Here is a 52,919-nt window from a genome sequence, read left to right on the forward strand (position 1 = left end):
AAGTCTCGCCAATGACTGGGTGAGCAATGGTGCTTGGCAGGGTCCGTCCGGTCTCGGCGGCACCAGCCGCTGACCGCAATCCGACACCCACCCCACACCAAGCAGTACCGGGGGCCTTGTCTCACTTCGGTGGGGCAAGGCCCTTCGCCGTTTCCGGGACAGGACCGGGCCGCTCGCGTGTGGTCAAGCCCTGCACGCGCCGACGGTAGCCCAGCGCAGGAAGCGGGGGCGGCCGTCGTCGCCGACGACGCCGACCGCGTACCGGGCGTAGGCCCATTCCTCGGGGGCGCGGGATTCGGCGAGGAGCGCCTCGCAGGCCACGTCGGCGGCGGCCTCCGCCCATTCCTGCTGGGTGTCCCGGTTCCACTCGGGCTTCGAGGCCCACACGTACATCACGCCCTCGTGCGGGGCGAACCCGATGCTGGTGTTCTCGTCGCTGATGTAGCGGGGGTCGTGGACCAGGCGGGAATTGCCGTTCCAGTCCCCGAAGAGCCGGTGGACGGCATCGGTGGCCACGCGGATCTCCGCCTTGTCGCTGCTGGGGATCCTCGCCGCCTCCCAGCCCGTTTCGGTGGGCTGCCACTCCCGGGCCCGGGGGCCGCCGGTGGTGTCACGGTCGGCGGCCCGGGTGGCGCAGCCGGTGTTGGTACGGAAGTTCCCCTCCCACACGATGGCGGGCGCGGCAGGAGTGGTGGCGTCCACCAACACGTACTCGTCGTACGGGAGGTCCGCATGGATGTCCGCCATCATGCGGAGGCTGGTGCAGGCGTCCCTGGCCACCTCCTGGACGATGTACGGGGCGGGTGCGGTGCCGCGGATGGCGATATAGACCTCCTTCCGCGGCGGGGCGAAGCCCACCTCGTACCGCCCGTCGTAGTCGTGGTCCGGGCCCACCCCGAGGCTGACGTCATGGCTGAGTGCCGCCCCGGTTTCCAGCTCCGCCTCTCCCCGGGCGCGACGCGCGGTGCGCCACGTGGCGATCGTCGCCTCGGCGCTGTCCGCGGACGCCGGCTCGAGGCTTCCCGAACGGGCACCGGGTGGAGCGGCGGAGGGAGTGGCGGCCGTCGTGGAACCTGCGGTTCCGTGCGGGCGGGCGGAGGCCGGCGGGGGCGCCGCGTCTGCGGACCGGAGCGCGAAGACCCCGCCCGTCAGCCCAGCGACGACGGCTCCCGTGGCCAGGGTGATGCCCACGGCGCGACGGCCCGGGCGGGCGGGGGGACGCCACGACGGGTCGTCCGCGGCGGGCACGTCCCACTCGGCCCCGATGGGATCGCAGGCCAGGGTCGGATCCGCGGCGGGCGGGAGGACCCGGGTTGCCTGGGCGGCAAGGATCCCGGCGCACTCCTCGGCGATCACGTGGGCGGCGGGGCGGCCTTCGGGGGTCTTGACGAGGGTGCTTGCGACGATGCCGCGGAGTTCTCCGGGAAGGCCGGCGAGGTCGGGCTCGGCGGACATGACGCGGTAGGCGACGACGTCCGGGGCTCCCGTGCCGAAGGGCAGGCGGCCCGTGGCGGCGTGGGCGACGAGGATTCCCCAGGCGAACACGTCGCCCTCGGGGCCGACAGCGCCGGTGCGGTAGTGCTCCGGGCTGATCCAGCCGGGCGTGCCGGTCATCACGCCGGTCCGGGTGACGGACGTGCCGTCGGCTGCTCGGGCGATGCCGAAGTCCAGGACGCGGGGGCCGGCGGGGGTGAGGATCACGTTCTGCGGTTTGACGTCCCGGTGGACGACGCCGGCGTCGTGGATGGCTGCGAGAGCCTGGGCGGTGCCGGCGGCGAAGGCGTACAAGGTGCCGCCGGTGAGCGGACCGTGGGCCGCGATGTGCTGGTCGAGGGTGGGCCCCGGGGCGTAGGCGGTGGCCAGCCATGGGGTGTCGGCCTCGGGGTCGGCTGCGAGCAGGGGCATCAGGCACGGCCCGTGGACGCGGGTGGAGAGCTGGACCTCGCGGCGGAAGCGGGCGCGGAACTCGGCGTCCGCGGAGTGGGCGGCATGGACGAGCTTGACAGCGACGCGCAGGCCCGCCGGGTCGAGTCCGGCGTGAACGGTGCCCATGCCGCCCGAGCCCAGGCGGCCGATGATCCGGTACGGTCCGACCCGCTTGGGGTCGCCCGGGCAGGCGGGCTGCACCCGTCCGTCAGAGCGAGCACTGCTCACAGGATGTCCGTTCCTCTTCTGCGCCGGTGCGTGACGAAGCCCGGGGCACTCATCGCAGGAGTCCGCGCAAGCCCGTCAGCCGGATCGTATCCGCGGGCCGGTCAACGTGTGGCGGCAACCGGAGCAATGGTCCGCGCAGCGGAGCCGCGGCTCAGACCGCGGAGGCGATGTCACGCGGCCCTTCTGGCTGACGGGATTCAGCCGTTCCGTGCGGTGGGAGACGGGGGCCTCGGACCGTGGTGGAGGCACTGGAGTGCAGTGGTGGCTGGGGGGTCGGACGGGTCCGGTAGAGGAGGGGCGACTGCGGGTTTCGGCCATCTTTCGGAGCGTCAACCTTCCAACTCCGTCCGGATCATGACCTGCTGTCAAGAGCCGTGCACATAGACGCTAAGATTCCGGGCCGTTGTCATATGATCATTCACTTTCGATCGTTTGAGGGTTCTGATGGTTCGCGTGGGATCGTCGCCCGGAAGTCCAGGGCCCACCTCACCCGTCGTTTGGGCGCTGCCCGCCCTGCTGACCGCCGCCGTCGCGGCGTTCGCCGTGGTGCAGGTGTCCGCACCTGCCCGCACCCCCGTCGCCTGGGTGGGAGCCGTGGCCTTCGTGGCCGTCGCCCTCTCCTGCGGTGAGGCGGCCCGGCGCGGCAAGGCGGTCGCCGCGCTGCGGGCGACCGTCGCCGCGCAGGAAGCGGCCCTGCACCGGCAGCAGGCCGAGACCGTACGACTCGCGCAGGAGCTGCTGCCCGATGTCGTGGAGAGGCTGCGCAAGGGAGAATTCCCCGAGGAGGTGCTCGCCTCCCTGGAGGAACTCGACACCCACGGGCCCGGACTGACACAGGAGTTCAGGGCGGCGCACCAGGCCGTGCTGCGCTCGGTGCTCGACGCCGTCGTCGCCGAGGAGGACCTGCGCGACTCCGCGCAGCGCGCCTTCGTCAACATCGCCCGCCGTGTTCAGGCCATCGTGCACCAACAGGCCCAGGAACTGCGGGAGATGGAGGACCGACACGGCCGCAGCCCCAAGGTCTTCGGCGACCTGCTGCGGCTCGACCACGGCACGGCCCTCATCGGCCGCCTCGCCGACTCCATCGCCGTGCTCGGCGGGGCCCGGCCCGGCCGCCAGTGGAGCAAGGCCGTCCCGCTCTACAGCGTGCTGCGCGGCGCCATGTCGCGGATCATCGACTACCAGCGCGTGGAGCTGCACTCCGTCTCGCAGGTCGCCGTCGTCGGCCCCGCCGTCGAACCGCTGATCCACGCGCTCGCCGAGCTGCTGGACAACGCGACCCGCTACTCCCCGCCGCAGACCAGGGTCCACCTGACCGCCGTCGACGTGAACTCGGGCATCGCCGTCGAGATCGAGGACGGCGGCGTGAGCATGAGCGAGGAGGCCCGCAAGCGGGCCGAGCGCATGCTCCGCCAGGCCCAGCAGGGCATCGACCTCACCGACCTCGGCGAGACCCCGCGCCTGGGCCTCGCCGTGGTCGGCCGGCTCTCGCAGGCGTACGACTTCCAGGTCTCGCTGCGCGCGTCGGCGTACGGCGGCGTACGCGCCGTGCTGGTCATCCCGCAGTCGCTCATCACCACGGCCGCCACCGCGACCGGCGTCGCCCACGGCATCGGCACCGCCTCGGGCCCCCGTGCCGCCCTGCCGCCCGCCACCGGCGCGGCCACCGCCGCTCCCGGAACCCAGGACGTACGGCCGGAGCCGGCGCGCCCGGTCACCGGACCCCGGATGCCGGCCGAGCCCGACGAGGTACCCGCCGTGACCGAGCGGACCCCGGGCGGCCTGCCGCAGCGCCGCCGCAAGACCCGCGCCGTGGCACCCGAGGCGCCCGCGGCCGCGGGCGGTGCCGGCACGGGCACCGGAGACCGGATCGTGGCGGCGGCCGAGGCGGCCGCGGACCGCGCCGGGCACGGGTACGCGCAGGAGACCGGGTACGCGTACGGATCCGGACGCGCGCCCGATCCCGCGCCGGAACCGCGGCCCGAGGTGCAGCCCGGGATGTGGCTGGCCGCCTTCCAGGACGGCCTGTCCTCGGACAGCAGCAAGACCGCCGCGAGCCGGAGCGGCGCGGCGAGCCAGAACACGGATGCCTCGCCGGCCTCGGCGAGCAAGGGGGAACAGCCATGAGCCAGCAGCAGACCAATATGGACTGGATGCTCAAGGACCTGGCCGAGGGCGTCCCGCAGACCCGCCACGTCATCGTCCTGTCCGCGGACGGCCTGCGCATGGCGCAGTACGGGGCGGAGACCGACACCGCCGACCGGCTCGCGGCCGCCTGCGCCGGACTGCAGAGCCTCGCCGGCGCCGTCGCCAGCGAACTCCCGGGCAGCAGCGGGCGGATGCGGCTCGTCGTCATCGAGATGGACGGCGGGTTCTTCTACCTCATGGCGGCCGGCGCCGGCGCCTTCCTCGCGGTACTGGCCGGCGAAGGCGTCGACGCCGGTCTGATGGGCCAGCGGATGCGCGACCTCGTCGCCCGGATCGGAGAACACCTGAGCAGCCCGCCGCGCCGCGACGGGCAGCCGGCGTGAGCAACCCGGGCGGGGACTGGGAGGACGGCACTCCCGAGCGGCTGTACGTGATCACCGGCGGCCGGAGCGGCGATTTAGACCCCAGCCACCTCGACCTCGTCACGCTGATCATCGCCAAGTCGGGGCCCAGGCCCGGGATGCAGCCGGAGCACGCGGCGATCATGCGGCTGTGCCAGTCGCCGCTCTCGCTGGCCGAGATCTCCGCGTATCTCGGCCTGCCGGTGAGCGTGGTCACCGTCCTCCTGGGTGACCTGCTCGCAGCCAACCACGTGCTCTCCCGCCCACCCGTCGCCCCCGCCAAACTCCCGGACCTGGCACTGATTGAGGCAGTCATCGATGGACTTCGAAAGCTCTGACCGGGCCACCGCGCCCCGGCGCGAGGACGCGCTGCCGGCCACGGCCGCCGCCGCAGTCAAGGTGGTGATCGTGGGCGGCTTCGGGGTCGGCAAGACGACCCTCGTCGGCTCGGTCAGCGAGATCCGGCCGCTCACCACCGAGGAGACGATGACCCAGGCCGGGGTCGGCGTCGACGACACGGCGGGGGTGGAGCGCAAGACCTCCACCACCGTGGCCATGGACTTCGGCCGCATCAGCATCAACGAGGAGCTGGTGCTGTACCTGTTCGGCACCCCCGGACAGGAGCGCTTCTGGTTTCTGTGGCGCGGCCTGTTCGAGGGCGCGCTCGGCGCGGTGGTCCTGGTCGACACCCGCCGGCTGGAGGTCAGCTTCGACGTGATCGGCCGGCTGGAGGAGCGGGGGGTGCCGTTCGTGGTCGCCGTCAACTCCTTCCCCGACGCGCCCGAGCACCCCCTGGAGGAGCTGCGGGCCGCCCTCGACCTGCCCACTTCGGTACCGCTCGTCTTCTGTGACGCCCGTCGGCGCGACTCCAGCCGCGACGTCCTGATGACGCTGATGCGCTACCTGCACTCCCTCGCCGCGACCCCGGAGGCATCGTGAGCACCACCCCCACCCACCAGCCGGGTCCGGCCGCCCCGCCACCCGGCTGCCCCGCCCACCGGCTCTACGGCGCCGAGGCCGAGGCCGACCCCATGGGCCTGTACGAGAAGCTGCGCGCCGAGCACGGCGCGGTGGCCCCCGTCCTCGTCCACGGCGACCTCCCGGCCTGGCTGGTACTGGGCCACCGGGAGAACCTGGACGTGGCGCGCACCCCGACGCGGTTCGCCCGCGACCCCCGCCACTGGCGGGACATGCGGGAGGGCAACGTCCCGCCGGACCACCCCCTGACGCCGATGACCGCGTGGCAGCCGGCGTGCCACCTGGTCGACGGCGTCGACCACGAGCGGCTGCGCGGGGCGATCACCGAGTCTCTGGAGCGCTTCGACCGGCGCGGCATACGGCGCTACGTCAAACGCTTCGCCGACCAGCTGATCGACGCCTTCGCCCAGTCCGGGCGGGCCGACCTGGTCAGGGACTTCGCCGAGCCTCTGCCGATGCTGGTGATGACCCAGCTCGTCGGGGCACCGGAGTCCTACGGGCCGCGTCTGGTCGAGGCGGCCCGCGACATGCTCCGGGGCACCGAGACGGCCCTCGCGAGCTTCGAGTACGTCTCGGTCGCCCTCCGCGAGCTCGTCGCACGCAAGCGGGAGGAGCCCGGCCGGGACTTCACCACGTGGATGCTGGAGCACCCCACGGCGCTCGGCGACGACGAGGTCGTGGAGCACCTGCGGCTGGTGCTGATCGCGGCCTTCGAGACGACCGCCAACCTGATCGCCAACACCGTGCGCATGGTCCTCACCGACCGCCGGTTCCGCGCGAACCTGTCCGGCGGGCACATGACGCTGCCGGACGCGCTGGAGCAGGTCCTGTGGGACGAGCCGCCGTTCATGACGATGCTCGGGCGCTGGGCCACCGGCGACACGGAGCTCGGCGGAACGCGGATCAAGGCCGGGGACATGCTGCTGCTCGGGCTGGCGGCGGGAAACCTCGACCCCGAGATCCGGCCCGACACGACCGTGCCCGTCCACGGCAACCGATCCCACCTGGCCTTCAGCAGCGGCCCGCACGAGTGCCCCGGACAGGACATCGGCCGGGCCATCGCGGACACCGGCATCGACACCCTGCTGACCCGGCTGCCCGACCTGGAGCTGGCCGTCCCCGAGGACGAGCTCGAGTGGACGTCCTCGCTGCTGTCGCGTCACCTGGTGGCGCTCCCGGTGCGGTTCACCCCGCGGGTCAGCACCGTCACCGGCTCCACGCCGGTTCCCCGGCAGGCCGCCCAGCCGGCCCGTACGGCCGCCCAGCCGCCCCGTACGGCCCCGCCGGCCGTTCCCGTTCCGGGTGAGCGGCCGACGGGCCGGGGCTCGTGGTGGACGCGCCTGCGCGGCCGCGGCTGACCTCAGCGCGACGCGTCGTCGAGCTGCTGCCACCACCAGGCGAGAGCCGGTAGGGGCAGCGGCTCGACGCTCGGGTCACTGGGCGTGTCGGTCCAGGTGATGTCGTACGAGGCCCCCTCGGCGGGAAACGCGTTGCGGTTGCGCGGACTGGCGTACCGCGGGGCCCGGTTGTGGTACTCGGTGTCTCCCGCGATCCAGTGCTCCAGCGCGACGAGGTAGCGCCCGAGCTGCTCGTCGGCGCCGCGCGCCAGTTGCTCGCGCAGCCGGACGAACAGCGTCACCGCCCGGTCCCGCAGCGCGTACGCGGCGGGCAGCGCCTCGGCGGGCGTACAGCCGTGGTCCCGGGCGAGCACGTTGAGCAGGTTCTGCTCCAGCGGCTCGTGGTGGTCGTCCTTGTTGTACGAGAACAGGTCGTTGTCGCAGGCCACGATGAACCCGGCGGCGTCGGTCAGGGCCTGGACGGGTGGGGAGTACAGCACCTCGGCCGGAACCTCGATTCCGCCGGCCGCCTCGCACCAGGTCAGCAGGAACCGGGTGCCGCCGACCCACACCCGGGTCGCCGCGAAGTCGTTGAGGCTCGGCATGACGCCCCGCTCGGCGTTCGCGGCCTGCGCGGCGGCGCCCAGCACCCACTCCTGCACGCCCTCCATGAAGCGGCGCAGCTGGAAGGGGGTGAGCGTGGCCCGGGTGCGGGCCAGCAGGTCCTCCAGCGCGGCGCTGTGCGAGCCCGGCGGCAGCAGACCGGAGCCGGGCGCTTCGAGCATGCGGATCAGCCGGGCGCCCTGGTCGACGACGGACGCCGTGCGCGCCGGGCCCGTCCCGGAATCCTGCCAGTCGTCGGCTGCGAAGGCCCAGTAGCACCACTGGGCGAACGGCAGCATCAGTTCCACGTCGCCGTGGGGGACGATCCGGCTGACGAAGTCGGCGCTGCGCGACGCCAGGCCCCAGGCACGCTCGGCGGCGTTCGGGTAGAGGCCGAACGCGTCGATCCAGGCGATGGCGCGCTCTTCGAGTTCGGCCGCCTTGGGATGGATCGGCTCCCTCTCGAACGGCCAGTAGAACGGCGGCAGTTCCCAGCCGATGCGGGAAGGGGGCGCGTCCTCGCGGTACACGGGTGGCATGGTCAGCCGCCCCCGCCGAGACGGAACATCAGCAGCCGGGTCTCCAGGGCGTGGTCGCGCCAGATGCGGAACAGCTTGCCGTGCGTGATGGTGGACTCCTGGAGGCGTTCGCGCGACCAGGCGGTCCGGGCGCCGGAGCTTTCGACGAGGTCCAGTTCGGCGCTGTTCCAGGCCATGGACTGCACCCAGAACTCGGCGACCCGGTCGGTGACGTCCTCGTCCTGCTCCAGCTCGAAGCCGGCCGCCTCGGCGGCGGTGAGGTACTCGGTGAGGGTGCCCAGGCGCGTCTTGTAGTAGCCGTCGATGAACTCGGTCCACTCGGGCCGGCAGATGAAGTGCTCCTGGATGCCGAACCAGCCGCCCGGCTTCAGGGACTTGGCCACGACCTGGAAGAGCCGCTCGCGGTCCATGTAGCCGGAACTCTCGTTGGCGTACGCGGCGTCGTACTGCCGGTCGGCCGTGAAGGCGTGCACGTTGGCCAGGAGGGGGGTCACGCGGTCGCCGACGCCGGCCTGGCGGGCGAAGTCCTCGATCACGGGTATGTGATCGGCCGCGACGGTGAGCCCGGTGACCGTCGCGCCGTGCTCCTGGGCCCAGTAGAGCGATCCGCCGCCGACACCGCAGCCGATGTCGAGGACGCTGGCGGGCGGGGTGGCGTACGCGCCCCAACTGCGGGCCGCGTGCTCGACGATGGCTTCCTGCGACTCCACGATGCGCCGCTTGAGCACGCGCTGGGAGACGGTGGTGTTCGGCGTCGCGCCCGGGCCGAAGAGGCCCATGTGGAAGTGGACCCTGGGTCCAGGTCCGTACTTGTGGAGGATGTCCGCGGTCTTGCGGCTGTAATAGAGCGGCACTTGGCTCTCGTCGAACTCCTGGCCACCAGCGGGGGTCTGGATGACAAGGTTGCTGTCCATCGATTCTCCGGTCCTGCGGTCACGTGGGGGTGTTTATCGGCCGCCCCACTCTGCCCGTAAGTGATCGATAAAAGTCATCAGTCACTCGGGTGATGAGCATAGCCACAGCTGAAACGGCAACAATTCCGGCCATTTGATGTCACGTCAGGTCCAGGCCCGGGTTTAAACGGAATAATTGTCGCAGCGTCAGGCGGAATGCGGGTCAGGCGTCGCCGAGGGCGGCGACGATCTCGGCGGTCGTGCTGACCTTGCCGATCCGCGGGAAGATCTTGCCGAACGAGTGGGCGTGGGACGCGGAGTCGGTGTCGGCGGTGGCGTCCTCGGCGAAGACCAGCGCGTAGCTGTGCTCCCAGGCCGTACGTGCGGTGGACTCGACGCCGACGCTGGTGGAGATCCCGGCCAGGACGATCCGGTGGATGCCGCGGCGGCGCAGCTGGAGGTCGAGCTCGGTCCCGGTGAAGGCGCCCCAGTGGCGCTTGGTCACCACGACGTCGCCGAGGGCGGCGAGCCCGGCCGGGATCTGCGAGAACGCGGCGGGCGGGGCGGCGGCCGGTCCCGGGCGGTCCACGTCGGCGGTGGGCAGGTCGCCGCCGTCGGGCGACCAGGCGACCCTGACCAGCACCACGGGCAGCCGGTGGGCGCGGAACGCCTCGGCGAGCAGGATGCCGTTCGCGAGGACCTCGGCGGCGGGCCGGGTGATCGGCAGGGCCAGGATGCCCTGCTGGAGGTCGATCAGGACCAGGGCGGTGCCGCCGTCGAGGGTCACGGGCGAGCGGTCGGTGCGGTCGGCTGGGGCGGTCATCCGGGCTCCTGCGGTCGTTCCGGGATTCACTCTCCCGCCCATGAAACCCGGACCGCGCGCCGCCGGCGCTCCGGTCCGCGCCGACCGGCGTGGCGGTCCCGGGACGGGCCTCCTCCTAGAATAGGAACATGAGTGCGAATATCGAGGAAGTTCGGCCCGCCCCGACCCCGGAACTGACCGGGGCGGAATTGCTGCGCTGGTACTGGACGCTGGCCGAACTCTCGGAACTCGCCCGGAAGATGGGACTGCCCGCCACGGGCGGAAAGGTGGCGCTGACGGCCCGGCTGGCCGCCGCGCTCGACGGGATCCGGCCGCCGGATCCGGTCCGCGCCCCGCGCCGGAGCGGGCGCCAGCTCACGGCCCCCGTCGACGGAGACACCGTGATCCCGGAGGGCCAGCGGTGCAGTCAGCTCCTCAGGGCCTTCTTCGTCGGCGAGATCGGGCCGGGCTTCCACTTCGACGCCTTCATGCGGGAGTACGTGGCCGGACACGCGGGGCACACCCTCGCCGAGGCCGTCGCCCACTGGCACTCCACCCGCGCCCGGGCGGCCGAACCCCAGGAGGTCGCCGCCCAGTTCGAGTTCAACCGGTTCCTGCGCGACTGGCACGAGCGCCACCCCGAGGGCACCCGGCAGCAGTCCCTGGCCGCCTGGCGGGCGCACCGGGCCCTCCCGAAGGACTGACCGCGGCCGGCCCGCGCCGCCCGGCCGCCTCCGCTCAGGCGGCCGGTGCCGGCTCCGGCAGGCGCCGGGCCAGGGCCCAGGCCAGCACGGGGAGGGCGGCCAGGGGGAGCAGGGCGGTCCGTACGGAGGTGGCGTCCGCGAGGGCGCCGATGAAGGGGCTCGCCAGGCCGCCGACGCTGACCGTCAGGCCGAGGGTGACTCCGCTCGCCGTTCCCATGCGGGCCGGCAGGTAGTCCTGGCCCAGCGTGACCTGGAGCGAGAACGGCACGTACAGGGCGGCGGCCGCCAGCGCCGCGCAGACGTACACCAGGGGGAGGGGCAGGCACAGCACGCCGGCGACGGCCGGAGCGGCCGCCGCGTAGGCCCGGCTGACCGTGGCGGTCCGGCCCCAGCGGGCGGCCAGCCGGCCGCCCAGCAGGGTGCCGCCCGCGCTGCCCGCGAACAGGGCGAACAGGGCCACCGTCCCGGCGCCGTCACCGCCGCCGCGCTCGCGCACGTACAGGGCGATGAACGTGCTCAGCCCGATGAACGCGACGGACCGGACGACCACCACCAGCGAGAGCCGCAGGAACGCCCGCCGGTCCTCGGGCCCCGGCGTTCTGGCGGACGGCGCCGCCGCCGGTCCGGCCGCCGGCTTCCGCGCCGGCCGGGGAAGGTTCAGTACGACGCCCAGCGCGGCCGGGACGGCCAGCAGCCACCAGCCCGCCGGTCCGGACACCGACAGGGCCAGGGCGACGAGCAGCGGCGCGCAGGCGAAGCCGATGTTGCCGCCCAGCGCGAACCAGCTCATCGCCGTGTGCCCGGGGCCGCCCGCGGCGGTGCGGACCAGCCGGGCGGCCGCCGGGTGGTAGGCGGCCACGCCCAGCCCGGACAGGGCCACCGCGGCGACGGTGGCCGGATAGCCGGCGTCCGCGCCGACGAGGGCGATGCCCAGCCCGGCCGCGGCCGTGCTCAGCGGGATCAGCCACGGCATCGCCCACCGGTCGGCCAGCGCCCCGAACAGCGGCTGGACGACGGAGGACAGCAGCGAGGCGGCCAGCACGATGCCGGAGGCGGCGGCGTATCCGTAAGCGCGCTCGGAGACCAGGAAGGGGACGAGCGCGGCGACGGCGCCCTGGTAGACGTCCACGCAGGAATGACCGGCCGCGTAGGCGGCCGTGCGGCGGCGCCGCACGGGACGCGTCCCTGTCGCGGCGGGCGGCTCGGAAGCGGTCTTCGATGAGTTCACCGGTCGACGATCGCCGCTGCCGCGGGCGGCCCGCTTCCGATAAATTGCCGGGTGATGCAGAAGATCCGCCACACCCCCCGGGCCGCGACGAGCATCCGCGCGCTCGACACCCACGTCGGGATCGACCCGCACCGGCACGACGACCACCAGATCGCCTACGCCGGCTCTGGAGTGCTGTCGATCACCACCGACGCCGGCACCTGGGTGGCCCCCACCACCCGCGCCCTGTGGATCCCGGCCGGGACGGTGCACGAGCACCGCGCGTACGGGCGGACCGACCTGCACTCCGTCGGCCTGCCGACCCGCCTCAACCCGCTGTCCCTGGAGACCCCCGCCGTGATCGCCGTGGGACCGCTGCTGCGGGAGCTGATCCTGGCGTACACGCGGGCACCCGAGGACGACGGCCCCGAGCGGCGCCGGCTGCTGGGGGTCCTGCTCGACCAGCTGCGCGCCGCCCCGCTGCAGCCCCTCCACCTGCCCGCGCCCGCCGACCCCCGGCTGGCGGCCGTGTGCGCCCTGCTGCACGCCGATCCGGCGGATCCCCGCGGGCTGGCGGAGCTGGGCGCGGCCGCCGGAGCCGGGGCGAGCGAGCGGACCCTGAGCCGCCTCTTCCGCGCCGAACTCGGCATGACCTTCCCGCAGTGGCGCACCCAGCTGCGCCTGCACCAGGCGCTGCGGCTGCTGGCCGTCGGCACCCCGGTCACCGCCGTCGCGCACCGCTGCGGCTGGTCCTCCGCGAGCGCGTTCATCGACGTCTTCCGCCGCGCCTTCGGCCACACCCCCGGGGCCCACCCCGGGCGGCTTCCCTGAGCCTACGGGCGCCCGTACCGGAGCTGGACGACGCCGTTGCCGAAGGTGCGGGTGCCCTCCAGCCGCAGCGGCACCAGGCCGCCGTCGGCGGGCGGGAACAGCGCTCTGCCGCGGCCGATGCGCACCGGGTGCACGAAGATCCGGTACGCGTCCACCAGATCGTGGCGCAGGAAGGTGGCGGCGAGATCGGCCCCGCCCACGACCAGGTCGCCTCCCGGGGCCGCCTTGAGCGCGGCGACCTCCGCCGGTACGACGTCCCGCACGAGGGTGGAGTTCCAGCCGAGGTCGCCGTCCGGCAGGGTGCGCGAGTACACGTACTTCGGCATGTCCCGCCAGATGCCGGCGAACTCCGCCTCCGGTGCGGAGGCGGCCGGGTCGGCATCGGCGGCCGGCCAGTACGCGGCCATCAGCTCGTGCGTGACCCGGCCGGACAGGAACCCGCCCAGCGGGCGGATCTCGTCGTTCATGAACCGGTGCAGTTCCTCGTCGACCCGGTGCCAGGAGAGGTCCCCGTCCACGCCCTCGAAGTAGCCGTCCAGGGACACCTGCATCATCAGGATGATCTTCCGCATGCCGAAGCACGCTACATACTGGCCGGTGTGAAGACCGAAGACGGCGCAGACGACACGGCCCTGTTCACCACGGAGGGCCACACCGGCGTGATCACCCTCAACCGCCCCAGGGCCCTCAACGCCCTCACCCACCCCATGGTGCTGAGGATCGCCGAGGCGCTGACCGCCTGGGAGCGGGACCCCGCCGTCGTCCAGGTCCTCATCCGCGGCGCCGGCGAGCGCGGGCTGTGCGCCGGCGGGGACATCCGGGCCATCCACGACGACGCGAAGGCCGGCGGCGACGCCTCCGAGGACTTCTGGCGCGACGAGTACCGCCTGAACGCGCGGATCGCCCGCTACCCGAAGCCCTACGTGGCCCTCATGGACGGCATCGTCATGGGCGGCGGCGTCGGCGTCTCCGCCCACGGCAGCGTGCGCGTCGTCACCGAGCGCTCCCGCGTCGCCATGCCCGAGACCGGCATCGGCTTCGTCCCCGACGTGGGCGGTACGCACCTCCTGGCCCGCGCCCCGGGCGAGCTCGGCACCCACCTGGCCCTGACCGGGACCGCCGTGGGCGCGGCCGACGCCCTGCTGTGCGGGCTGGCCGACCACTTCGTACCCGCCGCCCGGCTGCCGGAGCTGACCGCCGCGCTCGCCGGCGCCCCGGCGCACGAGGTGCTGCCGCGCTTCGCGCAGCAGCCCGCTGAGGGCGAACTGGCCGGGTGGCGGGCCTGGATCGACCGCTGCTACGCCGCCGATACCGTCGAGGAGATCGCCGAGCGGCTGCTGGCCGAGGGGGATCCGGCCGCCAAGGAGGCCGCCGAGACGATGCTGGCGAAGTCCCCGACCTCACTCAAGGTCACCCTGGCCGCCCTCCGCCGGGCCCGGCGGCTCGGCTCGCTGGAGAGGGTGCTGGAGCAGGAGTTCCGCGTCTCCTGCCACGCCCTGCGCTCGCCCGACCTGGTGGAGGGCATCCGGGCACAGGTCGTCGACAAGGACCGCAGCCCCCGCTGGTCCCCGCCCGCGCCGGCCGAGGTCACCGGCGCGGAGGTGGAGCGGTTCTTCGCCCCGCTCGGGGAGGCCCGCGAACTCCGGCTGCCCTGAGGGCCGTCGGAGGACAGGGGGCGGCCGGGCGGCCGGTCGCTGCCGGGGGCGGCCGGCCCGGTCAGCGGTAGCCGGTCACGTCGGCCGGGAGGCCCGGGTCCTGGACCTCGACCAGGTACCGCCAGGCGTCCGGCCGGCTGCCGTCGAGGTCCGTGAACCCGTATGCGCGGGCCAGCTGCGCGCTGGAGAGCGACTGCCCGTTCCAGCGCGCCACCTCCGGATCAGCGGCGAGCGCGGCGACGCCCCGCCCGACGTAGGCGGGGGTCTCGGAGATGGCGAAGTGCGGCATCTGCTCCAGCGCGTCCCGCCAGTTCGCCTCGGTCACCCCGAAGTTGTCGAGCATCATCTCCGAGCGCAGCCAGCCCGGCGTCAGCGCCACCGCCGTCGCCCCGCGCGGGCCCACCTCGTGCCCGAGCGCGAACGCCATGCGCAGCACCGCCGACTTGGCGAGGTCGTAGAAGAACGAGACGCGGTAGTTGGCCGCGTTGTACTCGGCCGTGCCGTCCGTCATCTCCACCACCAGCCCGCCCGGCTCGCGCAGCAGCAGCGGCAGCGCGAAATGGCTCGTGATGGCGTGGGTGTCCACCGCGAGCCGCAGGATCCGCAGCCCGTTGTCCAGGTCGTGCTCCCACACCGTGCTGTCCCACTCGAACAGCCGCTCGCCGCCCCAGATGTCGTTCACCAGCACGTCCAGGCGCCCCTGCTCGGCGTCGATCCGCCCGACCAGGGCCTCCACCTGCGCCGGCACCAGGTGGTCCGCGACCACCGCGATGCCCTGCCCGCCCGCCGCCGTGACCAGCTCCGCCGTCTCCTCGACGGTCTCCGGCCGGTCGTACTCCGAACGGCTGCCGCGCGTACTGCGGCCCGTCACGTACACCGTCGCGCCCTGCGCGCCCAGCTGGACCGCCGTGCCCCGGCCCGCGCCCCGCGTCGCGCCGGCCACCAGGGCGACCTTGCCTTCGAGGGTCCGCCGCTCATCCGCCATGCCCCGACCCTACGCCGCCACCGCCCGCCGGGCACGCAGGCACGGGCCCGCCGGCCCGGGCACGCGGACGGCTCGCGCCGGTGGCCGGATCGGCGCCCTTTCGAGGCCGGCGCACGGGTGGGTACGACTGGCCCGGACACCGAAGGCCCGAGCCCCGCCCCGAGCCCCGCCCCGTGACCCGTGACCCGTGGAGGCGTACGCCCGATGACCACTGCCGGCATGACGAGCTTCGACGAGATCTACGGACTCCCCGACCCGCGGGGTTACTTCGGCCGACTGGGCCCGTACGCCTACCAGACCCCGGGCCACGCCCAGCCGGTGTTCCGCGCCCTGGCCGGCGAACTCGCCCCGGAGCGGCGGACGGTGATCGACATCTGCTGCTCGTACGGGATCAACACCGCGCTCCTCAACCACGACGTGACCCTCGACGAGCTGTACGCGCACTACACCTCGCCGAAGGCGGCCCGGCTGTCCACCTCCGAACTCGCCGATTGGGACCGTGAGTTCTACGCCGCCCGGCGCCGCCCCGACGCCGTGCGGGCCGTCGGCACCGACGTGTCGGGCCCCGCGCTGGAATACGCGGTGGCCGTCGGACTGCTCGACGAGGGGCACCGCGTGGACCTGGAGGCCGAAGAGCCGGGGGAGCGGCTGCGGCGCTCCGCCGCCGGCACCGGCCTGATCACCATCACCGGCGGCACCAGCTTCCTCACCGGACGCACCTTCGCACGCCTGCTCACCGCCGCCGGCCGGCCCGTTCCGGTGGCCGCCTTCGTCCTGCGCACCCACGACTACCGGCCGATCTCCCGCTGCCTGGAGTCGTACGGACTCACCGTCGAGCGGTCCGCCGCCACCCAGCCGCAGCGGCGCTTCACCGACCCCGGCGAGCAGCGGCGCGCGGAGGCCGCCGTCACCGCACTCGGCGAGGACCCGGCCGGCAAGGAGTCCGCCGGGTACTTCCACACCCGGCTGCACCTGGCCCGTTGACCCCTCTCGCCACCACCGCCCGCGGACGCACCGGAACGGACTTGTCCAACCAGCCCTCCAGGCCGCACTGTTGCCCGAGATCCGTGCACTCTTCCAGACGGTCAGGAGACCCGGCTTGTCACCCGACAGCGCACCCGCACCCGCGCCCGCGTACGCCATCGACCCCGCCGGCGGCTGCCCGCACGCCCTCAACGCCCGGCTGCGCGCCCAGGGCGCCGTGGCGGACGTCGTCCTGCCCGGCGGGGTGCCCGGGGCCGTCGTCCTCGGACACGAAGCGCTGAAGGAGTTCCTCGCCCATCCCGACGCGGCCAAGGACGCCCGGCACTTCCCCGCCCTGCACGACGGCACCATCCCGCCCGACTGGCCGCTGCGGGTCTTCGCCAACGCCCAGGGCATGCACACCGCCGACGGCGCCGACCACCGCCGGCTGCGCTCCCTCGTCGGCAACGCCTTCACCGCCCGCCAGGTGGAGCGGCTGCGGCCGCGCATCGAGGAGCTGACCGCCGGGCTGCTCGACGACCTCGCCCGGGCGGCCGCCGAGGCCCCCGACGGGGTCGTGGACCTGCGCTCCCGTTTCGCGCTGCCGCTGCCGATGAGCGTCATCTGCGAGCTGCTCGGCGTGGACCCCGAGCACCGGGAGCGGCTGCACCACCTGTCCCACACGGTGATCATCGCCACCGACACCACCCCCGCCGAGGTGATGGCCGCCGTACGGGAGCTCGTCGAGCTGATGGGCACCATCGCCCACGCCCGCCGAAAGGCCCCCGGCGAGGACCTGACCAGCGCGCTGATCGCCGCCCGCGAGGACGACGGCGACCGGCTCAGCGAGGCAGAACTCATCGGCACCATGCGCCTGATGCTGGTCGCCGGCCACGAGACCACCCTCAATCTGATCGGCAACGCGGTCCGCGCCCTGTGCACCCACCGCGACCAGCTCGCCCTGGTCCGGGAGTCCAAGGCCACCTGGTCCGACGTGGTGGACGAGACCCTGCGCTGGGACGCACCGGTCAGCTGGTTCCCGTTCCGGTACCCCGCCCGCGACCTCACCGTCGACGGGACCGTGATCGCGCAGGGCACCCCGGTCCTCGCCGCCTACACCGCGGCCGGCCGCGACGAGGCCTTCCACGGCCCCGACGCCGACCGCTTCGACCTCACCCGCCCCACCGCCGCCCGCCACCTCTCGTTCGGGCACGGCGCGCACTACTGCGTGGGCGCCCCGCTCGCCCGCCTGGAGGCCACCATCGCCCTGGAGCGGCTCTTCACCCGCTTCCCCGACCTCGACCTCGCGGTCCCCGAGCCCGAACTCCCCTACCTGCACAGCTTCATCGGCAACAGCGTCGAGGCCCTGCCGGTCCGCCTGGGGTAGGGCGGTCAGCCGCAGCCGTCTGCGGGCGGCGAGAGCTCCGTGCTCAGCCAGCCCAGCGCGTCCGCGTACATCGCCGTCCACGTCTGGAAGTTGTGGCCGCCGGACGGGCGGACCAGGGTCTTCACCCGGACCCCGCTGCCCGCCGCGGCCCGGGCGAAGGCCTCCAGCTGCGCGGGCGGGCTGTCCTTGTCCTGCGCCGAGGTGGCCAGGAACAGCCCGACGTCGGCCCCCTTGACCTGCCGGACCAGCCACAGCGGGCTGTTGCGCTCGCGCAGCACCGGATCGGCCAGCACCTCCGGATCCCCGCCCAGCGGATCCGGGTCCAGTGCCGCCCCCGCCCGGAACACCTTCGGGTACTGCAACGGCAGCTTGGCCGCGCAGAACGCCCCCGTCGAGACCCCCATCAGCCCCCAGCCCTTGGGCTCGCGCAGCGTACGGAAGTTCTTCGCGACCAGGTCCGTCACGTCCTCCGCGAGCCAGCTGGCCACCTTCCGCGTCGGCGTGTTGCTGCAGTCGGTGTTCACCCCGCCCGGGTAGACGTCCGGGATCACCACGATGAACGGGTGCGCCGCGCCCAGCCGGATCAGCTGGTCCAGCGTCCCCGGCATGCCGCCCAGGTCGATCCAGGTCCGCGGCGAGCCCGGATACCCGTGCAGCAGCATCAGCACCGGGAACCGGGTCTTCTCCGCACCCGGCGCCCCGTACTCGGGCGGCGTCCACACGATCACCTGCCCGGCGAGTTTCGAATGCGAGCCGCGGAAATAGGTGCTTCGCGTACCGTCCCCGCCCTGGGTGAACTTGGCCCGGCCCAGCGGCGGACCCGTCATCGCCGAGGAGTCCTGCACGTTCTCCGTGCCCAGCAGGTCGTTCCACGAGGAGTACAGCCCGTAGCTGCCGTTGATCCACGTCGCGATCACCGCGATGGACGTCAGCTGGCACAGCGCGATCATCATCACCCGTACGGGCCAGCGCACCCACCCCGGCCCGGGGATCCGGTTCCACAGCAGCAGCGCGGCGAGCATCGCGAGCACGGTGACGGCGATGAGGGTGACGAGGAACGACGTACTGGTCAGCTCCACGAGGGCCGGCTCCTGACGTACGGGTCGGTTTGCCAGGATGTCCGCATCATGCCTTCCTCCCGGGCCCCGGCCGGACACGCACCGACACCGAGTGCCACCCGGTCGCCCCGTCGGGGACGGTCCCCCTGCGCACACCCGTCTGCACGGCGCCCGTACCGTCCGTGGCACGGACCTCCAGCGTGTGCGGCCCGGGACTCGCCTCCCACTCCCACACCCACTGCCGCCAGGTGTCGTTGCCGTCCGCCGCCCCGAGCCGGGCCTCCTGCCACGGGCCCCCGTCGACCCGTACCTCCACCCGGGCGATCCCCCGGTGCTGCGCCCACGCCACCCCCGCCACCGCCACCCGCCCCTCCGGCGGCTCGACGGACGGGCGCGGGGTGTCGATCCGGGACTGCGTCTTGACCGGACCCTGCTGCGCCCAGGACCGGCGCACCCAGTACGCGTCGTACGCCGCGAAGGTCGTCAGCCGCAGCTCGCTCAGCCACTTGCACGCCGAGACGTACCCGTACAGGCCCGGCACGACCATCCGTACGGGAAACCCGTGCGCGAAGGGCAGCGGCTCGCCGTTCATCCCGACGGCCAGCAGCGCGTCCCGGCCGTCCATCACCGTCTCGACGGGCGTGCCGATCGTCATCCCGTCCACCGAGCGCGATACGAGCTGGTCCGCCGGTCCGCCCTGCGAGGGCGGCCGCACCCCCGCCTCGCGCAGCAGGTCGGCCAGGCGTACGCCGAGCCAGCGCGCGTTGCCCGCGTACGGGCCCCCGACCTCGTTCGACACGCAGGTGAGCGTGATGTCGTGCTCGACGAGCGGGCGGGCCAGCAGCTCGCTCAGCCCGAGTTCGAGCGGGGTGGAGACGCCCTCGCCGTGGATGCGCAGCCGCCAGGTGTCCGCGTCCACCCGGGGGACGACCAGCGCGGTGTCCACCCGGTAGAAGTCCGGGTTGGGGGTCAGGAAGCGGGAGATCCCGGGCACCCGCAGCTGCGCGCCGGGCGGTACGGGCGGTGCGGGCACGGCCGGCTCCGGCAGGACCAGATCCGCCCGCGAGGCCGTCGCCCCGGCCGAGCCGTACGCGCCGAGCCGCCGCCCCGCGTACCCGATCCCCGCCGAGGCCACGAGGGCCGCGCCGACCAGCCGCCCGAAGCCGCGCCGGTCCATCGACCACGCCCCGCCCGGCGGCGCGCCCACCGGAGGGGGCCTGGTCAACGCGCGGACCAGCAGGTACAGCACGCCGGCCGCGGCCAGCCCGCCGACCAGCGACGGGAGCGCGTCGTGCCAGGTCGCCTCGGGCCGGCTGAGCGCGGCCACCGCCCCGACCAGCCCGAAACAGCCGGCGAGGGCGATCCCGGCGGGCAGGTGCCGTACGGCGAGCCCCCCGGCCAGGGCGGCCACCGCACCCAGGACGACGATGATCCCGAGCGCCAGCAGCAGTTTGTCGGCGGTCCCGAACTCGCGGATCGCCCATTCCTTGACGCCCACCGGCGTACGGTCGACCACGGCTCCGCCGACCGCGGTGACCGGGGAGGACTCCGGCCGGACGGCCGCCGCGGCCAGCTCCGCCAGCGCCAGTCCGGCACAGGCGGCCACCAGCCCGCAGACGGCTCCGCCCAGGAGGCGGGGGCGTCGCCCCGGGTCCGCTTCCACACGGTTCGTCATGAGCAAGCCACCGTCCGCGCCACTGTCCGCGTCACCGTCCGCGTCGTCGTCCGTGCCGTCGTCCGCCGGGAAGCCGACAGCTTCCAGTGTGACTCCGACCAGGGCGGACCCGCGCCCCGCCGCGCCCGTTCGGGTCAGCGCGCGGGCGCCGGCGCCGGTGGCACCCAGCGTCCGGTGCGCGGCGCCTTCACCCCGTACTCCGCCTTCAGCTCGGCCGGGATGGCGTGGTGCATGACCCGCCCCCGGGTCAGGGCGGACAGCTCGAAGCCGGCGAGCAGCGAGCCCGCCTTGTCGAGCGCCCACTCCGCCAGCGGGCCGCTGTCCTCGATGGTCTCCAGCAGTCCCAGCACGGCGGGGACGGCCCTGGCCGCCGCGTCCCAGCGGCTGCGCGGGACCTCCAGCCAGTCGCCGATGGTGTCGCCGACCAGGTAGCGGACGGTGGCCGGGACCATCGGGTCGAACAGCGTGCCGGGGACCACGTCCTCGTACAGCCGCAACAGCTGGGCGCCCAGGAGCACGCCCTCGGGGGAGGGGCCGAGGTGGCGCTGGAGGTAGAGGTCGCAGTACGCGCGCGCCTCGGCGAGGTCCTCCGGTACGGCCGCCATGTCGCAGCCCAGCAGGGCGGCCACGACCCGCCAGGCGTAGTAGTAGGCCTCCGCGCCCTCCTCGCTCATGTGGATGCCGAGCCGGTGCATGGCGTCGAGCACCAGCAGCGAGAAGAAGGTCTGCCCGGCGATCATGTCCTCCTGGCAGATGGGCAGGCCGTCCCGCTCGACGTCCCAGTGGCCGCCGTGGCGCAGGTGGTGGCGCACCGCCGCGTGCAGCAGCCGGACCTTCTGGGCGGCCGGGACGAACTTGCCGCCCTCGGCGAAGGAGTCCGTCCGCATCAGGTACGTGACGAACTGGCCGGTGTTGGCCATCCGGCGGGAGGGGTACGCGAGCGAGTGCGTCGAGGACAGCAGCCGGGCCATCCGGGGGACGGCGTAGCTGACGGGCATCGCGGCGAAGGACAGGCCGGTGTTGATGTGGGCGGCGTTGTCCATGAAGAACAGCCGGGCCTGCTCCATGACGTCCCAGTCGACCCAGGCCGGCGGCAGGGCGGTGGCCTCGAAGTAGCCGCGCGCGGAGGCCGGGAGCCGGTCGGGCAGCGGGTCCCCGGAGGTGGTGAAGAACCGCATGAGGGTGTTGAAGTCGCCCACCTCCTCGCGGCGGAACATCGCGGCCACGGTCTCGTCGGCGAGCGGATCGCCCTGGGCGGACAGGGCGTCGAGCGCGGCGTCGTCGTAGCGGGGGCGGGGCGGGGCGGAGGCGGTCTCGGCGCGGTTCTCGGCGGTGGTCACTTCACTCGTCCTTCTCGTGTGTACGGGGGGCGGGTGCGGGGAGCGGCGTCGTGTCCCGGGCGCGGGGCGCAGGCCCCGGGCGCAGGACCCGGGCACCGGCCCGGCATGATCCGGAGGGCACGGCCTACAGCGAGCGCTCGGCGGCGGTACCGGCGAGCTCGCGCAGCGCCGACCGCGCCTGCGCGGGCATCGGTACGGTGTCCAGCGCGCCGGTGGCCCGGGCGATGCGCTCCCGGATCATGTCCTCGACCTGTTGCCGGGCCCCGCAGCGCTCCATCAGCGCGCGTACCGCGGCGGCCTCTTCGGTGCCCAGGTCCGGGCGGCCGACCAGCTTCGCGAGCAGCCGCCGGTCGTCGCCGCCGGCCGCGGCGACGGTCAGGGCGAGCAGCGCGGTCGGTTTGCCGTCCCGCAGGTCGTCCACGTTCGACTTGCCGGTCCTGGCCGGGTCGCCGAAGGTGCCGAGCAGGTCGTCGCGCAGCTGGAAGGCCTCGCCGAGCGGCAGCCCGTACGCGGAGAAGGCGTCGAGCAGGGCGCGGGAGCCCCCGCCGAGGGTGGCGCCCAGGTGCAGCGGCCGCTCGACGGTGTACTTGGCCGTCTTGAAGCGGGCCACCTCCAGCGACTCCGCCACCTGCGGGACCGGCTCCGACCGGGTGCGGAGCACCTCCAGGAACTCGCCCGCCATCGTCTCGCGCAGCAGCGTCGCCCAGAGGGGGACGGTCCGGGCCAGGTAGGCGCCCGGCAGCCCGCAGGAGCTGAAGACGTGGCCGGCGTACCCCATCAGCAGATCGCCGAGGATCATCGCGAGGGAGGTGGAGCGCTGCCCGGCGGCGGCGAAGGCGGCGTGCGCGGTGAGCCGGCCGTGCCGCGTCCGGCTGTCGTCGATGATGTCGTCGTGCGTGCAGGCGGCCGCGTGGACGAGTTCCATCGCGGCCGCGGCCCGGATCACCCCCTCGCAGTCGGGCTGCCCCGCCGCCCGCCAGCCCCAGTACAGGAACGCGGCCCGGATCCGCTTCCCGCCGGCCAGCGAGCGGCGCAACTGCTCCGACAGCGGCGAGAGTTCGACGTGCAGTCCGAGCAGCTCCCGCTCCTCCTCGTCGGCCAGCCGGACCAGCACCTCGTCGATGCGCTCCTTGAAACCGGTGTGGTCATGCACGGGGGTGGCCCTCGGAGGCGACCCGCTCGGCGGCCCGCCGGGCCATGGTCTCCAGGTGGTTCTCCGCTCCCGCGCCCGACCGGCGGGTGGCCAGCTCGCCTCGCTTGCGCAGTTCCACGACCCCGTCGGTGAGCAGTTCCCGCAGATCGGAGCGGCGCAGTACGTCCTGGGCCCGGTCGGCGGACTGGCGTAACTGGTCGAGGGCCAGATCGGCGACCCCGGCGGCGAGGAGCGTCAGCAGCTCCAGGGTCACGGGCGGGGTGCGGTCCTCGGCGGGCGGGGTGTCCTGGGACATGCTCGGTGCACTCCTGATGGCTTCGGGCCGTGGGACGGCGTCGGAAGGGGCGGCCGCCGGATGTTCCGACGGCCGCCCCTGGTGGTCGTTCCGAGCCAGTCAACCGAGTGCGCCTCCCGCGCGTCGAACCACCTGCACGGTTCTCCCCCGCACGGGTAGCGGGATTCCCACGGGCGGGTGGTGATCAGCGCATCATCCGGTCGCCGCCGTCCCGGGTGGTGTAGGAGGTCAGCGGGCGGCCCCCTCCGAGGACTTCAGGGCCGCCGCGATGTCCGCCGCCAGGGCGTACGGGTCCCCGCTCGGGCCGTTCGCCCCGCTCGGGTGCCGCGTGGTGCGCCGGGCCCACTCCTCCTCGAAGTCGTGCCAGTCGATCTCCCGGGGCGCCGCCCGCCGGACCAGGGACTCCTCCAGCGCCTCGAAGTAGGCCGCCCAGCGGGGTGCGTACAACTCCGCGATCAGGCCGCTCCATTCGCGGTTCGCGTAGTCGTGCAGGAAGCCGCCCTCGCTGGTGCTGCGCCGGCCCCACACGCTCAGGATCGAGCGGGCGTCGTACTCGTACCGGTCCTGCTCGGCCTCGTCCGCGCCCCAGGAGCGGGCCGCCGACAGCCAGTCGCCGAGCAGGAAGTTCGGGTCGGATCCCGTGACGGCGTCCAACTGCCGTTCCCCGTCGGCCCATTCGGCGGTCAGTGCGCGCAGCCGGGTCAGGTCCTTGGCCTCGTACGCCGCCTTGATCTTCGGCAGCAGCACCCGCGAGTGGTTGGCCAGGGCCTGCCGGGCGGTGTCCACCAGGTCGAAGCGGTAGGCGCTGGAGCCGCGCAGCTTCGGATCCACCGTGAGCAGGTGGTCCAGGGCCCGGCGCACCCCGTCGGCCGGGTACCGCATCGACTTGGGGCTCCAGTACGCCGCCCCCACCGCCGTCAGGCTCGGCCGGGCGGTGAACAGGCTGTCCTGGGACTCCGACCACAGGCCCGAGGACGTGCTGTAGGGGCCCTTGCGCAGCTCCTCCCAGGCGGCCGCCGCCTCCTTGTCGGGCCGTCCGTAGCGGCGGGCCGCGAAATCGGCGAACCACGTGCGCTGGTCGATCGGCCCGGGCTCCCAGGCGAGATCGGTGAACAGGTCGAAGGCGGCCGGGTTGGTCCCGGTGGCCTCCGGCAGGTACGCGATGCCCTTCAGGGCGCTGTCGGCCTTGGCCCGCCAGGAGCCGAACCGGTCGATCCACACGGAGGTGTTCGCGCCGATCGTGGTGTGCCCGCCGAAGTTGTAGATCGTGCCCATCGCGTACGGGACCCCGCCCCAGCGGGTCTCCCGGTCCAGCCGGTTGTACCGGTCGGACAGGCCGTCCAGGATCAGCAGCTTCGAGGTGTCCACCCCGGCGAGCAGCTCCGCCTTCGGACTGTCCTGCCACCCCAGGACGGCCCACATCGCCCCCGGGTGCGCGGCGTGCAGCGCCGACTGGACCGCCCGGGCCGCCGCCTTCACGTCGACGGTGCCCGCCGTCCCGCCCTCGTGCAGCGGGCTCATCCGGTACATCGCGCTGTCCCCGAACACGGCGCGCTGCTCCGCGTAGTACGCGGCGGCCAGCTTCCCGAACACCGGCGAGGACGGATCGAGCCAGTCGGGCCGGTCGAAGCCCGCCCAGTCGCCCTGCGCCACCGTCTTCGCGCCCGCGTTGCGGGCGGCGAAGCCCGGCGGCACCGTCCCGAAGTAGCCGGGCAGCACCGGGGTCATGCCGAGCCCGCGCAACTGCTCGGCGATCCGCCCGCCGAGCTCGGCGCGCTCGCGCATCAGCCGCTCCGAGACCGGGCCGCCGAACCCGCTCAGGTTCTGCAGCAGCCACCAGCTCTGGTGCCCGGGGCCGGGGATCCACTCGCGCAGCTCGGCGGCGGAGTAGCCGAAGCCCTGGAGCGCCCGGTAGTACGGGTACTCGGCGCCGGCCTGCACGAACACCTCGTTGATGCCGTGCAGCGCGAGCAGGTCGATCTGGCGCTGGTGCTGCTCGAAGGTGCGGTACGCGCCCGAATAGCCGTCGTCGGTGTCGTTGAGGGCGTACCGGTGCGGGACGAGCGCGCTGCGGGTGACCGGTGCGGGCACGGCCGGCAGCCGCGCGGGCAGCATCCCGATGCTCTCGCCGGGCCAGCCGATGTCGGCCCCGGCGACGTGCTGGAGGTACCAGCCGATGCCGGTGAGCAGGGTGGCCCCCGTGGATCCGCGCACGGTGATCGCGCCGGCCGATCCGGACACGGTGAACCGGTCGGCCCCTGCGGCCGGGTCGGGCACGAGGGTGAACTGGTCGGCGTGGCGCGGCAGCAGCCGCTCCAGCGCGTCCCGCGCCGGCCCGACGTCGAAGGCCCGGGGTTTGTGTGCGCCGGGCAGGCCCTGCCGTACCGGTGCGGGCGCACGGCCGCGTACGTGGCCCCCGTCGACCGGGCCGGCCAGTGCGGGGGAGCCGGCGCCGAGCAGCGCCACCAGCGTGGCGAGGGCGACCCGGCGGCGCAGCTGCGCGCGCCGCGGGCGCCGGGGAGTGGAGTTCGTCATCCGATGAGTCACCGATCACCGATCCGTGGTCTGGTCCGGGGTCAGACGGGCAGGGACCAGGCCTGGTCGACGCGGTGGTCGCCGCAGTCGGTCAGGCGCAGCCGTTCGGCCGGGGCGTCCGGGGTCGCGGCCGCGGCGGGAGCCGTCAGGCACGTTCCGCTCACGTCCTCGACGAGCGCCCCGTCCCGCCGGTGCGTCCAGCTCTGGCCCGGCTCACCGGGCGCGCAGCCGGCCAGTTCCACGGCGCCGTCCTCGCCCGCGGACAGGCACTTTCCGGTCAGGCGTACGCTCCCCTCCTGCCCGAGCACCCAGCGCTGGTCGGCGGCCGCGGTGCACGGCGCCAGGACCACCGCGCCCACGCCGGTGGTGTTGACCCCGTCCGCGCACCGGGCGCCGTTCCCGGTGATCTGCCCGGTCGGCACGGCGGCGCCGCAGCCCTCGTGCGGGGTGAGCCGGAAGACCGCCGTGTCGTGCGCGGCCACCTTCCCGGTCAGGGAGGTCGAGACCTCGGTGCTCTGGCCGCTCCACAGGTCCTTGGCGTCGACGGTGCAGGAGTACAGGCCGATGTCGGTGAGCGGTACGGAGATGTCCCGCGCGCTGCCGGACCGGTTGAGCACGGCGACGGCGCGCCCGCCGTCGGCCAGCGGCCGGGCCAGCACCTCGAACGTGGCGTTGGCGGAGAGCACCGCGCCCTGGCGGCCCATCGGGTCCTGGTCCAGCGCGATCAGGTCGGTGTTGCCCAGGGCGGCCAGCCCGGCCGGGGTGAGCTGGGAGACGTCGGAGGACAGGATGAACGGGGCCGCCATCATCGCCCACAGCCCCACCTGGCTGCGGCTCTCGGCCTCGGTGAGCCCGGGGGCGCCCGCGATCAGGAAGTCGGGGTCGTTCCAGTTGCCGGGGCCCGCGTACCGGCCGAGCCAGCGGTTGTAGCCGTAGTTGCCGAGTACCGAGCTCCACCGGGAGGTCGCGGGCGCGGCGGCGTTGTAGACCTTGATGTCCTTGCCCTCGCGCCACAGCTGGCCGGTCTCCCCGACCCAGCCGAGGACCTTGTGCCAGTCGGACCCGCCCCACTCGCCCTGCTGGAAGTAGGCGGGGGCCGAGGCCGAGAGCACCATGTCGCGGCCGCTCGTCCGCAGGGCCCGGGCGACGGCGCCGTACGCGTCGCGGTACGCCTGCTCCTTCGTCGTTCCGGGCGGTACCCACAGGTTGCAGCCGTCCATCTTGACGTAGTCGACCTTCCACGACGCGAACTGCCGGGCGTCCTGGGCGTAGTGGTCCGGGCCGCCGCCGTCGGGGGAGCCGCTGCCGGGGTAGCGCTCGCAGGTGAGGGAGCCGGCGTCCTCGTAGATGCCGAACTTCAGGCCCTTGGCGTGCAGATGCTCGCCGAGCCAGGCCATGCCGTGCGGGAACTTCTGCGTGTCGACGACCAGGTCGCCGTCCGCGTCGCGGCTCTTGGTCATCCAGCAGTCGTCGACCGTCACCGTGTCGTAGCCCTTGGCCGCGAGCCCGCTGGAGACGAGGGCGTCGGCGTTCGCGACCACCTTGGCCTCGTCGATGTCGCACATGTAGTGCGCCCAGTTGTTCCAGCCCATGGGCGGGGTGAGCGCGAGCGGGGCGTCCGAGGTCGCGTGGGGCTCGGCCGCCGCGGGAGCGGGGGCGAGGCAGAGGGCGAGCAGGGCGGCCGCGGTCAGGCAGGGGAGCGACGCACGCAGGCGAGGCGGCACGGAGACTCCTTGAGGTGGGGCTGCAGTGCGCTCAGTGCAGCGGTGCGACTACCCGCTGTCAACATAAGTCGATGGTTATGGCTCAATGACCAGCAATATGGCCGTAGTCGGCGTCACACGATCGGGGAGGGCGCGCATCGATACGCTGTCTGTTACGACGTCTGTTACGGTGTATCTCATGCCGAGGAGATCAGCAGCCCTGGACCGTGCGACGCCCGAGGCGATCGCGGTCGCCGCCCTGCGCCTCATCGACGAGGAGGGGCCGAACGCGCTGAGCTTCCGGGCCCTCGCCGACCGGCTGGAGGTGTCCCACGCGACCGTGCAGCGCCGCTGCACCGACCTCGCCGGGCTCCTCGACCTCTGCACCGAGCACCTCGCCGGCCGGCTCCCCGAGATCCCGGCCGGGACCGGCTGGGCGGAGGCCACCGAGCTGCGGTTCACCGCGCTGTACCGGCTGCTCGTCGCACATCCCGGGCTGCTGATGCTCCGCGGCGGCCGCCCCTGGCTCGGCCGTCAGCTGCTGGCCCGGCTGGTCGAGCCCGCGCTCGCCGACAGTGTGGCCGCCGGGATGACCGCCGCCGAGGCGATGACCGTGTACCGCCGCATGTACCTGCTCACCCTCGGCAGCGCCGCCTTCGTGGACCACCGGGATCCGGCCGGAGCCACCGCCGCCTCGCGGGCGGCCCTGGCCGCGCTGGATCCGGAGGGGTTCCCCGTGCTCGCGGGCGGGCTGGCCGACGTACTGCCCGCCCTGACCGACCACGAGGTGTACTACGGCGCCCTGCGCCAGCTGATCGAGGCCAACCGGCCCGCCGCCTGAGGCCGTCCGCTGCCCGGAGCCGACTGAAGTCCTCCGCCGCCTGAAGCCGCCTGAAGCCGCTCGTAGCCGCCCGAAGGGACCCCGTCATGGAACAGCAGCTCGACTACGCCGCCGTACGCGCCGCCGCCGACCGGATAGCCGGATCGGTCCGCCCCGTCACCGTCGTACCCGCCGACGGAGGGCTCTGGTACGCGCTGGAGTACCTCCAGCACACCGGGTCCTTCAAGGCCCGCGGCGCCCGCAACTTCCTGGCCGCCCACCGTGACGCCGGCACCCTCCCGGACGCGGGCGTCACCATCGCCTCCGGCGGCAACGCGGGCCTCGCTTGCGCCTGGGCGGCCCGCGCGCAGTCCGTCCGCGCCACCGTGTTCCTGCCGGCCAACGCGCCGCGCGTGAAGGTGGAGCGGCTGCGCGGGTACGGGGCCGAGGTACGGCTCGTCGGCGACCGGTACGCCGAAGCGCTGGCCGCGTGCGAGGAGTTCGCGGTGCGCAGCGGCGCGCTGAGCAGCCATGCGTACGACCACCCGCTGATCGCGGCGGGCGCGGGTACGTTGCTGGACGAGATCCGGGCCGGGCTGCCGGGGCTGGACACCGTGGTCGTCGCGGTGGGCGGCGGCGGGCTGTTCGCGGGCGTCGCGGCCGCGGCGCGCGAGCACGGCGTACGGGTGATCGCGGCCGAGCCGGAGAACTGCCGGGCCCTGAACGCGGCCCTGGAGGCGGGCCGGGTCGTCGACGTGGCCGTGGACTCGGTCGCCGCCGACTCGCTGGGCGCCACCCGGGTCTCGGCGGCCGCGCTGGCCGCCGCGCAGCAGAAGGACGTACGGTCCGTCCTGGTCCCGGACCCGGCGATCACGGCGGCCCGGCGCGCGCTGTGGGAGGAGCACCGGATCGTGGTCGAGGCGGGCGCGGCCACGGCCCTGGCGGCCGTACGGACCGCTGCGCAGCCGCTGGGCGAGCGCGTGGCCGTCATCCTGTGCGGCGCGAACACCGACCCCGGGGACCTGACGGCCCCCTAGCCCTCCAGTCCTCCAGTCCCTCCAGTCCTTCAGTCGTCGTCCTCGCCCTCGCGGACCACGACCACCGTGCTCGCCGCGTACTGCACCACCTGCTGGCTCACCGAACCGAGCAGGGCGCCCTTGAAGCCGCCGTAGCCCCGGGTGCCGACGACCGTCAGGTCCGCCTCCTTGGAGGCGTCCACCAGCACCTGGGCCGGCGAGCCCTGTTCGACCCGGCGGAAGACGGGGACGCCGGGCGAGGTGCCGACGGCCGAGGCCACGGTGTCCGCGAGGCGCCGGCGGGCCGTCTCCTCGGCGCCGACCAGCTCGTCCGGGGTGCCGGTGCCCACGGCGAAGGGGTTGGTGTTCCACTCCCAGCTCATCACGGCGTGCACCCGGCCGCCGATGGCCTTGGCCTGGGCAACGGCCCAGCGCAGGGCCTCCTTGGAGTGGTTCGAACCGTCCACGCCGACGACGATCAGAGGCTCGATGGTCTCACTCACGGTGGGTTCCTCTCGTTTCATCCGAATCGTCCGCATTGTTCTCGCTCTCGCCTCTTGTATACACGGAGGAGGGGGGCCGACCTCGAACGGCGACGATCGTTGCGGCGCCGAAGACTTTGGAGGACAGCGCGCGGTCCTCGTGGCTTGCGAAGGTCTGGGAGCAAGGAAGACCGGCAAGGCACGAAGGTACGGAGGAACGGACGTGGCACAGCGCAAGGGCTGTCTGATCGGCTGCGGGGTGGCGCTGGTGCTCGGCATCGCGGCCGTCGTAGCCCTTCTCTTCGGCGTCGGGAAGGTCGTGGACGCCGCGGGCAGGACGATGCTCGAACCCGGCGTCTACCGGTCCGTGAGCGTCGGCGACCCGGAGGAGGCGGTGCGCGCCAAGATGCCCTCAGGGGAGAGCTTCATCAAGGCCGCCCTGAAGTCGGGCGGCCCGGCCGAACCCGAGGGCAGCGTCTGCACCTGGTACATGTCCGACGCGGACGGCGAGGGGGAGACGGTGTACCGCTTCTGCTTCAAGGACGGAAAGCTCGCCGAAAAAGTCGAGTACCGGATGAAGTAGGCGGAGCGGTGGCCGCCCGGAGGTGCGCGAGGGCGGGGGCGAGGCGGGCCGTCGCGGCCCGGGGGAGCCGGGCGCATTCCGCGTCGATCCGGGCGAGTACGGACGCCTGCCGTCCCGCGTCGCACAGGGAGAGGTGGAACACCAGCTGCCGCCACGCGCGGGCGGCCTTCTTGGGCGTCGCCGACCGGCGCCGGGCGGCGGTGAACGCCCCACGCGCCAGCCCGTCCCACCCGGAGGGCGGGTCGATGCCGACCACGCTGACCAGGGTGGCCATGTTGAACGTGGTGAGGATGCGCGCCTGTTCGCCGACAGCCGCCTCACGGGCGAGGGCGACGACCTGCGGGCCGTCAAGCCCGGTGCACCGGTGCTGCGGCAGCCCGGCCCGCCGGGCGCACAGCTCGGCGAACTCGGCGGGGTCGCCCCTCTCCGCCAGGTCCCGCAGCGCGGCGCAGTCGATGCCGTAGTAGCGCTCGTACGGAGTGCCCTTGAGGAGGTCGGCAGCCGTCCACGCGGCGGGAAACAGGTCGGCGTTCACCGCGTACGTCGTGGCGGAGGCGAACGGCTCGGTCAGGACGGGCACCGGCAGCCCGGCCGGTTTCGAGAGCCGGGCCAGCGTGTTCGCCAGCCGGTTCGGGATCCCCGAGCCGGGGAAGGCCTCCACGGCGAGTTCGCCGATGGCCCGCAACTCCCTCCGGGCGTGCGCCGCGGTGAGGGCGGTGCCCGGCAGCGGTATCAGTTCGGCCAGCACCTCGGCGGAGGGGATCGCTCCGATCGCCCCGTCCTCCAACAGGTCGGCCGCGGACCCCCGGAGCACATGGGGGAGCGGCGCAGGCCGCTCCCGCCGGGCGGCGAGCGCTTCGCGCGCTGCCCCTCTGGCGGGCTCCGGCTTCCGGGGCTGGTGGTCGGTGTTCTCTTCCATGGCCGGCGTGGCAGGTTCTGCCCCTGCGGCCTCCGACTGTGCAGGTCGGTGCTCTGGCTGCTGAGCTACACGCCGTGTGGCTCGAACCCAACCACCCGAAGCCCGCTTACGCAACGGGGTTTTGGGCGGGTGTCAAGTAAAGCGCATTAGTGCGCGGGCTCTTGTACCGCTGATAAGGAGTCAACATCCGGCGCCGGGCGGGCGTTGTTATGGAATCGATATCACCTTGCGACAGCTCTCAACTAAAGCGCATTAGTGCTGGTCGTCGTGGTGTTGACTGCGCCCCTTTCATCTGCCTGCACGTGTGTCGTCGCGATTCGGGACCCACCGGTACCCGCCCATGGGGACTTCGGCCACATTGACGCGATCTGGATTTGGGGTCAGCGTGGGCTGCGCGCTCCGGCAGTGAGGCCGGAACTCCCCCCGAAGGTGGCGACGATGACCCGTTCGAACGCGACCCGTACAGCCATCGCCACGCTCGTGGCCGGCACGTTCCTCTCGGTCTCCGCCTGCGGAGTCGGCGGCGGCGCCGCGGACGTGCCGGAGGGCAAGAAGACCGGCAAGGTCGCCGGTGAGATCACCTTCCGCACCCTCCAGCTCAAGCCCAAGTTCACGGCGTACGTCCAGGGCGTCATCGACGCCTTCGAGAAGAAGTACCCCGAGGCGAAGGTCAGATGGGAGGACGTCCCGGGCGACGGCTACAACGAGAAGCTCGTCGCCGACGCCCAGGCCGGCGCCCTCCCCGACGTGGTCAACCTCTCCACCGACTCCTTCCAGCTCCTCGGTGACCGCGGACTGCTCGCCGACGTCGCGGGGCTCGACCCCGAGGTCGCCAAGGAGTACGTCCCCGGGGCGTGGGAGCAGTTCAAGCTCCCGGGGAAGGGCGACGGCGTGTACGCGTACCCCTGGTACGTGACCCCGGAGATCCTCACGTACAACAAGGAGCTCTTCGAGAAGTCCGGCCTGGACCCGGCGCAGCCGCCGACCAGCGTCGAGCAGTTCTTCGACTACGCCGACAAGATCGCCGCGGCGTCCGGCGGCCGGTACGCGGCCTTCATGGCCGACCCCAAGGGCCGCCTGCCCGGGGACTGGCAGAAGATGGGCGTACCGATCCTGAACGAGCAGCAGGACCGTTTCGTCTTCGACACCCCCAAGGCCGTCGAGTGGGTCCGGCGGATGAAGGACCTGTACGCCAAGGGCGCCATGCCCAAGGAGTCCCTCCTCAAGTCGGACGACATCAACCAGCTGTACGGCGGCGGCAAGCTCGTCTTCGGTCCCGGGTCCCCGGGTTTCGTCAAGGACATCAAGCAGAACGCCCCGCAGATCTACGCCGGCACCCAGGTCGCGGGGGCCGTCACCGGCAAGCTCGGCCACATCGGCATCTACGCCCAGTCGCTCGGCATCAAGAAGGACACCAAGCACCTCGACGCGGCGACCGAGTTCGCCAAGTGGGTCACCAACGGCCCCAACCAGGTGGAGTTCTCGAAGAACGCGACCATCTACCCGTCCAACGCCCAGGGCCTGGCCGATCCGCGCTTCGCCGACCGGGGAGACGGCAAGGACGCCGAGACGGTCGCCCGCGCGGTCGGCGCCGAGCAGCTCAAGAGCGCGGCACTCGACGCGAACACCCCGGTCCAGTGGACCAACCAGGTCGGTGACGCGGTCGTCCGCGAGATGCAGAAGGCGATCCAGGGCGAGCAGGACCCGCAGACGGCCGTACGCAAGGCCCAGGAGGAGGCGAACCAGCTGCTCGCCAAGTCGGCCCGGAAATGACGCCGCACCCGGCCCGCTCCGCCGGACGGCGCCGCAAGGCCGCCCTCGCGGCCATGGAGGCCGAGACCGGGCTGGTCCACCGCAGGTGGTGGACCCCCTACCTCTTCCTCGCCCCCGGCCTGGTGATGGTGGCCCTGTTCAGCCTCTGGCCGTTCGTCAACACCGTCATCCTGTCCCTCACCGACGCCCAGATCCTGCGCGGCGGCACGTTCGTCGGCTTCGACAACTACACCCGTGCCTTCGCCGACCCCGACTTCTGGACCGCCACCGGCAACAGCGTGCTGTACCTGGTCGTCGTCGTGCCGTGCCTGGTGTTCCTCCCGCTCGCCCTCGCCGTGCTCGTCCAGGCCAAGGTCCCCGGCATCGGGTTCTTCCGCTCCGCCTTCTACACCCCGGTGATCGCCTCCGCCGTGGTCGTCGGCCTGATCTGGCAGTGGGTGCTGCGCAGCGACGGGCTCGTCAACACCGTGTTCCGGAAGCTGAGCATCGTCTCGGAGCCGATCCCGTTCCTGACCGACAGCACCATGCTGCTGGTCTCCGCCATGATCGTGACCGTGTGGAAGGGCCTCGGCTACTACATGGTGTTCTACCTCGCCGCGCTCGGGAACGTGTCGCCGTCGCTCCACGAAGCGGCCGCGCTCGACGGCGCCGGCGCCGTGCGGCGCTTCTTCAGCATCACCGTCCCGCAGGTGAAGCCGATGATGCTGCTGGTGGGGACCCTGTCGGCCATCTCCGCGCTGCGGGTCTTCACCGAGATCTACATCCTGGGCGGTGAGAGCGGCGGCCCCGGTGGCGGCGCCCGCACCCTGCCCTTCCTCATCCGGCAGGTCGGCCTCGGCTTCTCCGGCGAGACCGGCTACGCCTCCGCCATCTCGATCCTGCTGTTCCTGCTGACCCTGGTCTTCAGCCTGCTGGGCCGCCGCCTGTCGAAGGGGGACGAGAGTTGACCACCACCGCGCCCCGCCGGCGGACCGGGCTCGGGCTCGCCGTCCGGTACGCCACGCTGGTCCTGATGCTCGTCGTGATGCTCGGGCCGATCGTCTGGCAGTTCCTGACGTCGATCCGCGGCCGCACCGAGAACGTGTACGACGGCGTGCTGCCCGCGCGGCCCACCCTCGACAACTACGTCCTCGTCGCCGACTCCTTCCCGCTGCTCCAGTACGTCGGCAACACGCTGGTGGTGGCCGTGCTCGCGATCACCTCGAACCTGCTGTTCGCGGCGATGGGCGGCTACGCCCTCTCGCGGGCCGGCTGGAAGGGCCGCAAGTCCGTCTTCACGGTGCTGGTGGCCACGCTCATGTTCCCCTTCGAGTCCGTGATGATCTCGATGTTCCTGACCGTGCGCGAGATGGGTCTGGTCGACACCCTCGTCGGCGTGTGGCTGCCCGGCGCGGTCTCCGTCCTCAACATCATGGTCATGCGCTCGGCCTTCCTCGCCGTGCCCAAGGAGGTGGAGGAGTCCGCCGTCCTGGACGGCGCCAACGAGTGGACCCGGTTCACCCGGCTCTTCCTCCCCGCCGCCAAGGGGGCCCTGGCCGTCGTCTGCATCACCAGTTTCATGGGGGCCTGGGACGATTTCCTCTGGCCCCTGCTGGTCCTCACCAACAGCGACCACTACACCCTCCAGCTCGGCCTGAAGACCCTGGCCGGCGCCACCACCACCAACGACCAGCGGATCATCGCGGCCGGCGCGATGGCGGCGCTCCTGCCGATGATGCTGCTCTTCTTCGCCCTCCAGCGTTTCTTCTTCAAGGGAGTGGGCGAGGGAGCCGTCAAGACCTGAGCCCCGCCGCACCCGACCTGCCGTCACCCGGCCTGCCGTCACCCGGCCTGCCGTCACCCGTCCTGCCGTCATACGACCCCTCCCTCCCTTGGAGCAGCCGTCATGCACGATGACCGCAGCATCACCGAACACCGCCTGCGCCGGGTCCTCAAGGAGCGCATCAAGCCCGCCGTCCACTCCCGCCCGGTCCCGCTGGAGATCGGGCGCTGGGAGGCACCGGGCGAGCCCGTGCCGGTCGCCGAGGGGCTCGCCGCCCCGTACGGGCCCTGCGCGATCGGTGAGACCTGGGGCCCGGCCTGGGGCACCACCTGGTTCAAGGTCACCGGTACCGTCCCGGCCGAGTGGGCGGGCCGTACGGTCGAGGCCGTCCTCGACCTCGGCTTCGACCGGATGATGCCCGGCTTCCAGTGCGAGGGACTCGTCCACCGGGCCGACGGCAGCGAGGTCAAGGCACTGAACCCGTACAACGACTGGGTGCGCGTCGCCGACTCGGCGGTGGGCGGCGAGCAGGTCGAGTGGTACGTGGAGGCCGCCTCGAACCCCGTCCTGGTCGACCACTCGGCCACGTACGAGGGGGACCGGCAGACCAGCGGCGACCAGCCCCTCTACCGGCTCGCCCGGATGGACCTCGCCGTCTTCGAGACCGAGGTCTGGGAGCTCGTACAGGACCTGGAGGTCCTCTACGACCTGATGACGCAGCTCGGCGAGGCCGACGCCCGGCGGTACGAGATCCTGCGCGCGATCGACGCCGCCCTCGACGCGGTGGACCTCGGCGACGTCCCCGCAACGGCCGCCGCCGCCCGCACCCGCCTGACCGCGGTGCTCGCCGCCCCCGCCCACGCCTCCGCGCACCGGATCAGCGCCGTCGGGCACGCCCACATCGACTCCGCCTGGCTGTGGCCGCTGCGCGAGACGGTCCGCAAGGTCTCCCGGACCACGTCCAACATGGTCGGCCTGATGGACACGCATCCCGAATTCGTCTTCGCCATGTCGCAGGCGCAGCAGCTGGACTGGATCAAGACCCACCGGCCCGAGCTCTTCGAGCGGATCAAGAAGAAGATCGCGGACGGGCAGTTCGTGCCGGTCGGCGGCATGTGGGTGGAGTCCGACACCAACATGGTCGGCGGCGAGGCGATGGTCCGTCAGTTCCTGTACGGGAAGAAGTTCTTCCTGGACGAGTTCGGCATCGAGACCCACAACGTCTGGCTGCCCGACTCCTTCGGATACACCGCCGCGATGCCGCAGATCGTCAAGCTGTCCGGCTCGAAGTGGTTCCTGACGCAGAAGATCTGCTGGTCCCAGGTGAACGCGTTCCCGCACCACACCTTCTGGTGGGAGGGCATCGACGGCACCCGCGTCTTCACCCACTTCCCGCCCGTCGACACCTACAATAGCGACCTCGGCGGCGCACAGTTGGCGCACGCGGCGGGCAACTACCGTGAAAAGGGCCGGGGTTCGCGCTCGCTGGTCCCCTTCGGCTGGGGCGACGGCGGTGGCGGTCCCACCCGGGAGCACCTGGCCCGGGCCAGGCGGCAGCGGGACCTCGAAGGCTCCCCGCGCGTGGAGATCGAGCGGCCCGACGCGTTCTTCGAGAAGGCGCACGCCGAGTACGCGGACGCACCCGTCTGGGCCGGCGAGCTGTACCTGGAGCTGCACCGCGGCACGTACACCTCGCAGGCCAAGACCAAGCAGGGCAACCGGCACAGCGAATCACTGCTGCGCGAGGCCGAGTTGTGGGCGTCGACCGCCGCGGTCCGGGTTCCGGGGTACGGGTATCCGTACGAGGACCTGGAGCGGATCTGGAAGACCGTGCTGCTCCACCAGTTCCACGACATCCTCCCCGGCTCGTCCATCGCCTGGGTGCACCGCGAGGCGCGCGCGACGTACGCGCGGGTACGGGAGGAGCTGCGCGGGATCACGCTGGCCGCGCAGCTGGCCCTGGCCGGGGAGGGCGCCGCCGAGCTGGTCTTCAACTGCGCCCCGCACGCCCGGCGCGGCATCCCGGCCGGCGGCGCGGGCCTGCCGGAGGCGGCGGCCGGGGATCAGCCGGTCACCGTGGAGGAGCGGCACGGCGGCGGGCACGTCCTGGCCAACGGGCGGCTGCTGGTGGAGATCGACGGCCGCGGGCTGGTCGTGTCGGCGTACGACCTGGAGGCGCGCCGGGAGGCGGTGGCCCCGGGGCGGGCCGCGAACCTGCTCCAGATCCACCCCGACTTCCCGAACATGTGGGACGCGTGGGACATCGACGCGTTCTACCGCAACAGCGTGACCGACCTGGTGGAGCTGGACGCGCTGGAGGTGGCGGAGGCCGGCCCGGACGCGGTGACGGTCCGGGTCTCCCGCCGCTTCGGCCGCTCGGCGGCGGTCCAGTCGATCACGCTGCGGGCGGGGGCGAAGACGGTGGACCTGGTCACGGAGGTGGACTGGCACGAGACGGAGAAGCTCCTGAAGGCCGCCTTCCCCCTGGACGTGAAGGCCGAACGGTCCGCCTCGGAGACCCAGTTCGGGCACGTGTACCGGGCCACCCACACCAACACCTCCTGGGAGGCCGCCAAGTTCGAGATCTGCGCGCACCGGTGGATCCACGTGGAGGAGCCGGGGTGGGGGACGGCGATCCTCAACGACTCCACGTACGGTCATGACGTGACCCGCGACGTGCGCCCCGACGGGGGGCAGACCACGACGGTCCGCCTCTCCCTCCTGCGGGCCCCGCGCTATCCGGACCCGGAGACCGACCAGGGTGCCCACACCCTGCGGTTCTCGCTGGCGCCGGGCGCGGAGATCGCGGACGCGGTCCGCGAGGGCCACGCGCTGAACCTGCCGGAGCGGGTGGTCCACGGGGCGGCCCCGGTCGCCCCGCTGCTCGCGCTGGACAACGACGCGGTGGTGGTCGAGGCGGTCAAACTGGCCGAGGACCGCAGCGGTGACGTGATCGTCCGCCTCTACGAATCCCGCGGCGGCCGCGCGACGGCTTCCCTGGAGGCGGATTTCCGCGTCGCGGAGGCGACGGAGACCGACCTCCTGGAGCGCCCCCTGCCGGGCCCGGCGGTATCCGCCCCGGCGGCGGACGGTGCGGTGGCCCTCACCCTGCGCCCCTTCCAGATCGTCACGGTCCGCCTGCGCCGGGCCTGACCGGCCGCGGCGGCGGAATCCGGCCTGCGCGGGCCCGGCTTCCGCCGCCCGGCCCTGCGCGGGCGGGGCGGCGTGGACGGGGTCGTGACGGTGACGTAGGGTCCTGGCTGCCCGCCCGCGTCGGCGGGCTTCTTCATGCCACCGTGCGCCCGTGGGGGGTCCCTCGTCATGTCCTTCGGCACCAGATCGCTGCCTCCGCTCGGCGCGCCCCCGGCGCGCTCGCTGCTCCGCTCGCCCCGGGCGCTGGCCTTGGCCCTGACCGTGCTGCTGGGGGTGTGCGCGGCCACCCGGCTGCTCCTGCTGGCCGCCGACGCCGACGGGTACCTGGCCCTCGACGGCGCCCGGGACGCGGATCCGTCGGGGCGGCTGTTCGCGGTGGCCACCAGCCTGTCGCTGCTGGCGATGCTCCCCACGGCCGTGGTGTTCGTCGTCTGGTTCCACCGGGTCCGGGTGAACGCGGGAGTCTTCGCCCCCGAGCTGTTCCGCCGGGGCCCGGGCTGGGCGATCGGGATCTGGTTCATCCCCTTCGTGGGCTGCACCTTCCTCGCGTACGGGATCGCCACCAGCGTGTGGGCGGCCAGTGCGCGGAAGTCCCCTCGCGCCGCCGCGCCCGTTTCCGCGGCTCCCGTCACCGCCTGGTCCGTCTCCTTCGGCGCGGCGATGCTCGCCTCGCTGGTCTCCAGCAGGATGGGCGCCGCCGCCGAGGCGCAGGCCGGGCTGCGCGCCGCCGCGCTCGTCGCCATGGCGTCCGACCTGCTCTTCGTCGTGGCGGCCGGCTTCGCCGTCGTCTTCGTACGGAAGGTCTCGGCCATGCAGGCGCGGGCGTGAACTCCGCCACTTGGTTATGCACCTAGTTGCACAATCGGGCCCTCCTCGCCTAGAACAGGTTCATCACCCCCGCGCGAGGAGGCGCCCCTCATGAGTTCCCAGAGCCGGTACCCGCACCTGCTGAGCCCCCTGGACCTCGGCTTCACCACGCTGCCGAACCGCGTGATCATGGGGTCGATGCACACCGGCCTCGAAGAGCACCAGGGCGGTTTCGAGCGGCTCGCCGCCTTCTACGCCGAGCGCGCCCGCGGCGGCGCCGGCCTGATCGTCACCGGCGGCATCGCCCCGAACGACGCCGGCCGCCCCTTCGAGGGGGGATCCCGCCTCACCACCGAGGACGAGGCCGCCGAGCACCGGGTGATCACCGAGGCCGTGCACGCCGAGGGCGGGAAGATCGCGATGCAGATCCTCCACTTCGGCCGCTACGCCTACCACAAGGACCTGGTCGCCCCCACCGCCCTCCAGGCCCCCATCAGCCCCTTCGTCCCGAACGAGCTCAGCGACATCGAGGTCGAGCGCACCGTCGAGGACTTCGTCCGCGCCGCCCGCCTCGCCAAGCTCGCCGGCTACGACGGCGTCGAGATCATGGGCTCCGAGGGCTACCTGATCAACGAGTTCATCGCCGCCGCGACCAACAAGCGCACCGACCGCTGGGGCGGCGCGTACGAGAACCGCATGCGCTTCCCGCTGGAGATCGTCCGGCGCACCCGCGCGGCCGTCGGCGAGGACTTCATCCTCATCTACCGGCTCTCCATGCTCGACCTGATCCCCGGCGGCTCCACCCTCGACGAGGTCGTCCGCCTCGCCAAGGAGATCGAGGCGGCCGGCGCCACCATCATCAACACCGGCATCGGCTGGCACGAGGCCCGCATCCCCACCATCGCCACCTCCGTCCCGCGCGGCGCCTACACCTGGGTCACCAAGCGGCTGATGGGCGCGGTCTCCGTCCCGCTCGTCACCAGCAACCGCATCAACACCCCGGAGATCGCCGAGGAGCTGCTCGCCGACGGCCGCGCCGACCTGGTCTCGCTGGCCCGCCCCTTCCTCGCCGACGCCGACTTCGTCGCCAAGGCGGCGGCCGGCCGCTCCGAGACCATCAACACCTGCATCGGCTGCAACCAGGCCTGCCTCGACCACACCTTCAGCGGCAAGATCACCAGCTGCCTGGTCAACCCGCGCGCCTGCCACGAGACCGAACTGGTCCTCTCGCCCACGCAGCTGAAGAAGCGCGTCGCCGTCGTCGGCGCCGGCCCGGCCGGCCTCGCCTGCGCCGTCTCCGCCGCCGAACGCGGTCACGCCGTCACCCTCTTCGAGGCCTCCGGCCACATCGGCGGACAGCTCGACATCGCCCGCCGCATCCCGGGCAAGGAGGAGTTCGAGGAGACCATCCGCTACTTCGGCACCCAGCTGGAGGCCAGTGGCGTCGAGGTCCGCCTGAACACCCGCGCCGACGTCGAGGCCCTGGCCGGCTACGACGAGGTCGTCGTCGCCACCGGCGTCACCCCCCGCACCCCCGACATCGAGGGCGTGGAGCGCGCCAACGTCGTCAGCTACCTCGACGTGCTGCGCGACGGCGCCCCCGTCGGCGAGCGCGTGGCCGTCGTCGGCGCCGGCGGCATCGGCTTCGACGTCGCCGAGTTCCTGACCGACAGCGGCGAGGGCGCCTCCCAGGACCCCGAGACGTACTTCCGCCACTGGGGCGTCGACACCACGTACGCCGGCCCCGGCGGGCTCACCGCCCCCGAGCGGCCCGCGCCCCCGCGCCAGGTCCACCTCCTCCAGCGCAAGACCACCAAGGTCGGCAAGGGCCTCGGCACCACCACCGGCTGGATCCACCGCGCGGAGCTCAAGCACCGCGGTGTCGTCTCCGTCGCGGGCGCCACGTACGACCGGATCGACGACGAGGGCCTGCACATCACCGTCGAGGGCGAGCAGCGGCTCGTCCCCGCCGACACGGTGGTGCTCTGCACCGGCCAGGAGCCGCGCCGCGACCTGTACGAGGCCCTGCTCGCGGCCGGCGGCCGGCCGCACCTCATCGGTGGCGCGGATGTGGCCGCCGAGCTGGACGCCAAGCGGGCGATCCGCCAGGGTACGGAACTGGCAGCGACCCTCTGACCCGGTTCGGGAGCCATGATGTTCACGTTCGACAGCAGCGACGGCACCACCGTGACCGTGCACACGTGGCTCCCCGCACCGGCCGGCCCCGATCCGCGGGCGATCGTCCTGATCGCCCACGGCATGGGTGAACACGCCCAGCGGTACGCCCCGTTGGCCGGGGAGCTGGCCGCGCGCGGCTACGCCGTCTACGCGCCCGACCACCGGGGCCACGGCCTGACGATGAACGCCGGGCCCGGCGTGCTCGGCGAGAACGGCTGGCAGCTTCTGGTCGACGACCTCGCCGCGCTCTCGGAGACGGTCCGCGGACTGCACCCCGGCATCCCGCTGGTGCTGCTCGGCCACAGCCTCGGCTCCTTCGCCGCGCAGCACTACCTGCTCGACTGGCCGGAGCACGCCGACGCCGTCGCGCTGTACGGCACCACCGCCGTGGACCGGATGTTCCTGCGGGTCGCGGAGGCCGGTGCGGACCCGCTCGTCGCCTTCAACGCGCCGTTCGAGCCCGCCCGTACGCCCGCGGACTGGCTCAGCCGGGACGAGGCCCAGGTCGACGCCTATCTCGCCGACCCGCTCTGCGGCTTCGCGATCGACGACCGGGCCATGGGGGAGCTGTACGAGGCCGCCTCGACCCGGTTCCACGACCCGGCGGGCGCGCCGCCCGCCGTTCCGCTCTATGTCGCCGTCGGCTCGGCGGACCCGCTCAACTACGGGCTGGAGCTCAGCGATCTGGTCGTCGAGCGCTACCGCGCGGCCGGCCACCCGGACGTCGAGTACCGCACGTACGAGGACGCCCGCCACGAGCTGTTCAACGAGACGGACCGGGGCGAAGTCGTCGCCGACCTGCTGGCGTGGCTGGACCGCGTACTGCGCTGAAAGGTGTTGTGGCGGCCCGGGGCGGGCCGCCACAATCTCCGGGTGACCTTGACGCCCGCAGACGCAGACAAGATCCTCGCCGACAACTTCGCCCCCTGGGTGCTCGCCCTCGGGCTGACCGTCCAGGAGACGGGCGAGCGGCACGCCGTACTACGGCTGCCCTGGTCGCAGGCTCTGGCCCGGGACGGCGGCGGCCTGTCCGGGCAGGCCCTGATGGCGGCCGCAGACACCGCCACCGTCATCGCGATCTCCGCGGCGCGCGGCGCGTACGGGCCGATGACCACGGTCCAGCAGTCGACCAGCTTCCAGCGGCCGGTGGTCGGCGCGGACGTGCTGATCGGGGTCCGGGTGACCAAGCTCGGCAAGCGCATGGCCTTCGCCGACATCACGATGACCCCCGAGGGCGCCGAGGAGCCGTCCGCGACGGCGTCGACGGTCTACGCCCTGCTGGGCTGAGCCGGGTGCCGGGCCCCGTCCACCACCCCTCGCTCTGGCGGAACCGCGACTTCAACGTCTTCTGGCTCGGCCAGGCGCTGTCCGTCCTCGGCGGGTCGATCTCGCTGCTCGCGCTGCCCCTGCTGGTCCTCGACGCCACCGGATCCGTGGTCCAGATGGGCCTGATCACGGTCATCTCGGGGGTCGGCGCCATCGCGACCGGGCTGTTCGCCGGGTACGTGGTGGACCGGACGGACCGGCGCCGCCTGATGATCGCCTGCGATCTCGTACGGGCGCTGCTGCTGGGCGCGGTCCCGTTCATCTGGCTGGCCGGGCCGCGGATCTGGGTGCTGTACGTACTGACGGCACTGGTCACCGTCTTGAAGACGCTGTTCGACGTGGCGTACGTGACGGCGGTGCCGAACCTGGTCCGTGCCGAGGACCTGACCGCCGCCAACGGGCGGCTGACGGCGGCCTTCGCCTTCGGGACCCTGTGCGGGCCGGCGGCGGCGGGGTTCATCGCCGCCGGGGTCGGCCCGGACTGGGCCCTGGGGGTGGACGGGGCGACCTTCCTGGTCTCGGCCGTGAGCCTGCGGTGGGTGACCTTCGGGCGGGAGGGCGCCGCCGCGCCGGGGGTCTCGGAGCAGGGGGTCTCGAAGCCGGGTACCCCTGAAGCGGGGAAGCTGCGCGAGGTGTTCCTCGAGATGTTCGCCGACGGGGTCCGCTTCCTGTGGGCCCACCCCGTGCTGCGCGCGCTGACCGTACTGCTCACGCTGCTGACCTTCGTCACCATGGGCGCCACCGACCTGCTGGTCTTCCGGATCCGACACGATCTCGGGCTGGGCGCGGCCACCGTCGGCTACGTCATCGCCGTGAGCGGGGTCGGTGTCGTCGGCGCGGCCTTCGCCGCCGCGCCGCTGCGCCGGACCTTCGGGTTCGGCGCCTGCTGGCTGGGCTCGACCGCCCTGATCGGCGTCTCGGTGGCGGGGACCGGTGTCAGCCGCAGCCTGCCGGTGATCGCCGTACTGGCCGCCCTGTTCATGTTCGGGCTGACCCTGGGCGCGGTCTGCTCGCTGACCCTGCGCCAGGAGGTGACACCCGATCCGTTGCTCGGGCGGGTCACCTCTGCCTTCTGGACCGTGCACAACGCCTCGGGTCCGGTGGGCGCGGCCGCCCTGACCGTGCTGGCCGCCCGGCACGGGGTCCCGGCGGTCAGCGTCGCCGCCGGGGTGTTCTGCCTGGCCATCGTCGGGGCGGGGCTGCTGACACCGCTGCGGGGGAGCCGGGTCGGCGGCGGCCCTGCGGGGGACGCGGCGCGGGGCGCGCTCAGCGGGTCGCGGCGGTCGTCACGCCGGTGAGGCGCTCCGCCTCGGACCGGAGACGGGCGTTCGCCGTACGGTCCAGGGCGCGGCGGGTGATGCGGGCCTGCGCCGTCGGGCCGACCAGGCCGACCAGGCCGAACCGGTCGCCCGGGCCGTAGTAGCCGCCCGCGGCCGCGTCCGGGCTGGTCGCGGCGCTGTCCGGGCTGCTGGCGCGCGCGGCGGGCGCGGCGGGCGCGGCGCGCGCATAGGGTGCGGGTCTGGGATCGTGGATCACGGGGGCGCGTACGGAGGAGCAGCCATGTCCGGACAGTTCGAGTCGACCGTCGAGATCGACCGGCCGGTCGGGGAGGTCTTCGCCTATCTGGCCGACGGCCGCAACGACCCGCAGTTCAGCCCGCGGGTCCAGGAGATCAGCAAGACCCCCGACGGTCCGACCGGTGTGGGCACGGTCTTCCGCAGCACGGTGAAGGACGCCGGGATGAAGACCGGCCGCGAGTTCCGCATCACCGGCTTCGAGCCGCAGCGGCTGATCCGCTGGTCGGAGCAGAGCAAGAACCTGGTCACGGCCGAGGGTGGGTACGACTTCGAAGCCCTTCCCGGCGACCGCACCCGGGTCCGCATCTTCAACACCCTCGAAGGACACGGACTGGGCAAGCTGCTGGTGGGCTTGGCGCTGGGCGCGGCCCGCAAGGACGCGCCCGACTTCGGCCGCCGGATCAAGGCCGCCGTGGAGGCGTCCTGACCGGCGGCCGAAGCCCCTGGGGTCAGAACCTCCCGTCGGCCAGGACCGGGAAGCGCTGCGGCGACTGCGGGGCGATCTCGGAGCGGCGCTCCTGCGCGGCCGGGGTCGCCTGGCACGTCACGTCCTGGGCGGGCAGCTTGCCCGTCGCCAGGTAGGAGTTGACCGTGGCGTTGGCGCAGGAGTTCGGGTCGGCGAGGTACACGCCGTGGCCCTCACCGCCCATCGCGAGCACCATCCGCGAGCCCTTGAGCGCCTTGTGCAGGCCCTGGCCGCTGACCAGCGGGGTCTGGGAGTCCCACTCGTTCTGCACGGTCAGCACGTCGGTCTTCGTCTTCATCGCCGTCGCCGGCTCGATCGGCCGCTGCCAGTACGCGCACGGCTTGATGTTGGAGGCGTAGTCCCCGTAGAGCGGGTACCTGGCCTTGTCCTTCGCGGCCTCCCGCTCGTACTGCTCCGGGTAGCGGGGCCATTCCGTGTCCCCGCACACCACGGACCAGAAGACGGCCGTACCGTTGTCCGACGCCGGCTCGGCGGTCGGCTTCAGCAGCCGGCGCTGGGCCTCGGTCAGCCGGAGCGGCTTGCCGTCGGCCGCGTCCTTCAGCGCCTTGACCAGGGGGGCCGCCTGCGAGGGGTAGAAGAAGAGGGCCCGCGCGGTGCGGATGCCATCGCCCGTGAGCTTCGTGCCCTCGAACTCGATCGGCTCCTGGTCCGCCCGGGCCACGAGGTCCCAGAAGGTCTTCGAGACCGCGTCCGGGGTGTCGCCGAGCCCGTAGTCGGCCGAGCGCTCGGCCGTCCACTGCGTCCACCGCTTGAAGGCGGGCTCCGCCTCCGTCGCCCACACCTGGATCATGCCCCGCCAGATGCGCTCCGGGTCCACGCCGCTGTCCAGCACGAATCGGTCGCTGCGGTTCGGGAACATCTGCGTGTACACCGCGCCCAGGTACGTCCCGTACGAGTAGCCGACGTAACTGATCTTCTTCTCGCCCAGCGCGGCGCGGATCGCGTCCATGTCGCGCGCGGTGTTGCGCGTGGTGACGAACGGCAGGATCGAGCCGGACTTCTCGCGGCACTTCTCCGCGACCGTACGCGCCCAGGCCACGTCCGCCGGGTACGTCTCCTCCTTGTACGGCCGGTCGAAATTCTGCTCGGCGTCGGTCAGCCCGCAGGTGATGGGCGTGGACGCGCCGACTCCGCGCGGATCGAAGCCGATCAGGTCGTACTGGTCGCGCACGTCCTTCGGCATCAACTCGTTCATCATCAGCGGCAGATCGAGCCCGGTGCCGCCCGGCCCGCCCGGGTTGAGCAGCATGGCACCGTGCCGCTTGGCCGGGTTCTCGCTCTTGATCCGCGATATCGCGAGGTCGATCGTGCGGCCCTGCGGGCGCCGGTAGTCGAGCGGTACCTTGATCGTCGCGCACTCGTACGAGGCGGGCTGATCGGTGCTGCAACGCAGCCACGACGGCTTCTGCGGGGTGTACTCCGCGGCCGGGGCGGCGGAGGCCTGCGTCGCGGAGAGCAGCGGGACGGTGGTCGCGATGAGACCGGCGGCGGCGAGCATGGGTGCGAGGCGTTTCATGTTCACGAAGAGCCGTTTCCTTCCGTGAATGCGATGGCCTCACCACCCTGTTGTACGAAGGCCCCCGGGCGAATCATCCCGGAGGGCCGGTCCGTATGAGTCTCACGAACGAGCTCAAAACCGGACAACTGGCCGACACGCCAAAGGAATTGATGGCACGGCCGAGACGCGGCCGGAAGGTTCAGGCGCCGCCGCTGATGCGCTCGATGGCCACCATCGCCGCGTCGTCGCCGAGGCTGCCGCCCGGGGAGTGCGCCAGCAGGTCCGCGCAGAGGTGGCGCAGGAGCGCGTCCGGGCCGTCCCCCGGCCAGTCGGCGGCGCGCTCCGGCAGCGGGTAGAAGTCACCCTTGGCGTCGCGGGCCTCGATGACGCCGTCCGTGTAGAGCAGGATCACGTCGCCCGGCTCGAAGGAGAAGGACTGCGGGGCGAAGCCGGAGTCCACGTACTGCGTCAGGCCCAGCGGCGGCGCCGGGTGGTCCACCTCAAGGGGGATGACCCGTCCTCCGCGCAGCAGCAGCGGCGGCGGGTGCCCGCAGCTGATCAGCCGTACGGTCATCTCCCGATCGGGGATGTCCAGTACCGCCGCCGTGGTGAACGCCTCGCCGGGCTCGCCGGCCGGCTCGCCCGTACCGTCCGGGTCCGCGGCCACGGCGGCCTCCAGGTGGGCGACCAGCCTCGGCAGGTCCGCCTCCTGGTGGGCGGCGGCCCGGAACGCGCCGAGCACCAGGGCGGCGTCCCCGACCGCCTCCAGGCCCTTGCCGCGGACGTCGCCGATGATCAGCCGGGTGCCGTTCGGGGTGCGGGTGGCGGCGTACAGGTCCCCGCCGATCTGGGCCTCGGCCTCCGCGGCCAGGTAGACGGAGGCCAGGCGCAGCGGGCCCATCCGGTCGCGCAGCGGCCGCAGGACCACCTCCTGGGCGGCCTCGGCGACCGAGCGCAGCTGCGTCAGCTGCTTCTCGTGAACCTCGCGCAGGTGTGCGAATACGGTGACGAAGATCGAGATCAGGACCAGCGCAATGATCTGGAAGGTGTGGTTCAGGTCGGTGGCGGTGGTCCGCACCACGGCGACCGTCACCTGGGCCGCGACGGCCACTGCGCCGACGAACCCCGTCATCCACGGACCGGCGAAGGAGGCGGTGACGGCCGGGGCCGCGACCAGGAACGGCCCCAGGTGGACATCGGGCGGGGCCAGGACGTCGACCACCGTGACGGCCGCGATCAGCGCGAAGGGAACCGCCAGCAGGGGCAGGCGCGGTTCACCGACGTGGCGCTGGCTCGGATGCGGCGGCCGATGGTCCATGACTCCTGAATACACCGCGCGTATTGTTCCCGCGCACCGGCCGCGCACCGCCCGCGCTCCGTCGTACGGCCGTATCGGGGGGCCGCTGCGCTGCCGGTCCGGGGGAGTGGAGAGAGGATGGGAGCACCCCGGGCGCGGACCCGGGGCGTGGAGACCGAGCGGGCCGATGCACCGCCCTGCGGCAGTGGACGGGAAGGAGCGGCCGGCATGAGTACGGCGGACGCCTTCCCGGCCGACCCGGAACCGGCGCGCCCGGGCCCCCCTGCCGAGGCGGCCGGCCCGGAACCCTCCGTCGACCCCGCCACCGGGCCCGGCCTCCTGGACGTCCTCGGCGTCGCGGCGGTGGTCCTCGACGCGGAGGGCCGGATCGCGCTGTGGAGCCCGCAGGCCGAGGAGCTGTTCGGCTACACCGCCGGCGAGGCGCTCGGCCTGCTCGCGGCGCAGCTGCTCGTCGACGAACAGAACCTGGCGATGGTCCTCTCCCTCTTCGAGGAGGTGATGGCCGGCCAAGGCGCGTGGGCCGGGGCGTTCCCCGTACGGCACAAGGACGGCAGCACCCGCATGGCGGAATTCCGCAACATGCGGCTGGAGGACGCCGACGGGCGGCTCTACGCCCTCGGCATCGCCTCCGACCAGGTCACCGTGCGCCGCGTGGAACGCGACCTGGCCCTGTCGATGCGCCTGGTCGCGCAGTCCCCGATCGGCCTGGCCGTCCTGGACACCGAGCTGCGCTACGTCCTCGTCAACCCGGCCCTGGAACGGATCAACGGGTTGCCCGCCGCCGGACACATGGGCCGCCGCCTCCACGAGGTCCTGCCGCATCTGGACGCCGAGTCCATCGAGGAGGCCATGCGCGAGGTCCTGTCCACCGGCCGGCCGCAGCTGAACCGGTTCACCACCGGCCGTACGCCCGCGGACCCCGATCAGGACCACGCCTGGTCGCTCTCCCTCTACCGGCTGGAGGACCCGGCCGGGCGGCCGCTCGGCGTCGCCGCCTCCGTCGTCGACGTCACCGAGCAGCACAAGACCTCGATGGCCGTCGCCCTGGCCCGCCAGCGGCTCGCCCTGATCGCCGACGCCTCGGTACGCATCGGCACCACCCTCGACCTCTGGGTCACCGCGCGCGAGCTCGGCGACATCGCCGTGCCGCAGCTCGCCGACCTCGCCACGGTCGACGTCCTCGACGCCGTCCTGACGGGGGACCACCCGCCCGGGGCCCCGACGGACGAGACCGTGCAGTTCCGCGCCCTCGCCGTCAAGGCGGCCCGCCCGACCCCCGCCACCCTCGCGGCCGACCCGGTCGGCACGATCGCCCGGTACGACACCACCCGCGTGGTCACCCAGTGCGTACGGGCCGCCCGCCCCGTGCTCGTGGCGGAGGTCACGGCGACCGAGCTGCCCAGCGTCGCCCGCGACGCCGAGGCCGCCACCCTCCTCGCCGCGGCCGGGCTCCACTCGTACCTGGCGGTGCCGCTGATCGCCCGCGGCGAGGTCATCGGCGCCCTCGGCCTCCAACGCACCGACAACCCGCTGCCGTTCGACCACGACGACGTCCTGCTGGCCAGCGAGCTCGCGGCGCGCGCCGCCGTCTGCATCGACAACGCCCGCTGGTACCAGCAGCAGCGCCGCGCCGCCCTCGCCCTCCAGCGCCACCTGCTGCCCCACCACCCCACCCCCACCCCGGGTCTGGAGATCGCCTACCGCTACCAGCCCGCCGCGGCGGCCGGCGAGGTCGGCGGGGACTGGTTCGACGTCATCCCGCTGCCCGACGACAAGACCGCCCTCGTGGTCGGCGACGTCATGGGCAGCGGCATCAACGCGGCCGCCACCATGGGTCAACTGCGCACCGCGGCCCGCACCCTGGCGGAACTCGACCTCGACCCCGCCACCGTCCTGACCCGGCTCGACCACACCGCCACCGGGCTCGGGCACACCATGGCCACCTGCGTGATCGCCGTGTACGACCCGCACCGCAACCGGTGCCGCATCGCGACCGCCGGCCACCTGCCGCCGGTACGGACGAGCCCCGGGCGGCCGCCCGAGCTCCTCGACCTGCCGACCGGCGCGCCCCTCGGGGTCGGCGGCGTGCCCTTCGAGGCCACCGCGCTGGACCTGGGCGTCGGCGACCAGCTCGTCCTCTACACCGACGGGCTCGTCGAAACCCGCGACCAGGACATCGACATCCGTCTCCAGGCGCTCACGGCCCTGCTCGACGACCCCGACCGTCCCCTTGAGGAGACCTGCGACCTGCTGCTGGCCGAACTGCGCCAGCCGGACGACCGCGACGACGTGGCCCTGCTCGTGGCCCGCACCCGACCCGTGCCCGAGGCGCCCCAGAGCTAGGCCGTGTCCTTCGGATCATGCCGGGCCCGGCGCTGGCGCTCGCGAACGGTACCAGCCTTTCAGGGCGTTGCCCGGATGTTTGTCCATTCGTGATGGTCCTTCCAAACAGGCACCACAACTGGCACTAGCGTCCCGTGGCACCCGGGGAGCGCGGGTGCATCGGACACGGGCAACTGCCGGAGCCCGAGCCGACGCAGCCCCTCCCGGCCCACGCAGCAAGGAGGCAAAGTGCTGTCTTTCCGTCGGTCGGCCGTCGGCAGCATGTCGGTGGCATCGAGACACGTGATGGCAACCGGCGTCGTGATCGGCGCCCTCGCCTTCACACTGATCGCGTTGCTGATCCCCGTGCAGAAGTTCGGCGGGGCGAACGCCTCGGCCGCCACCGCTCCGGCGGCCGACGACGACGGCGGCGGGATCCAGAGCACGGCCTTCGGGCCGCTCACCCCCCAGGACCGGGACTTCGTCCGCAAGGTGCGGCTCGCCGGCCTGTGGGAGCTGCCCGCAGGGCGGCAGGCCATGCAGCGCGGCACCCGGCCCGCCATCCGCACGGCCGGGATGCACCTCGTCGAAGGCCACACCGAACTGGACCGAAGGGTCCTGGAGGTGGGGCAGGCCCTCGGCATGGAGCTTCCCAGCCAGCCCAGCGCGCAGCAGCAGGGCTGGCTCGACCAGCTGGAGAAGGCCCAAGGCCCCCAGTACGAACAGCTGTTCACCCAGCTGCTGCGCAGGGCGCACGGCAAGGTGTTCCAGCTGGTGGCACAAATCCGCGCGCAGACCCGCAACTCCATGGTCCGGGCCCTGGCCACGGACGCCAACACCACCGTCCTGGACCACATCACGGTCCTAGAGGCCAGCGGCCTGGTCGACTTCGACGGCCTCGCGGACGCCCCGCCGGGCACCCCCGCCGCACCCGCGCCTGCCGCACCCGCCCCCGCCTCCTCCACCGTTCCCCGACCGACGAAGTGAAGTGATCGCATGAGCCAAAAGGGCCACAAACGCCGACTGCGGCCGAAGCACAAGATCCTTGCCGTGATGTCCGCCCTCGCGCTGGGCGGCGGCGGGGTCGTGATCGTCGAACAGGGCGCCTTCGCCGGGCAGGACTCCCGTGCGCCCGTGACCGCCACCATCGACTGCCCGGACGTCGGCGACAAGCTGGAGAACGTACCCGACCAGGCCCGCGGCGAGGTGGACAAGAACCTCGCGAAGCTCGACACCCAGGTCGCCGACGCCTACCAGCAGCTCTCCTCCGGCCGGGCCAAGGGCAAGGCCCTGCTGGGCGGGCTGAAGCAGCAGCGCGACAAGACCATCACCGACCTGTCCGGAGCGCTCGGGAAGGCGGGCCAGAAGCCCGACGGACTGCAGGGGCTCAGCGCGTGCGTGATGAAGGAGGCGGCGGCCGCCGACCCGGCGGACGAGCCGGCCCTCGCGAACGGCGCCGACGCCGCCGCCAAGCAGGGCGCACCCCAGCAACAGCAACAGCAGCAGCAACAGCAGCAGCAACAGCAACAGGCCAAGGGAGGCCCGGCCCGCAGCGACTTCGTCGCCATCAACACCGTGAAGCCCAACGTGAAGAAGCCCGCGGCCCGCGGCGGCGCCTCCACCGGATCCTTCGCCGTGCAGTGCGGGACCAACAAGGAGAACCACTTCAACCCGGACAACGTCATCGTCGCCCCCGGTGTGAGCAACGGCGCCCACCACATGCACGACTACGTCGGCAACAAGACCACCGACGCCTTCTCCACGAACAACAGCCTCGCCCAGTCCGGGACCACCTGCACCAACGGCGACCAGTCGACCTACTACTGGCCGGTGCTGCGCCTGCGCGACGGCAAGGCGGAGAAGGACGCCAAGGCGCCCGGCGGCGGCCAGGACGCGAACATCGGCACCATCCTGAAGCCGAAGCAGGTGACCATCGAGTTCAAGGGCAGCCCCGTCAGCAAGGTCGCGGCGATGCCCCGCTTCATGCGGATCATCACCGGCGACGCCAAGGCCCTGACCAACGGGAACGCCAACGCCAACGCGTCCTGGAGCTGCACCGGCTTCGAGAACCGCCAGCTGAAGGACAAGTACCCGGTGTGCCCCAAGGGCAGTGACGTCGTCCGGACGTTCAACTTCCAGAGCTGCTGGGACGGCAAGAACATCGACAGCGCCAACCACCGCACCCACGTGGCCTTCGCCGACGCCAACGGCAACTGCAAGAAGGGCTTCAAGGCGATCCCTCAGCTGGTGCAGCGGATCGTCTACAGCGTGCCGGCCGGCTCCCGGTTCGCCGTGGACAGCTTCCCCGAGCAGCTGCACAAGCCGGTGACCGACCACGGTGACTTCATCAACGTCATGTCGAACGGCCTGATGGCCGGTGCGGTGCGCTGCATCAACGACGGGCGCGCCTGCCGCTGAGAACCTCGGGGCGGCGCCGCCCTCCCACCTCCCCCGCGTCGCCCCGAGAGCGGTGCCGGTCCGAAGCCGACTTCGGGCCGGCACCGCATACGCGTATGTGCCACTGCCCGAAGGGGCCGCGTCCGGGCCCTGAGACCCACACGAGGAGTGCCATGTCCGGCTCTCGTCACACCACCCCTCCCGAACCCGAATCCAAACCCGAACCCGAATCCAAACCCGAACCCGAATCCAAACCCGAACCCGAACCCGACCCGGACCCCGATTCAGGTCCCGAGCCCCCCGACGGGGAGCTCATACTGCGGCTCAGGGCGGCCTACGCCGCCGGCGACGGCGATCCGGCCGCCTGCGAGCTCCTCTACCGGCGGCACCGTGCCGCCGTTTTTGCATGTGCGCGCCGCTGCTCCCGGTCCCCGCAGGATGCCGAGGACCTGGTCTCGGAGGCGTTCATCCGTACGCTCCAGGCCGTCCGCTCCGGAGCCGGGCCGCGGGAGGACTGGCGTCCGTACCTCCTGTCGGTGGTCCGCCGTACCGCCGTCGAGTGGCGGGCCTGCGCCGGCCGGACCGTCCTGACAGCTGACATCGAGGCCTGGTGCCGGCCCGGCCCCGACGGGGACGACCCGCAGCGCCGGCTGCTGGACGGCGAGGACCGCCGGCTCGTCGCCCGCTCCTTCCAGGCCCTGCCCGAACGCTGGAAGGCCGTCCTCTGGCACACCCTCGTCGAGGACGACTGCCCGCACCCCGTCCCGCTGCTGCTCGGCATCAGCCCGAGCGCGGTCACCTCGCTGGCCTTCCGGGCCCGCGAGGGGCTGCGCGAGGCGTACCTGCGGGCCCATCTGGACACGGCCGCCGACGACCGGTGCCGCCACTACGGCACCCTGCTCGGGGCGGTGATCCGGCGCCGCGGGACCACGCCCCGCGGCCGCGGTCTCGCCCGGCACCTGGCGGCCTGCCGGTCCTGCTCCCGTGCGTACGCCGAGCTGCTGGACCTCAATGCCGCGCTGCGGGCCGGGGCGGCGTCCGCCGTACTCGCGAGCCTGTAGGACGGTGGCACGAGGCGGCCCCGGTCCCCTCCGCTCCGCGGGGGCGGGGGAGGGGACCGGGGCCGAATCCGTATATGGGGGAGGGGGTTGGGGG

At 73.0% G+C, this 52,919-nt stretch carries 46 protein-coding genes and 1 tRNA gene; 27 read left to right on the forward strand and 20 right to left on the reverse strand.

Annotation, left to right across the window (positions count from 1 at the left end):
- Positions 1-183: 183 nt before the first annotated feature.
- A complete protein-coding gene (locus tag ADK52_RS31170; RefSeq protein WP_053693209.1) occupies positions 184-2,154 on the reverse strand; it encodes a serine/threonine-protein kinase in 1,971 nt (656 codons plus the stop codon).
- A gap of 444 nt (positions 2,155-2,598) precedes the next feature.
- Between ADK52_RS31170 and ADK52_RS31175 the strand changes: the two genes are divergently transcribed.
- The 5 genes from ADK52_RS31175 to ADK52_RS31195 are packed head-to-tail and all read left to right on the forward strand — an operon-like array spanning position 2,599 to position 7,039.
- Positions 2,599-4,281, forward strand: coding sequence for a sensor histidine kinase (locus ADK52_RS31175; protein WP_053693210.1), 1,683 nt, complete (start codon positions 2,599-2,601; stop codon positions 4,279-4,281).
- Positions 4,278-4,685, forward strand: a complete 408-nt coding sequence (locus ADK52_RS31180) for a roadblock/LC7 domain-containing protein (RefSeq protein ID WP_053693211.1) — start codon at positions 4,278-4,280, stop codon at positions 4,683-4,685. The genes ADK52_RS31175 and ADK52_RS31180 overlap by 4 nt, the downstream gene beginning before the upstream one ends.
- Positions 4,682-5,041: a DUF742 domain-containing protein gene (locus ADK52_RS31185; RefSeq protein ID WP_053693212.1), complete on the forward strand. Its 360-nt coding sequence runs from the start codon at positions 4,682-4,684 to the stop codon at positions 5,039-5,041. Before ADK52_RS31180 ends, ADK52_RS31185 begins: the two co-directional genes overlap by 4 nt.
- A complete protein-coding gene (locus ADK52_RS31190) occupies positions 5,022-5,642 on the forward strand; it encodes a GTP-binding protein (protein ID WP_053693213.1) in 621 nt (206 codons plus the stop codon). The genes ADK52_RS31185 and ADK52_RS31190 overlap by 20 nt, the downstream gene beginning before the upstream one ends.
- Entirely contained in the window at positions 5,639-7,039 is a 1,401-nt protein-coding gene (locus ADK52_RS31195) for a cytochrome P450 (RefSeq protein WP_053693214.1), read from the forward strand. Before ADK52_RS31190 ends, ADK52_RS31195 begins: the two co-directional genes overlap by 4 nt.
- 2 nt (positions 7,040-7,041) lie before the next feature.
- On the opposite strand, the gene ADK52_RS31200 is transcribed toward ADK52_RS31195, so the two are convergent.
- From ADK52_RS31200 to ADK52_RS31210, 3 genes are all read right to left on the reverse strand, one after another.
- Entirely contained in the window at positions 7,042-8,160 is a 1,119-nt protein-coding gene (locus ADK52_RS31200) for a terpene synthase family protein (RefSeq protein ID WP_053693215.1), read from the reverse strand.
- A 2-nt stretch (positions 8,161-8,162) separates the two neighbouring features.
- Complete coding sequence (locus tag ADK52_RS31205) at positions 8,163-9,074, reverse strand: SAM-dependent methyltransferase (RefSeq protein WP_053693216.1); 912 nt, start codon at positions 9,072-9,074, stop codon at positions 8,163-8,165.
- Between the two features lie 202 nt (positions 9,075-9,276).
- Positions 9,277-9,876: a hydrolase gene (locus tag ADK52_RS31210; RefSeq protein WP_053693217.1), complete on the reverse strand. Its 600-nt coding sequence runs from the start codon at positions 9,874-9,876 to the stop codon at positions 9,277-9,279.
- Between the two features lie 128 nt (positions 9,877-10,004).
- On the opposite strand from ADK52_RS31210, the gene ADK52_RS31215 reads away from it, so the two are divergent.
- Positions 10,005-10,559: a DUF6434 domain-containing protein gene (locus tag ADK52_RS31215; protein ID WP_053693218.1), complete on the forward strand. Its 555-nt coding sequence runs from the start codon at positions 10,005-10,007 to the stop codon at positions 10,557-10,559.
- A 34-nt stretch (positions 10,560-10,593) separates the two neighbouring features.
- Here the strand turns inward: ADK52_RS31215 and ADK52_RS31220 are convergent, their stop codons facing one another.
- Complete coding sequence (locus ADK52_RS31220) at positions 10,594-11,733, reverse strand: MFS transporter (RefSeq protein ID WP_053693219.1); 1,140 nt, start codon at positions 11,731-11,733, stop codon at positions 10,594-10,596.
- Between the two features lie 108 nt (positions 11,734-11,841).
- Between ADK52_RS31220 and ADK52_RS31225 the strand changes: the two genes are divergently transcribed.
- Positions 11,842-12,597 carry an AraC family transcriptional regulator gene (locus ADK52_RS31225; protein WP_053693220.1) on the forward strand — a complete coding sequence of 252 codons (756 nt, stop codon included), beginning with the start codon at positions 11,842-11,844 and terminating at the stop codon, positions 12,595-12,597.
- Positions 12,598-12,599: 2 nt separating this feature from the next.
- Here ADK52_RS31225 and ADK52_RS31230 read toward each other — a convergent pair whose 3' ends face one another.
- Positions 12,600-13,169: a dihydrofolate reductase family protein gene (locus tag ADK52_RS31230; protein ID WP_053693221.1), complete on the reverse strand. Its 570-nt coding sequence runs from the start codon at positions 13,167-13,169 to the stop codon at positions 12,600-12,602.
- 27 nt (positions 13,170-13,196) lie between these two features.
- Here ADK52_RS31230 and ADK52_RS31235 point away from each other — a divergent pair, with 27 nt between their 5' ends.
- Positions 13,197-14,252 (forward strand): enoyl-CoA hydratase/isomerase family protein, encoded by a 1,056-nt coding sequence (locus ADK52_RS31235; protein ID WP_182508500.1) that lies wholly within the window; start codon positions 13,197-13,199, stop codon positions 14,250-14,252.
- A 61-nt stretch (positions 14,253-14,313) separates the two neighbouring features.
- Here the strand turns inward: ADK52_RS31235 and ADK52_RS31240 are convergent, their stop codons facing one another.
- Entirely contained in the window at positions 14,314-15,237 is a 924-nt protein-coding gene (locus ADK52_RS31240) for an SDR family oxidoreductase (protein ID WP_053693222.1), read from the reverse strand.
- A gap of 204 nt (positions 15,238-15,441) precedes the next feature.
- On the opposite strand from ADK52_RS31240, the gene ADK52_RS31245 reads away from it, so the two are divergent.
- Positions 15,442-16,221 carry a hypothetical protein gene (locus ADK52_RS31245; protein ID WP_053693223.1) on the forward strand — a complete coding sequence of 260 codons (780 nt, stop codon included), beginning with the start codon at positions 15,442-15,444 and terminating at the stop codon, positions 16,219-16,221.
- 115 nt (positions 16,222-16,336) lie between these two features.
- Complete coding sequence (locus ADK52_RS31250; protein ID WP_053693224.1) at positions 16,337-17,587, forward strand: cytochrome P450 family protein; 1,251 nt, start codon at positions 16,337-16,339, stop codon at positions 17,585-17,587.
- Between the two features lie 5 nt (positions 17,588-17,592).
- On the opposite strand, the gene ADK52_RS31255 is transcribed toward ADK52_RS31250, so the two are convergent.
- The 7 genes from ADK52_RS31255 to ADK52_RS31285 all read right to left on the reverse strand — a co-directional run bounded on the left by ADK52_RS31255 (position 17,593) and on the right by ADK52_RS31285 (position 27,367).
- Positions 17,593-18,666, reverse strand: a complete 1,074-nt coding sequence (locus tag ADK52_RS31255; protein WP_053693225.1) for an alpha/beta hydrolase — start codon at positions 18,664-18,666, stop codon at positions 17,593-17,595.
- A 46-nt stretch (positions 18,667-18,712) separates the two neighbouring features.
- The gene (locus ADK52_RS31260; RefSeq protein ID WP_053693226.1) at positions 18,713-20,320 is read right to left on the reverse strand and encodes a molybdopterin-dependent oxidoreductase; all 1,608 of its coding nucleotides are present in this window, start codon (positions 20,318-20,320) and stop codon (positions 18,713-18,715) included.
- A gap of 134 nt (positions 20,321-20,454) precedes the next feature.
- A complete protein-coding gene (locus ADK52_RS31265) occupies positions 20,455-21,660 on the reverse strand; it encodes an oxygenase MpaB family protein (RefSeq protein WP_053693227.1) in 1,206 nt (401 codons plus the stop codon).
- A 124-nt stretch (positions 21,661-21,784) separates the two neighbouring features.
- Positions 21,785-22,813 carry a polyprenyl synthetase family protein gene (locus ADK52_RS31270; RefSeq protein WP_053693228.1) on the reverse strand — a complete coding sequence of 343 codons (1,029 nt, stop codon included), beginning with the start codon at positions 22,811-22,813 and terminating at the stop codon, positions 21,785-21,787.
- Positions 22,806-23,108: a hypothetical protein gene (locus tag ADK52_RS31275; RefSeq protein ID WP_199828582.1), complete on the reverse strand. Its 303-nt coding sequence runs from the start codon at positions 23,106-23,108 to the stop codon at positions 22,806-22,808. The genes ADK52_RS31270 and ADK52_RS31275 overlap by 8 nt, the downstream gene beginning before the upstream one ends.
- A gap of 228 nt (positions 23,109-23,336) precedes the next feature.
- Positions 23,337-25,643 (reverse strand): alpha-N-acetylglucosaminidase, encoded by a 2,307-nt coding sequence (locus ADK52_RS31280; RefSeq protein ID WP_053693229.1) that lies wholly within the window; start codon positions 25,641-25,643, stop codon positions 23,337-23,339.
- 41 nt (positions 25,644-25,684) lie between these two features.
- Positions 25,685-27,367 (reverse strand): alpha-galactosidase, encoded by a 1,683-nt coding sequence (locus ADK52_RS31285; protein WP_234344325.1) that lies wholly within the window; start codon positions 27,365-27,367, stop codon positions 25,685-25,687.
- Positions 27,368-27,545: 178 nt separating this feature from the next.
- Here ADK52_RS31285 and ADK52_RS31290 point away from each other — a divergent pair, with 178 nt between their 5' ends.
- Together ADK52_RS31290 and ADK52_RS31295 are read left to right on the forward strand one after the other, a co-directional pair.
- The gene (locus ADK52_RS31290) at positions 27,546-28,187 is read left to right on the forward strand and encodes a TetR/AcrR family transcriptional regulator (RefSeq protein ID WP_053693230.1); all 642 of its coding nucleotides are present in this window, start codon (positions 27,546-27,548) and stop codon (positions 28,185-28,187) included.
- A gap of 86 nt (positions 28,188-28,273) precedes the next feature.
- Complete coding sequence (locus ADK52_RS31295) at positions 28,274-29,203, forward strand: serine/threonine dehydratase (RefSeq protein WP_053693231.1); 930 nt, start codon at positions 28,274-28,276, stop codon at positions 29,201-29,203.
- 29 nt (positions 29,204-29,232) lie between these two features.
- Here ADK52_RS31295 and ADK52_RS31300 read toward each other — a convergent pair whose 3' ends face one another.
- Positions 29,233-29,685 (reverse strand): universal stress protein, encoded by a 453-nt coding sequence (locus tag ADK52_RS31300; protein ID WP_234344326.1) that lies wholly within the window; start codon positions 29,683-29,685, stop codon positions 29,233-29,235.
- Positions 29,686-29,887: 202 nt separating this feature from the next.
- Here ADK52_RS31300 and ADK52_RS31305 point away from each other — a divergent pair, with 202 nt between their 5' ends.
- Positions 29,888-30,247, forward strand: a complete 360-nt coding sequence (locus tag ADK52_RS31305) for a hypothetical protein (protein WP_053693233.1) — start codon at positions 29,888-29,890, stop codon at positions 30,245-30,247.
- Here ADK52_RS31305 and ADK52_RS31310 read toward each other — a convergent pair.
- Both ADK52_RS31310 and ADK52_RS31315 read right to left on the reverse strand, forming a co-directional pair.
- Positions 30,201-31,166, reverse strand: coding sequence for a hypothetical protein (locus ADK52_RS31310; protein WP_053693234.1), 966 nt, complete (start codon positions 31,164-31,166; stop codon positions 30,201-30,203). The genes ADK52_RS31305 and ADK52_RS31310 overlap by 47 nt on opposite strands.
- Positions 31,166-31,241, reverse strand: a tRNA-Cys gene (locus ADK52_RS31315). The genes ADK52_RS31310 and ADK52_RS31315 overlap by 1 nt, the downstream gene beginning before the upstream one ends.
- Positions 31,242-31,604: 363 nt before the next feature.
- On the opposite strand from ADK52_RS31315, the gene ADK52_RS31320 reads away from it, so the two are divergent.
- From ADK52_RS31320 to ADK52_RS31360, 9 genes are all read left to right on the forward strand, one after another.
- Entirely contained in the window at positions 31,605-32,939 is a 1,335-nt protein-coding gene (locus ADK52_RS31320) for an ABC transporter substrate-binding protein (RefSeq protein WP_053693235.1), read from the forward strand.
- Positions 32,936-33,886 (forward strand): carbohydrate ABC transporter permease, encoded by a 951-nt coding sequence (locus ADK52_RS31325; protein WP_420714961.1) that lies wholly within the window; start codon positions 32,936-32,938, stop codon positions 33,884-33,886. The genes ADK52_RS31320 and ADK52_RS31325 overlap by 4 nt, the downstream gene beginning before the upstream one ends.
- Positions 33,883-34,722, forward strand: coding sequence for a carbohydrate ABC transporter permease (locus ADK52_RS31330; protein WP_053693236.1), 840 nt, complete (start codon positions 33,883-33,885; stop codon positions 34,720-34,722). The genes ADK52_RS31325 and ADK52_RS31330 overlap by 4 nt, the downstream gene beginning before the upstream one ends.
- A 102-nt stretch (positions 34,723-34,824) precedes the next feature.
- A complete protein-coding gene (locus tag ADK52_RS31335) occupies positions 34,825-37,854 on the forward strand; it encodes an alpha-mannosidase (RefSeq protein WP_053693237.1) in 3,030 nt (1,009 codons plus the stop codon).
- A gap of 168 nt (positions 37,855-38,022) precedes the next feature.
- Positions 38,023-38,682 carry a DUF4328 domain-containing protein gene (locus ADK52_RS31340; RefSeq protein ID WP_053693238.1) on the forward strand — a complete coding sequence of 220 codons (660 nt, stop codon included), beginning with the start codon at positions 38,023-38,025 and terminating at the stop codon, positions 38,680-38,682.
- Positions 38,683-38,772: 90 nt separating this feature from the next.
- Positions 38,773-40,797 carry an NADPH-dependent 2,4-dienoyl-CoA reductase gene (locus tag ADK52_RS31345; protein ID WP_053693239.1) on the forward strand — a complete coding sequence of 675 codons (2,025 nt, stop codon included), beginning with the start codon at positions 38,773-38,775 and terminating at the stop codon, positions 40,795-40,797.
- Positions 40,798-40,812: 15 nt separating this feature from the next.
- Positions 40,813-41,670, forward strand: coding sequence for an alpha/beta fold hydrolase (locus ADK52_RS31350; RefSeq protein WP_234344327.1), 858 nt, complete (start codon positions 40,813-40,815; stop codon positions 41,668-41,670).
- Between the two features lie 42 nt (positions 41,671-41,712).
- On the forward strand, positions 41,713-42,126 hold the full coding sequence (locus ADK52_RS31355) for a PaaI family thioesterase (protein ID WP_053693252.1): 414 nt from the start codon (positions 41,713-41,715) through the stop codon (positions 42,124-42,126).
- Between the two features lie 5 nt (positions 42,127-42,131).
- Entirely contained in the window at positions 42,132-43,463 is a 1,332-nt protein-coding gene (locus ADK52_RS31360) for an MFS transporter (RefSeq protein ID WP_053693240.1), read from the forward strand.
- Here ADK52_RS31360 and ADK52_RS44080 read toward each other — a convergent pair.
- The gene (locus ADK52_RS44080) at positions 43,432-43,701 is read right to left on the reverse strand and encodes a hypothetical protein (protein ID WP_053693241.1); all 270 of its coding nucleotides are present in this window, start codon (positions 43,699-43,701) and stop codon (positions 43,432-43,434) included. The genes ADK52_RS31360 and ADK52_RS44080 overlap by 32 nt on opposite strands.
- Positions 43,702-43,725: 24 nt before the next feature.
- On the opposite strand from ADK52_RS44080, the gene ADK52_RS31370 reads away from it, so the two are divergent.
- Positions 43,726-44,169 carry an SRPBCC family protein gene (locus ADK52_RS31370; protein WP_053693242.1) on the forward strand — a complete coding sequence of 148 codons (444 nt, stop codon included), beginning with the start codon at positions 43,726-43,728 and terminating at the stop codon, positions 44,167-44,169.
- 22 nt (positions 44,170-44,191) lie between these two features.
- Here the strand turns inward: ADK52_RS31370 and ADK52_RS31375 are convergent, their stop codons facing one another.
- Positions 44,192-45,745: an alpha/beta hydrolase gene (locus ADK52_RS31375; RefSeq protein WP_053693253.1), complete on the reverse strand. Its 1,554-nt coding sequence runs from the start codon at positions 45,743-45,745 to the stop codon at positions 44,192-44,194.
- Positions 45,746-45,926: 181 nt separating this feature from the next.
- The gene (locus ADK52_RS31380) at positions 45,927-47,045 is read right to left on the reverse strand and encodes a PP2C family protein-serine/threonine phosphatase (RefSeq protein ID WP_053693243.1); all 1,119 of its coding nucleotides are present in this window, start codon (positions 47,043-47,045) and stop codon (positions 45,927-45,929) included.
- Between the two features lie 207 nt (positions 47,046-47,252).
- Between ADK52_RS31380 and ADK52_RS31385 the strand changes: the two genes are divergently transcribed.
- The 4 genes from ADK52_RS31385 (at position 47,253) to ADK52_RS31400 (ending at position 52,825) form a co-directional block, all read left to right on the forward strand.
- The gene (locus tag ADK52_RS31385; protein WP_053693244.1) at positions 47,253-49,388 is read left to right on the forward strand and encodes a SpoIIE family protein phosphatase; all 2,136 of its coding nucleotides are present in this window, start codon (positions 47,253-47,255) and stop codon (positions 49,386-49,388) included.
- Between the two features lie 285 nt (positions 49,389-49,673).
- Complete coding sequence (locus ADK52_RS31390; RefSeq protein ID WP_234344328.1) at positions 49,674-50,354, forward strand: DUF4142 domain-containing protein; 681 nt, start codon at positions 49,674-49,676, stop codon at positions 50,352-50,354.
- Positions 50,355-50,363: 9 nt separating this feature from the next.
- Positions 50,364-51,785, forward strand: coding sequence for a DUF1996 domain-containing protein (locus ADK52_RS31395; RefSeq protein WP_053693245.1), 1,422 nt, complete (start codon positions 50,364-50,366; stop codon positions 51,783-51,785).
- Positions 51,786-51,937: 152 nt separating this feature from the next.
- Entirely contained in the window at positions 51,938-52,825 is an 888-nt protein-coding gene (locus tag ADK52_RS31400) for an RNA polymerase sigma factor (RefSeq protein ID WP_053693246.1), read from the forward strand.
- Positions 52,826-52,919 lie beyond the last annotated feature (94 nt).

The organism is Streptomyces sp. WM6372 (assembly GCF_001279655.1).
GTDB lineage: Bacteria > Actinomycetota > Actinomycetes > Streptomycetales > Streptomycetaceae > Streptomyces.

Coding starts and splice junctions, on each gene's coding strand:
- ADK52_RS31175 (WP_053693210.1), top strand. CDS start 2,599: ATGGTTCGCGTGGGATCGTCGCCCGGAAGTCCAGGGCCCACCTCACCC.
- ADK52_RS31180 (WP_053693211.1), top strand. CDS start 4,278: ATGAGCCAGCAGCAGACCAATATGGACTGGATGCTCAAGGACCTGGCC.
- ADK52_RS31190 (WP_053693213.1), top strand. CDS start 5,022: ATGGACTTCGAAAGCTCTGACCGGGCCACCGCGCCCCGGCGCGAGGAC.
- ADK52_RS31200 (WP_053693215.1), bottom strand. CDS start 8,160: ATGCCACCCGTGTACCGCGAGGACGCGCCCCCTTCCCGCATCGGCTGG.
- ADK52_RS31205 (WP_053693216.1), bottom strand. CDS start 9,074: ATGGACAGCAACCTTGTCATCCAGACCCCCGCTGGTGGCCAGGAGTTC.
- ADK52_RS31210 (WP_053693217.1), bottom strand. CDS start 9,876: ATGACCGCCCCAGCCGACCGCACCGACCGCTCGCCCGTGACCCTCGAC.
- ADK52_RS31215 (WP_053693218.1), top strand. CDS start 10,005: ATGAGTGCGAATATCGAGGAAGTTCGGCCCGCCCCGACCCCGGAACTG.
- ADK52_RS31225 (WP_053693220.1), top strand. CDS start 11,842: ATGCAGAAGATCCGCCACACCCCCCGGGCCGCGACGAGCATCCGCGCG.
- ADK52_RS31230 (WP_053693221.1), bottom strand. CDS start 13,169: ATGCGGAAGATCATCCTGATGATGCAGGTGTCCCTGGACGGCTACTTC.
- ADK52_RS31240 (WP_053693222.1), bottom strand. CDS start 15,237: ATGGCGGATGAGCGGCGGACCCTCGAAGGCAAGGTCGCCCTGGTGGCC.
- ADK52_RS31245 (WP_053693223.1), top strand. CDS start 15,442: ATGACCACTGCCGGCATGACGAGCTTCGACGAGATCTACGGACTCCCC.
- ADK52_RS31260 (WP_053693226.1), bottom strand. CDS start 20,320: ATGACGAACCGTGTGGAAGCGGACCCGGGGCGACGCCCCCGCCTCCTG.
- ADK52_RS31275 (WP_199828582.1), bottom strand. CDS start 23,108: ATGTCCCAGGACACCCCGCCCGCCGAGGACCGCACCCCGCCCGTGACC.
- ADK52_RS31280 (WP_053693229.1), bottom strand. CDS start 25,643: ATGACGAACTCCACTCCCCGGCGCCCGCGGCGCGCGCAGCTGCGCCGC.
- ADK52_RS31290 (WP_053693230.1), top strand. CDS start 27,546: ATGCCGAGGAGATCAGCAGCCCTGGACCGTGCGACGCCCGAGGCGATC.
- ADK52_RS31295 (WP_053693231.1), top strand. CDS start 28,274: ATGGAACAGCAGCTCGACTACGCCGCCGTACGCGCCGCCGCCGACCGG.
- ADK52_RS31310 (WP_053693234.1), bottom strand. CDS start 31,166: ATGGAAGAGAACACCGACCACCAGCCCCGGAAGCCGGAGCCCGCCAGA.
- ADK52_RS31320 (WP_053693235.1), top strand. CDS start 31,605: ATGACCCGTTCGAACGCGACCCGTACAGCCATCGCCACGCTCGTGGCC.
- ADK52_RS31325 (WP_420714961.1), top strand. CDS start 32,936: ATGACGCCGCACCCGGCCCGCTCCGCCGGACGGCGCCGCAAGGCCGCC.
- ADK52_RS31335 (WP_053693237.1), top strand. CDS start 34,825: ATGCACGATGACCGCAGCATCACCGAACACCGCCTGCGCCGGGTCCTC.
- ADK52_RS31340 (WP_053693238.1), top strand. CDS start 38,023: ATGTCCTTCGGCACCAGATCGCTGCCTCCGCTCGGCGCGCCCCCGGCG.
- ADK52_RS31345 (WP_053693239.1), top strand. CDS start 38,773: ATGAGTTCCCAGAGCCGGTACCCGCACCTGCTGAGCCCCCTGGACCTC.
- ADK52_RS31350 (WP_234344327.1), top strand. CDS start 40,813: ATGATGTTCACGTTCGACAGCAGCGACGGCACCACCGTGACCGTGCAC.
- ADK52_RS31370 (WP_053693242.1), top strand. CDS start 43,726: ATGTCCGGACAGTTCGAGTCGACCGTCGAGATCGACCGGCCGGTCGGG.
- ADK52_RS31375 (WP_053693253.1), bottom strand. CDS start 45,745: ATGAAACGCCTCGCACCCATGCTCGCCGCCGCCGGTCTCATCGCGACC.
- ADK52_RS31380 (WP_053693243.1), bottom strand. CDS start 47,045: ATGGACCATCGGCCGCCGCATCCGAGCCAGCGCCACGTCGGTGAACCG.
- ADK52_RS31385 (WP_053693244.1), top strand. CDS start 47,253: ATGAGTACGGCGGACGCCTTCCCGGCCGACCCGGAACCGGCGCGCCCG.
- ADK52_RS31390 (WP_234344328.1), top strand. CDS start 49,674: ATGGCAACCGGCGTCGTGATCGGCGCCCTCGCCTTCACACTGATCGCG.
- ADK52_RS31395 (WP_053693245.1), top strand. CDS start 50,364: ATGAGCCAAAAGGGCCACAAACGCCGACTGCGGCCGAAGCACAAGATC.
- ADK52_RS31400 (WP_053693246.1), top strand. CDS start 51,938: ATGTCCGGCTCTCGTCACACCACCCCTCCCGAACCCGAATCCAAACCC.